Below are 57,671 nucleotides of genomic sequence, written 5' to 3'. Positions count from 1 at the left end.
ATCGACCAGGTACGGTCGTGTTCCTGGTCGAGTCCGCACGAGCACACAAGGGAGCCTGCTCAGCCGTGTCCGCGATGTCCGAGTCGTTCGACTACACCGACGTCCTTCCGCTCGCCGCCGACAGCACCGAGTACCGGCTGGTCACCGAGAACGGGGTCCGCACCGTGGAGGCGGCCGGGCGCACGTTCCTCGAGGTCGAGCCCGAGGCGCTGACCGAGCTCGCCCGCACCGCCGTCACCGATATCCAGCACCTGCTGCGCACATCGCATCTCGAACAGCTTCGCTCGATCGTCGACGACCCGGAGGCCAGCGGCAACGACCGGTTCGTCGCGATGGACCTGCTGCGCAACGCGGCGATCTCCGCGGGCGGGGTGCTACCGATGTGCCAGGACACCGGCACCGCCATCGCCATCGGCAAGCGCACCGAAGGCGTCCTGACCGGGGGCGAGGACGAGCGAGCGCTGGCGCGCGGCATCCACGACGCCTACCAGGAACTCAACCTCCGCTACTCCCAGATGGCACCGCTGACCTTCTGGGACGAACGCAACACCGGAACCAACCTGCCGGCCCAGATCGAGCTCTACCACAAGCCGGGCGAGGAACCGAGCTACGAGTTCCTCTTCCTGGCCAAGGGTGGTGGCAGCGCCAACAAGACGTTCCTGTACCAGGAGACGAAGGCACTGCTCAATCCCAGGCGCCTGGCGAGCTTCCTCGACGAGAAGCTGCGCGCGCTGGGCACGGCGGCCTGCCCGCCCTACCACCTCGCGATCGTCGTCGGCGGCATGTCGGCCGAGTACAACCTCAAGGTCGCCAAGCTCGCCTCCGCCCGGTACCTGGACAGCCTGCCCACGGAAGGCTCCGCCCTCGGGCACGGGTTCCGGGATGTCGACCTCGAGCAGCAGGTGCTCGAGCTGACCCGGCAGTTCGGCATCGGCGCCCAGTTCGGCGGCAAGTACTTCTGTCACGACGTGCGGGTGATCCGCCTTCCCCGGCACGGGGCGTCGTGCCCGGTCGGCATCGCCGTCTCCTGCTCGGCCGACCGGCAGGCCAAGGCGAAGATCACCGCCGAGGGTGTGTTCATCGAACAGCTCGAACGCGACCCCGCCCGGTTCCTGCCGGAAGTCACCGAGCAGGACCTCTCCGACGAGGTCGTGCCCATCGACCTGACCCGGCCGATGGACGAGATCCGGCAGACCCTGAGCACCCTCCCGGTCAAGACGCGGCTCTCGCTGACCGGCCCGCTCGTGGTCGCCCGCGACATGGCGCACGCCAAGATCGCCGAGCGGCTGGACGCGGGCGAGGAGATGCCGCAGTACCTGCGTGACCACCCGGTGTACTACGCGGGCCCGGCCAAGACCCCCGACGGGTACCCGTCGGGCTCGTTCGGCCCCACGACGGCGGGCAGGATGGACTCCTACGTCGAGCAGTTCCAGGCGGCAGGTGGCTCCTACGTCATGCTGGCCAAGGGCAACCGCTCGAAGCAGGTCACGGCCTCCTGCCAGCAACACGGCGGTTTCTACCTGGGGTCGATCGGTGGCCCGGCCGCGCGGTTGGCGCAGGACTGCATCAAGTCCGTGGAGGTCCTGGAGTACGCCGAGCTCGGTATGGAAGCCGTGTGGAAGATCGAGGTCGAGGACTTCCCTGCCTTCGTCGTCATCGACGACAAGGGAAACGACTTCTTCGACGCCACGTCCGAGCCCGTCCTGCAGATCTCGTTCCGCAGCTGAGGTAGGGCTCAGAGGCGCACGCCGGGGCCCGGCGTGCGCCTCTGTCCTGGCTCCGGTCAGCGCACCGACACACCGCGTTCGGCGAGCCAACCGACGGGGTCGATGGGTGTCTGCCCGCCCTGCCAGACCTCGAAATGCAGGTGGGGACCGGTGGACTGGCCACGGTTGCCGATCGTGGCGATCTGCTCCCCTGCACCGACACGCTGGCCCGCACCGACCAGGATCCGGTCCATGTGCCCGTAGACCGTGACCGTGCCGTCGTCGTGCCGGACCTTGACCCACAGGCCGAACCCGCTTGCCGGTCCGGCTTCGATCACCGTGCCGCCGGTCACCGACACGATCGGCGTACCGATGGAGTTGGCGATATCGATGCCGCTGTGGTGCGAGCCCCAGCGCGCTCCGAAGCCGGAGGTGAACCGCCCTTCGGCGGGCCGGACATAGCTCGGCCCCGACTCGGCCTGCTCGGCCTCCTCCTCGGCGGCCTCGGCCTGTTCGGCTTCCTCTTCCGCACGTTCCGCTTCGCGCTTCTCCTCGGCGGCGCGCTCGGCCTCCTCTTTCTCGCGTTCCCGGCGCGTCTCCTGCGCGTCGAGGAGCTTGCGTACCTCCGCGCGCGCATCGGTGCTCGTGCCGTCCTGCTCGAGCACCTCGGGAACGGCGTCGCCTGCCGGGCTGTACGCGGCCAGCTCCACCTCCTCCTGGGGTTGAGCCCCACCCGCCGCAGGCAGGCTCAGCGGTACGAGCAGCGCGACGGCGACACACGCGAGAAGCACCTCGCGGCGCGGGCCGGCGGTCCGCCGGTGAGAGGTACCCCCGACGATCGGTGCGCGACGCGGGGCGCTTCCGACCGCCGGGGGGCGTCTATGGCCGTCCGGCATGTCCTGGGTCATCGTTGGGGGCCTTCCGTCTCGGGGAGGCTCGGCCCGACTCCGGGCGGGGGATCCCGGCGGACGCGATCATCACCTGATCGTGCCCATGTCGTAACCGAGCTGTGACACGCCGACGGAAGGTAATCGCGGCGATCGCGGACAGCAATCCGGCTACATGACGGCCGTCACCCGCGCGGCGACAGCGGTGTGACCCCGATAACCCCGTGATCTCGGGAGGCATCGGCCCTGGTGACGCCGGGTCGGCAGCGGAACCGGCCCGGCTCAACGGCATGCACCGAGAAGATAGTGGATGCCAGTTTCCTTGGCAGCAAAGGAATGTTAACCGGCCCGTTCGGACTGATCACACCAACGCCCCAGTTCGTCGGCGGAGAATCGGTCCATTATGGCCAGAAAGGCCGGAGTGGAGTTGATCTCCCGTGCGGCGGTCGACGGCGGCAGCGCGCAGTGACGAAGGTCATGCGCGCTGCTCGCCGGACCAGTGCCGCGCGGAAGGCGCGCGGTCTCCCGCGCCTGCTACAGCTCGACCATCTCGGCAAGGCGCACGAGGCTGCGCTCCATGCCGCGCTTGTTCTTTCTGGGGAAGAAACTGAGCCCGATCAGTACGGGCATCTTCGCTGTCGACCAGTCGAACGTCTCTGTCACGCGCGTGGTGCCGTCCTCCAGCGGCTCCAGCTGCCAGCGCCAGCGATGCCCGTTGAAGTGCCGCCACGCGATCAGGCGGTTCTCCTCGAACTCCACGACCGTATTCAGGATCTTGTACGGCGCACCCATCTTCATGTCCATCCCGAACTTCGCGCCGAGCTCCAACCGGCCGGTGGTATCCGGATGTGCCTCGCGAACGGTGCCGGACCCGTCCAGCAACGGATGCTGCCTCGGATCGACCAGTAGTTCGAATATCTTCTCGGGCGGCGCTGCCACGACCCGGCTGACGGAGACCTCACGTTTACCCATCCGGCCACCCTAACGACCGCTGGGGCGCCCGCACCCGACGCGGTGACGCTTAGCCCTGCCGGTCCTCGGTCTTCAGCACGACGGTGCGGTCCTCGAGAGTCCCGTCCAGCTGCACGGCAACCTTCGGGTAGGTCACCTGCTGGGTACACATCACGTCGCCGCCGGGTGTGTGGTGTACCAGCACGACCGTCACGTCCTGCTCGGTCTCCGCGGCGTTCCTGGCCTCGGCCGTCACGCAGCCGTTGGACTCCATCGCCGTGACGACCAGCCTACGTCCACCCTCGGTCGTGGAGACCTCTCTCGGGTACTCCGCCGGCAGGGCGGAGTCGTCGATCTGCTCGGGAGGAACCGGGTCCCCATGCTGCACATCGGAGTCGCTCCCCGGATCAGGTGACACCGATTCGGTAGGCGTGCTCGCCGGCGCATCGTTGCCCTCGCCGTTCGCGGCGGACGAGTCCTGCCCGCAGCCGGCACCGAGCGCGAGCAGGAGCGCCGCGGCCCCGACGAGTACCTGTCTGGTGTCCATACCCGTGATGACGCGCGAGCTTTCCACACGGTTGTCCGTGCCGATCGATCATTCCGCGGGCACGTCGATCGGGCGGAGCTGACGCGGGCCGCTGTCCGGGCGGACGGTTGTCCGTGCCGATCGATCATTCCGCGGGCACGTCGATCGGGCGGAGCTGACGCGGGCCGCTGTCCGGGCGGGACGGGGGCTCGCCGATCTTCATCCGGGCGCCGACCACGGTGGCGCCCTCGCTCGTCGCGATCACCGGGTCCAGCTCGAGGACACGGATCTCCGGGACATCCTCCGCCAGCGCGGACACCCGCAGGACCAGCTCGGACAGCGCCTCGAGGTCGGCGGACGGGCCACCGCGGTACCCGGTGAGCAACGCCGACGTACGCGGTTCCCGCACCAGGTCCGAGGCATCGACATCGCTCAACGGGACGGCACGGTAGGCGCGGTCGCCGATCAGCTCTCCCAGGCTGCCGGACAGGCCGAACGACACGAGCGTGCCGAACGACGGGTCGTCCTGCAGCCCGACGGCGCACGAGCTCCCGCGTGGGGCCATTCGCTGCACGTAGACCTCCGGGTTGTCGGCCAGCTCCCAGAGGTCACGGTAGGCCGTCCGCACCGCGTCGGCGGTGTAGAGATCGAGCCGGGTGCCGGAGAAGTCCGGGCTCCTGCGCAACCGGTCCACCACCGACTTCAGCGCGACCGGGAAGCCAAGCGACTCGGCGGCCCGCACCGCCGCGTCCGCGGACGGCACACGTTCGTAGTCGACGAGCTCGATGCCGTAGCAGGCCAGCAGCTCGATGCACATCGCGTCCGGCAACCAACCCGCGCGCCCCGGCGCGCCCTCCGGGCCATCGTCCAGCGCATCGCGCACCAGCTGCTGGGCCCGCTGGGGATGCAGCTCCGCCGGCCTGGCGAACGACCCGGTCGGTCTGGCTCGCCAGGCCGCGTAGCGCACCGCGCGCGCGAGGGCGGACACCGCGCGCTCCGGGCTCGGGTACGACGGGACCGATCCCCGTGTCGGGGCCCCGTCCGCTCCGTACACGGCCAGCTCCGCTGGGATGCCTTCCACGGCGAGGAACGTCGAGACGATGGGTATCTGGTCGTGCGGAGCCACTTCGGCCACGGCTTCCCGGACCGCGCGGGCGTAGTGCGTGCCCGGGATCGCCAGCGGCGGCACGAACACCACCACGAGCGCGTCGGTCTCCGGGCTGTGTAGCGCCTCCCGCACCGCGTGGGCGAATTCGTCCGGCCCGGCTTGCGGGCCGACATCGACCGGCTCCCCCACCAGGGTCAGGCCGTACTCGAACGCCGTGTCCGCAGCCAGCGCACCGATCGCCGATGAGTTACCGACGATAGCCACCCGCGAACCTTCCGGCAGGGGCTGGTGCGCGAGCACGAGAGCCGTATCGAACAGCTGGTCCAGCGACTCCACGCGGATGACACCGGCCTGCTCGAACAGCGCCTGCACGCTCGCGTCGTCGACATCGGCCGAGGTGGCGGCGAGCTCGGGACGCACGACCCGCCGCCCGGACCGCACCGCCACGATCGGCTTGCGCCGTGCAAGGCGCCGCGCAAGCCGCGCGAACTTGCGCGGGTTGCCGAAGGACTCGAGGTAGAGCAGCACCGTCTCGGTGTCCGGGTCCGTCTCCCAGTACTGCAGCAGATCGTTACCGGAGACGTCCGCGCGGTTGCCTGCCGAGACGAACGTGGAGATTCCCAGCCCTCGCTTCTCCGCGTCATCGAGGATCGCGATCCCCAGAGCGCCGGACTGGCAGAAGAAGCCGGTGTTCCCTCTCGGTGGCAGGCGCGGTGCCAGCGTCGCGTTCAGTCGCACGTCCGGGTGCGTGTTGAGCACTCCCAGCGCGTTGGGGCCCACCACGCGCATTCCGTGCGCGCGTGCCTCGCCCACGACGCACAGCTCCGCGTGCATACCGTGCGGCCCGGCCTCGGCGAATCCGGACGAGACGATCACCAGCGTCTTGACGCCCTTCTCCAGGGCGCCGTCCAACACGTCATCGACCTTGTCGGCGGGTACGGCAACCACGGCCAGATCGACGTCGTCGGGAATGTCCACGACGGAGGGGTAGGTCAGTACCCCTCGGACCGAGTTGTGCTCCGGGTTCACCGGGTAGACGGTGCCGGAGAAGTCGGCGCCCAGCAGGTTGCTCAGCACCGCGTAGCCGATCTTCGAACGGTCCGAGGACGCTCCGATCAGCGCGACCGAGCGTGGGTGCAGGATGTTCTGCACGCTACGTGCCTCGGCCGCCTGCTCGCGGGACCTCGCCACCGCCAGGGACTCCTCGGTGGGGTCGATGTCGAACTCGAGGTGAATGCTGCCCTCGGCCAGCTCCCTGGTGATCTCGTATCCGGCGTCCCGGAACACCCGCACCATGGCAGCGTTCTCGCTGAGCACCTCGGCGGCGAACCGCTCGATACCGCATTCGGCCGCCGCCGCGGCGAGATGCTCGAGCAGGATCGAGCCCAGTCCCCTGCCCTGGTGGGCGTCATCGACGACGAACGCGACCTCGGCCAGCGGCCCTCCTTCCAGGCGCTCGTACCGGCCGACAGCGACGATCTCGGCCCCGAGCACGGCCACGAACGCCACCCGGTCGTGGTGATCGACGACGGTGAAGCGGTTCAGGTCACGGGGCGGGATGCGCGGGTAGGCACCGAAGTAGCGGAAGTACCGGGTCCGCTCGGAGAGCCTGCTGTGCAGCGCCACGATGCGATCGGCATCATCGGGCACGATGGGACGCAGCCGTACGGTACCCCCGTCGGAGAGCACGACGTCCGCCTCCCAGCGCCGGGGGTAGTCGAATGCCTCCCGTCGCGCATCCCCGGCCGAGTCGTCCTGCGCCGTCATCTCAGCCACCCCTCTCGCCGCAGAGCTTGTCCCTGGTCTCAGTCACGAGGGTCGTTGGGGTCCAGCCCGTGCAGTGGGTAGACCGCCTTGCGCGTCTCCCGGATAGCCGTATCGACGGGTTCCTCACTCATGCCGTCCCACGGGGTGAACTCGGCCGGAGCACCGTCACCCATGGTCACCGGAAGGTCGGTGTTCGGCGCAGCCTCACCGACCGAGGCCATCCAGATCGGCGGGACCGGCGTATGCGGGTCGATGTCCCGATCGAGCACGGTGGCCATCAGGTGCGTCCACGACCGGGGGACGACCCGCACCAGCTGATACCCGCCACCACCCACGGCCAGCCACATCCCGTCGGCGTACTGCTCGGCGAGGCTGCGCAGTTCCTGGTAGATCCGGCGGTGCCCGTCCACCGTCAGCGCCAGCTCCGCCAGCGGGTCCTCGTCGTGCGAGTCCACACCGCACTGGGTGAGCAGCACCTGCGGGCGGAACTCCTCGAGCAGTCCGGGGACGATCGCGTGAAAGGCACGCAGCCAGCCGGAGTCCGGCGTGCGCGGGGGCAGGGCGACATTCACCGAGCGACCCTCGGCTCCGCTGCCGCCGACATCACCGGGAAAGCCGGTTCCGGGGAACAACGTCATCGGATGCTGGTGCAACGAGATCGTCAGCACCCGCGGGTCGTCGTAGAACGCGGCCTGCACACCATCGCCGTGATGCACGTCGGTGTCGATGTAGGCGATGCGGTCGAAACCGTTGTCGAGCAACCACGAGATCGCCACCGAGCAGTCGTTGTAGACGCAGAACCCCGATGCGTGGTCGTGCATCGCATGGTGCAGGCCACCCGCGATGTTCACGGCACGTTTGGCCCGGCCTTCGGCCAGCTGCCGCGCGGCGAGCAGCGTCGACCCGACGACGAGCGAGGCCGCGGAGTGCATGTTCGCGAACACCGGCGTGTCGCCGGTTCCCAGACCGTGGCCCACGTCGAAGCCGGCCTCGGGGGCACGTTTGACCGCGTCCACATAGTTCGCGGTGTGCGCGCGCACGAGGTCACGCTCTTCGGCTTCCTCCGGGACCAGCAGCGACACCCCGTCGAGCACGCCCAGCTCACGTGCGAGGCGGACGGCCAGGTCGAGCCGCACCGGGTTGAACGGATGACCCGCCCCGAAGTCATAGGACAGCAGGGAGGAATGCCACACGACCGCTGGTGAGTGCATCGTCCTACCCTATCCACTCGCACGAGATCATCAACCTGGTTCCTCGCCGGTGGCGGCAGGCCGCCGCGGGTCACGGCTCCAGTGCGACCAGGACCCGGTATACAGCCCGGCGTGCTGCGCGAAACCGGCCACTTCCAGCGCGAGCACGGCCGCGCTCGCGGTGATCCCCGAGCCACAGTAGGCACCGACCGGCGCGTCCGAGCGCACGCCGAGCCCGACGAAGTGCCTCGCGAGATCATCGGGGTCGCGCCAGCGCTGCCGCGCGTCGGTGTGCGCGGTGAACGGGGCGTTGATCGCTCCCGGTATGTGCCCGGCCCGTGGGTCCACCGGCTCGGTGTACCCGCCGTAGCGTTCCGGAACGCGGGCATCGAGGAGGGTGCCGGCACGCGCGCACCGGGCTGCCTCGTCGGCGTCGAGTACCGGCATGCCACCAGGTCGCACCTCGATGTCCCCCTCGGGTGGGTCCGGAACCGTGGTCGTCACCGGGCGCTCCTCGGCCACCCATGCCGCGTAGCCGCCGTCCAGCACGGCCACCTCGGTATGCCCAGCCCAGCGCAGCAGCCACCACGCCCTGGCCGCCACCGAACCGTCCGCGTCGTCATAGGCGACCACCGCTCGATCGCCGGTAACCCCGGCCGCGCGCAGCGTCCGTTCCAGCTCGGCTGGCTCCGGCAACGGGTGCCTGCCTGCCTCCCCCGGCGCGGCCGCGAGCTCGGAATCGACGTCGACGAACACCGCACCGGGCAGATGCCCCTCGGCGTACGACTCCGCACCCGGCGGGCCCGCCAGCCGCCAGCGCACGTCCAGGACCACGGGCGGGGCAGGCCCCTCGAGCATCGCCGCGAGCTTCTCGGTGCTGATCAGTGGGCCCATACGCACATTCTGCCCGAGGAGGTCGCTGCGCTGAGTACCCACGCGCGCACGTGCCACGGCGCGCGCCCACCGCGCATTCACCCACGCGCGCACGTGCCCCCGCGCACGGTAGCTACGATGAAGTCGTTGGCGAATGATAGGGATTCATACGCGCCGATCGCGCGCCCGACCCCTTCCCACGACCGTGCACGGCCCGACTAAGGACAAACAGTGAACGATCTCATCGACACCACGGAGATGTATCTGCGCACCATCTTCGAGCTGGAGGAAGAGGGTGTCGTGCCGTTGAGGGCGCGGATCGCGGAGCGACTCGACCAGAGCGGTCCCACCGTGAGTCAGACGGTCGCGCGGATGGAACGCGACAACCTCGTGGTGGTGGCCGGAGATCGTCATCTCGAGCTGACCGACCACGGGCGCGAGCTCGCCATCGCCGTGATGCGCAAGCACCGGCTGGCCGAGCTGCTACTCGTGGACGTGATCGGGTTGGAATGGGAGCACGTGCACAACGAGGCGTGCCGGTGGGAGCACGTGATGAGCGAGGCCGTCGAGCACAAGCTGGTGCGGCTACTCGACAACCCCACCACCTCGCCGTACGGCAACCCGATCCCCGGCTTGGACAAGCTCGGTGCGGGCGACCCGGCTCCACCGGCCGAGTCCAATCTGGTGCGCCTCGACGACCTGGCCCGCGCCGGCGGCGGCACGGTCACCATCAAGAGGATCGCCGAGCACGTGCAGATGGACGAGGACCTGATGACGACCCTGCGGTCGGTCGGGATGTCACCCGGAGCCACGGTACAGATCGCGCGGGCCACCGGCGCCGATTCCAAGATCACGATCAGCGGTGGCGGCGAGTCGGTCGACGTGCCCGCCGACGTGCTCCACGCGATCCTCGCGACAGTGCAGTAGCCGGGCTGGCACAGCGGTATGGCGGCTGGCAACCACTCCCCTGCGGGCAAGTTCCTGGTGACCGGCGGGGCAGGCTACGTCGGCAGTGTGTGCGCCGCACGTCTGCTCGAGGAGGGTCACGACGTCACGGTCGTCGACGACCTGTCCACCGGACACCGGGACGCCGTTCCCCCAGGGGCGCGTTTCGTGCACGGCGACGCGGCGGAGGTTGCCCGCTCCCTGCTCGCGGAGGGGTTCGACGGCGTGCTGCACTTCGCGGCCAAGTCCCTGGTCGCCGAGTCCGTGGCCGAGCCCGCTTCGTACTGGCACGGCAACGTCACGACGTCGCTACGACTGCTCGACGCGATGTGCTGGCACGGCACCCCGCGGCTGGTGTTCTCCTCGACGGCGGCCACCTACGGGAACCCGGACCGCACGCCCATCCCCGAGTCGGCACCGACGGAACCGACCAACACCTACGGGTTCACCAAGCTCGCCATCGACCACGCCATCACCACGTATGCCCAGGCGCACGGGCTGGCCGCGGTGAGCCTGCGCTACTTCAACGTAGCGGGCGCCCACCGGTACTGGGGGGAACGCCACAGCGTCGAGACCCACCTCATCCCGATCGTGCTGCAGGTGGCCGCGGGAGAGCGCGACCGGGTTCAGATCTACGGCGACGACTACCCGACGGAGGACGGCACCGCGGTACGCGACTACATCCATGTTGCCGACCTTGCCGACGCGCACCTGCGGGCACTGCACCACGTGGCCGCAGGGGAACACCGCATCTACAACCTCGGCAACGGTGCCGGGTTCTCCGTGCGGGAGGTGATCGAGACCTGCCGCGAGGTCACCGGGCAGCACATACCGAGTGTGACGGCCGCGCGCCGGCAGGGCGACCCGGCGGTGCTGGTCGCCGCCGGTGAGCGGGCGCGCACCGAGCTCGGGTGGAAGCCGGAACGGCCGAACCTCGGCGACATCGTCAACGACGCGTGGGCGTTCGCCCGCGACGGCCACACCGCGTACGCGCGTTCCCGCACGGACTAGCCGCCCCGCTGTGCTCGTCGTCCTACCGAGGCTCCTGCGGGGGCTCCTGCAGAGGCTCCTGTAGGTCCGGCCCCACGTGCGGAAGCAACCGGTCGAGCTCACTCCGGTCGCGGGCGATCCGCCGGATGGTGCGTGGCTCGATGCCCCCGCCGAGCGCCCGCATCAGCAGTGCGGCCAGCACATGCGCGGGATCCGTGTCGAGCGCTACCTCCAGCGCCATCCTGGCCAGCGCCCCCTCCCCGCTCGCGTAGGCCGCGTAACCCGCGAGAGCGGCGGCCTGCGCCCGTTCCGGAGCCGGTAGCGTCCTGCACAGCAGCTGCCACAACCGCGCGGCAGCACACGCGAGCTCCCGGCGTTCCGGCGCGGCGGCGGCCAGGAACGAGTCCCGCACGTCACGGTCGGACAGCGCGAGCGCGAGCTCGGTCAGCTCGTCGTCGGTGAAGGTGAGGTCCCCGCCCAGCGACCTGCCCAGCGCGTCGGCCACGACGGCCCGGGCATGCTCGGACGAGCACGGTTCTGTCCGAGTGGCCCTTCTGGCGCGGATGCGTTCGGCGATAGCCTCGGCCCGGGCGCGTCCCCGCGAGCTGCTGTCCGGCTCCACGAGCTCCCGGAGATCCTCCCTGCTCCGGAACGTCACCAGGCCGGACTCGACAGCGCGAGCGGCTGCCACGGTGCTCTCCGGCTCCGGAAGGACCCCACCGAGCCGCGCGTCCTGGTAGCTGCGCCAGCCGACGCCGCCCGCGATACGTGGCGCCCACACCGCGGCGGCATGGTCGATACCGCGCTCACGCAGCTCACGACCGATCGCCTCGACCAGTGCCCGCCACGGCGGGTCGTGCCGCTCGGCGTCGCGGCCACCGGTGAGCTCACCGAGGACGGCGGTCGTCACCGATACGGCGCGCGATCGCGAGACCGATGCGGCCAACTGGCGGGCCAGCGCTCGTTCGTCACCTGCGGCCGGCAGGTCAGCGCGGATGACGGGACCGTACTTGCGGCTGCCCGGATGGATGTCGACGAGCAGGACCACCGACTCCGCGGGCCAGAATCCCAGGATCTGCGGCAGCGAAGCGAGCAGCTCCGCGATGCCTCGCACGCGGACGACGGGTCGCTTGGCGGAGGTGTCCGCCGATTCCGATTCGTTGGTCATACCCCCACGGTGCGCGGCGCGACCCACGCGGTGCGGCGGTCAGCCGAATCGGTGGACGGATACGGCCGGTGTGCACAATCGCTGGAGACAGGGTCCGGCCACGTTCGCCCCGCGGACCATCAACCCTGCACGATGTAGGCCTCGAGCTGCTCCTTGGTGTGTTGAAGCTCGTCCATCCTGCTTTTGACCACGTCACCGATGCTGACGATGCCGCTGAGCTCACCGTTGCTGATCACCGGGACGTGCCTGATCCGGCGAGTCGTCATGACCTGCGTGAGATCGTCGACGGTGTCCTCGGGGGTGCAGGTGGCGACCATGGACGTCATGATCTCCGAGACCGGGGCGTCGAGCAGTGCGGCGCCGCGCTCGTGCATTCGGCGGACGACATCCCGCTCCGACACGATGCCGACCACGCCCTCCTCGCCGAGCACGACCATGGCGCCGATGTTGTGTCGGGCGAGCACGGAGAGCAACTCGGAGACCGCGGTATCCGGGCTGATGGTGGCGACTTCGTGTCCCTTGGCGCGGAGCACATCGGCGATACGCATCGAGTTCCTTCCCTCGCGTGACGGGCCTCACAGCAGCACCCTGTAGAGTAACCCGCTCATCGACGCCCGCGGAAGACACCGGAGGGTTAACCTACCGGCCGGTAGCCCATATGGAGCAGATCTACCGGCCGGTAACCCATGCGATCCGTGCCACACGTTGGGGGCGAGCGGGCCGGCAGTCCGGTCCGCTCGCCCCAACGGCACATGTCCGCGCTACGCGCCGGTCAGCTGCAGCCGGAGGTCGCTCCGCAGCCCTCGCAGGCGTAGCACGACCCGGCGGGGCGCATCTTGGTCCCGCAGGTCATGCAGAGCGGTGCGTCCGCTGCCTTGCCGAGCCGGGCCTCCAGCAGCTCGGTCGTGGTGTGCGCCTCCGGAGTCTGCTGGTCGTCGTCCATGGATGATGCCGACGCGGCGGGTTCCTCGCCGGACTCACGCGCCCCGCTGTCGATCGTGTTGGCGTCGACGCTGCTGCGCAGGGCGTCCATATCGACGTCGTCCTCGGACGAACCCGACTCGCCGTACTGCTCGGCCACCGCGGCGGTTCGCTCGGCCGCGGTGAAGATGCCGAGCTGCTCCCGCTTCTCGTACGGCAGGTAGTCCAGCGCCAGCCTGCGGAACAGGTAGTCGAGCACGCTGGTCGCGATCCGGATGTCCGGGTCGTCGGTCATTCCCGCCGGCTCGAAACGCAAGTTCTGGAACTTGCTCACGTAGAACTCCAGCGGGATGCCGTACTGCAGCCCGACCGAGATCGACATCGAGAAGGCGTCCATCACACCGGCCAGCGTGGACCCCTGCTTGCCGAGCTTGACGAAGATCTCGCCGAGACCGTCGTCCGGGTACTCGCCCGCGTGGAGGTAGCCCTCCGCGCCGCCGACCGTGAACGACACCGTCTGACTCGGACGCTTCTTCGGAAGCCGCTTGCGGACCGGCCGGTATTCCACCACCGGCTCCTGCTGCGCGGCGCCGTCAACGGCGGCATCCTCCCGGTTCTTCGCCTCGTCCTTGGCGGCGTCGCTGTTGCCTGTGGACAGCGGCTGGCCGACCTTGCAGTTGTCCCGGTAGATCGCCAGCGCCTTCAAGCCGAGCTGCCAGCCCTGGTAGTAGATCTCCTCGACGTCCTCGACCGTCGCTTCCTCGGGCATGTTCACCGTCTTGGAGATCGCGCCGGACAGGAACGGCTGGACGGCGGCCATCATCCGCACATGCCCCATCGGGGAGATCGCCCGCTCACCGATAGCGCAGTCGAACACCGGGTAGTGCTCCGCCCGCAGCCCGGGTGCGTCGATCACGTGGCCGTGCTCGGCGATGTACTCCACGATCGCCTCGGCCTGCTCCTCCTGGTATCCCAGCGAGTGCAGGGCACGCGGGATCGACCGGTTGACGATCTGCATGGATCCACCACCGACCAGCTTCTTGAACTTCACCAGCGAGAAGTCGGGCTCCACGCCGGTGGTGTCGCAGTCCATCATGAAGCCGATCGTTCCGGTGGGCGCGAGCACGCTGGCCTGCGAGTTGCGCCAGCCGTGCTGCACACCCAGCTCGATGCCGCGCTGCCACTCGGCGGTGGCCACGCGCCGCACGGCGACGTCGTTGCTGTCCCTGGCACGGATGGCGTCATTGGCGGCGGCGTGCTTACGCATCACCCGCTGGTGCGCCTCGCTGTTGCGCGCGTAGCCCTCGTACGGACCGACGACTCCGGCCAGCTCAGCCGAACGGCGGTAGGACACCGCGGTCATCAGCGAGGTGATCCCCGCGGCCAACGCCCGGCCGTCCTCCGAGTCGTAAGCGTGCCCCGTCGCCATCAGCAACGCACCGAGGTTCGCGTACCCGATCCCGAGCTGCCGGTACTTGCGCGTGGTGTCGCCGATGGCCTCGGTGGGAAAGTCCGCGAAGCAGATCGAGATGTCCATGGCGGTGATGACCAGCTCCACCGCCTTGACGAACAGCTCCGCGTTGAACGTGCCGTCCTCGGAAAGGAACTTCATCAGGTTGAGCGAGGCCAGGTTGCAGCTCGAGTTGTCCAGATGCATGTACTCCGAACACGGGTTGGACGCCGTGATCCGTCCCGACTCCGGGCAGGTGTGCCAGTCGTTGATGGTGTCGTCGTACTGCAATCCGGGGTCGGCGCACTCCCACGCCGCCTGCGCCATCGAGCGGAACAGCGAGCCGGCATCGGTCTCGTCGATCACCTCACCGGTGGTGCGGGCACGCAGCCCGAACTTCGTGCGCGACGACACAGCCTGCATGAACTCATCGGAGACCCGAACGGAGTTGTTCGCGTTCTGGTACTGGACCGAGCTGATGTCGGTGCCACCCAGGTCCATGTCGAAACCCGCGTCGCGCAGCGCGCGGATCTTGTGCTCCTCCCTCGACTTGGTGTGCACGAACTCCTCGATATCCGGGTGGTCGACATCGAGCACGACCATCTTCGCGGCGCGGCGAGTGGCGCCGCCGGACTTGATCGTCCCCGCCGAGGCGTCCGCGCCCCGCATGAACGACACCGGACCGGATGCGGTTCCGCCGGAGTGCAGCAGCTCCTGGGACGAACGGATGCGCGACAGGTTCAGGCCGGCCCCCGAGCCGCCCTTGAAGATCAGGCCTTCCTCGCGGTACCAGTTCAGGATCGACTCCATCGTGTCGTCGACCGACAGGATGAAGCACGCCGAAACCTGCTGGCTGGAGGCCGTTCCGACGTTGAACCACACGGGCGAGTTGAAGCTGAAGTACTGGTGCAGCAACATCCAGGTGAGCTCGTGCGCGAAGACCTCGGCGTCGGCGTCGGTCGTGAAGTAACCGTGCTCGATCCCCGCGTCGGTGTAGGCCTTGACCACCCTGTCGATCAGCTGACGGAGACTGTTCTCCCGCTCCGCGGTGCCCTGCGCACCCCGGAAGTACTTGCTCACCACGATGTTGGTGGCGTTCATCGACCAGAAGTCGGGGAACTCGACACCGCGCTGCTCGAAGTTCACCGTGCCGTCCCGCCAGTTCGTCATCACGACATCGCGGCGTTCCCAGGTGACCTCGTCGTACGGATGCACGCCCTCGGTGGTGAATACGCGCTCCACCCGGAGTCCGCGGCCTTCCCCCTTCGCTGAGCCCTTGCCCTTGGCGGACCGGCCCGACTTCGCTGCGACTCCCACGGTCTCCGTCATCACTTCTCCCTCACTCCGGCGTCCGGACGCTCCGTCCCGACACCTCTCACGAACTTTGCGAACTGTCTCGTCCTGGTTTGCTGCGATCCCGCTCAGTCGGCACGCTCGCCCGCGTCGGCCGCATCAGCGGTATCGGCGGTATCGGCGGTATCGGCGACCTCGGCGGCACCGCCGGTTCCCCCGATGGCCTCCCGCAACCCCGCGATCTCCTTCTCGAAGTCCTCGATCGAGGAGAAGGCGCGGTAGACGCTGGCGAACCGGAGGTAGGCCACGCTGTCGAGGTCCCGGAGCGGCCCCAGGATCGCCAGGCCGACCTCATGGCTCGGTATCTCCGCGGCGCCTGCCGACCGGATCGACTCCTCGACCCGGTGCGCCAGCTGCTGGATATCGTCCTCGTCGACCGGACGCCCCTGGCACGCGCGCCGCACGCCGGTCACGACCTTGTCCCTGCTGAACTGCTCGGTAACCCCCGACTTCTTCACCACGGCGAGCACCATGGTCTCGGAGGTCGTGAACCGCCGTCCGCACGCCGAGCACGATCGGCGGCGCCTGATCGCCTGTCCCTCGTCCACCTCACGCGAGTCGACCACCCTGGAGTCGGCGTTCCTGCAGAACGGGCACCGCACTGCGTAACACCTGCCTCTCACCGCATGGTCGCCGACCACCGGCGCGCCACCCGAACCCGGGCGGCACCCACCGTGTGGACCCGACACGAGCGCTCAGTGGACATACCCCACCGCGCTTGTGAACGTCTACCTTCCAGTGTACCCCAACCTGTGGAGCAACTACATCAGTGTAACTACTACATGTTGGGGTCGACGATAGGTCGGTTCGGAATGCCCCGCAACCGACCCGACAGGGTGATACTTCCCGGGGGCGTCCGGCCGCCGTGACCGCGTCGCCCCGGGAACCCTACTCCGGAGCCTGCACCGGCACGGTCAACACCGACCCCGCCGCGACGCCCGCACCACCCTCGAGCTCGTTCAGCCGGTGAATGCGTTCCACGACCGCGCGCGGGTCGCTGTCCGGAGCGTGCTGCCGGGCGAGATCCCACAGCGACTCGCCGTCGGACACGGTAACCACTCCGGTCCGATCCGGCACCTCGTGCGACACGGCCCCGGCCAAGCCGCCGAGCGCGAGACCGAGCACGATCACGACAGCACACACCGCGACACCCACGACCCCCAGGAGGACCCACGACTCCCGCGAACTCTTACCCTCTCGCGGGATCAGGCACGCCGTCGGCCGTAGTCCCGGCCGAGCCGCCCGGCGCCGCGGGCCCGGCACGGATCGCCGCACATCGATCCCGCGGTCACGCCGTGACCTTCCCCGGGGCTCACCGGCCCGAACTACCGTACCGGCGTCACACCCGGCGACATCCGCGCTGACGTCCGGACCGGGCGCTCGCCCGACACCCTCGCTGCCCGCCAGTACCGGCATCGCGGACCCTCCTCGTCGCCTCGTTCGCGGTATTCGCCATCGGCTGCCCGGCAACTCGCCCGCGGACCCCGTCAGCCGGACGCTCCAGCGGTTCACCTCAGGTCGAACACCCGTTCTATCGAACGTCTGAGCGACTTTGTACCACGCCCTCCCGACAAAATCGAGAGCCCTGGACATTCCGAAATCGTCGATCCCGCATCGAACAGGCGGACGAGCAGAACCGATCGACGCCACTCACCTGCAATCCGGCACGCGGCGACGGCGAGCGAGCCGCGCGGCCCACCGGCGTGTCGCACCCGCCGGGCACCCCGCACACCAGGCATCCTGGCCAGCGGATGCACCCGGCACTGACCCGGGGCGACCCGGCGCTGACCGGGGGCTGCGGAGTGCCAGCGGTGTACCGGCCGTGTCCGGGTCGTGTCCGGGCCGGTCGCCGCGCGAGGCGACGCACGGATCGCACCTGCGGCAGTCCCGGTGACCTGCCCGGAATCCGCACAAGACGCTCGGCGTGTCGCTCGAACAGTTGTTTGAAGTCACCCGCCGTACGCGCTAGGTTTGACACAGCGACCAACCGGTCGTCACAGCTAGCAGTCGGTAACACGGACAACGCATTGGTCCGCCCTTGACGTACTCGGTCCCGTTCGGGCAGCACAAGTGGACGGCAAGTGGGCGGCGGCAGGACCCTGATGGAGGCAACGCGGTGGCACGGGACATCACGAACGAACCCGCAGCGAGCCAAGCGGACCAGGACACGAGCCGGTCCACGGCAAGCGACGGGGCGGATATCGAGGACAATGTGCGCCCGTTCCCGCCTGCGGACGAGCGCGGCGATCTCACCATCCGGCAGGGTCAGATCCTGGAGGTCATCCGCTCCTGGGTGAAGCGGCTCGGCTACCCGCCCAGCGTGCGCGAGATCGGGGACGCCGTCGGGCTGACGTCCACGTCGTCGGTCGCTCACCAGCTCCAGGCATTGCAACGCAAGGGCTACCTCCGCAGGGACCCCAACCGCCCGCGCGCTGTCGGTGTGTTTCCCGCCGATGTGGACCCGAGTGAGCTCGATGCGCCCCCGGACGCCGACGAGTCCGGCCTGGCGGGTGAGTCATCTCCCAAACCCGCCTATGTCCCCCTCGTCGGCCGGATCGCCGCGGGTGGCCCGGTGCTCGCCGAGGAGTCGGTCGAGGATGTCTTCCCGCTGCCCCGCGAGATCGTCGGCGAAGGCGAGCTGTTCCTGCTCAGTGTCAAGGGTGACTCGATGGTCGACGCCGCCATCACCGACGGCGACTGGGTCGTCGTCCGCAAGCAGCCCAGCGCCGAGAACGGCGACATCGTCGCCGCCATGATCGAAGGAGAGGCGACCGTCAAGACGTTCAAGATGTCCGACGGTCATGTCTGGCTGTTGCCGCACAACGACGCCTACGAACCCATCCTCGGTGACGAGTCCACTGTGCTCGGCAAGGTCGTGGCCGTACTCCGCAGGCTCTGAGCCGCGGCCGGTACGCCGCGCGCGTGGCTCAGCCGCCCTGCACACGGCCACTCATGGCCCGCTGCCGGGCAGCCGCCCTCCGGGCGGTCCCGCAGGCGGGCTCACGACCGAGTCGACCTATGCCGACGGCGTGCCCAGGCCAGGACCACGGCCAGGACCACAGCAGCCGCTGTAGCCGACACAGCAGGTACGGCTGTCCCCCAGTCGCGGTTCTCGCTCTCGCCATCCACCGGGGTGTCGCTCCCGGAGCCCGGCTCCGCAGGATCCTCCCGCCCGCTCGGCGGTGTACCCGGCCGCTCCGATGCGCGGTGCTGCCGCGCCAGCGCGGCAGCACCCTCCACGGCACGGACCGGCTGACCCACTCCCTCACTCGTGGACAGCATCGTGCCGTCCGGCTCGACGGCCACGGCCTCACCCTGCGGTTCGCCGGGCAGCGGGATCCGCACCGGTTCCCGCTGCAGCGCGGCGACCACGTCGCGGTCCGGCGCGGCGTACAGGTACGCGTCGGTATACGTACGCAGTACCACCACCGTGCCGTCCGCACTGGTAGCGCCTCCGGTCACGGTCAGGGTTCCCAGTGTGCCGACAGGACCGCCCTGGGTGTCCGTCGATCCGATCGCCACCGTCGCGACCTTGTCCAGTGGAGTGGGGCCGGGACTGCTCAGCTCGTCTCCGGGCCGGTATATCCCTGCGGTGCCGGTGACCGCCTTCGTGACGATATGCGGCACGCCCTCGTGGTCGAGCACGAGCGCCTCGGCATCGTGCGGGCCGTCCGGATACGTGAGCCGGTACAGGGTCGCGTCGCCGTCCGGGGTGAGCTCGTGCAGTGCCACGGTGTCTCGCTGCCGCCGGTTGTCACCGGTGTCGGACAGCCACAGCGTCCCGTCCGGAGCACGAGCGAGATCCTCCACGTCGAAGGGATCGGTCCCGGCCGTGATGACGTCCCGCACCCGGCAGTCCCGTCCAAGCACGTAGATCTCGAGCCGCGTCCCGCCGTCGTTGACCGCGTACCAGTGCCTGCCGTCCGCGGCCAGCCCCGATACGGAGTGCAGCCGTTCGTCATCGATGACACACAGCGACTCGGCGCGGGGTTCGGCCGCCGCCGAGCCATGCGGCGCCAGGGCCAGCACGAGACACGCGACCAGGCACAGTGCCGTTCGTGCGGCCACCGAAAGGGGTGGCCCGGTCATTGTCTAGCCGCCCCGTCGTCCACGCAGCGGCTAGACCGCTGCCCCATTGGTGCAGAACTCGCGAAGCGCGCTCGCCAGCCCCGGATGCACCCGTGCGCTGAGCCGTGTACCGGACTCGACGTGCTCCTCGACGAGCACCTCCCCTTCGGTGTGCGCCCGAGCCACCAGCTCACCACGGGTGTACGGCACGAGAGCCTCGATCAGGACCTCCGGATGCGGGAGCTGCTCGGCGACGGCGGAAATCACGGCGTCGACACCCTCACCGGTCTGGGCCGATACCACCACGGCGTCGGGAAGCAGGTGCCCCAGCCGAGCCAGTGCCACTTCCCCCGCGACATCCGCCTTGTTGATCACGAGCAGCTCGGGAGGCAGCGGCTCGTCTCGCTCCTCGGCGATGCCACGCAGCACGTCCCGGACGGCCTGCACCTGCTCTTCCGGAGCCGCGTCCGCCCCGTCGACGACGTGCAGCAACAGGTCGGCGTCGGCAGCCTCCTCCAGGGTCGAGCGGAAGGCGTCGACCAGCTGATGCGGGAGGTGGCGCACGAATCCCACCGTGTCGGTCAGCGTGTACTCCCTGCGGTCCGGAGTCACGGCCCGCCGCGTGGTCGGATCCAGCGTGGCGAACAGCTCGTCCTGCACGAGCACCCCGGCACCGGTGATCGCGTTGAGCACGCTGGACTTGCCGGCATTGGTGTAGCCGACGATCGCGACGCTGGGCACGGCGTTGGCGATACGCCTGCCACGCTTGGTCTGCCGGATCGTGTTCATCCCGGCGATCTCGCGGCGCAGCTTCGCCACGCGCTTGCTGATCCGCCTGCGGTCGGTCTCCAGTTTCGTCTCACCGGGACCACGCAGCCCCACACCACCGGAGCCACCACCGGCACGCCCGCCGGCCTGCCGGGACAGCGCCTCACCCCAGCCCCGCAGCCGGGGGATCAGGTACTGCAGCTGGGCGAGCTCGACCTGTGCCTTGCCCTCCTTCGACCGGGCATGCTGGGCGAAGATGTCCAGGATCAGCGCCGTCCGGTCGATCACCTTGACCTTGAGCTTCTCCTCCAGCTGCCGCAGCTGCCCGGGCGCCAGCTCACCATCGGCGATGACGGTATCGGCACCCGTGGCGCGTACGGTCTCGGCGAGCTCGCGTACCTTGCCCGAACCGACGTAGGTGGCCGAATCGGGGCGGTCGCGCCGCTGGATGAACCCTTCGAGCACCGTGGAACCGGCCGTCTGGGCCAGCCGGGCCAGCTCGTTCAGGGACTCCTCCGCCTGCGCGGACGTTCCTTCCGTCCAGACCCCGACGAGTACGACGTTCTCCAGCCGCAACCGCCGGTACTCGACCTCGGTGATGTCCGACAGCTCGGTCGACAACCCGACGACCCGGCGCAGAGCCGCTCGATCCTCCAGGTCCCGCTCACCTGCGGACAGGTTTCCTCCTCGCTGCTGAGTACTCGGTACATCGGGTGCGCCACCGGCGCGGCTGTTGCCTGTCGTACGGTCTGTCGCTTCTGTCATCCTGACACCATCGTCCCACGGATCGGCTACGCTCCGCGAGTGAATACCCTCCGCCGCTGGACAGGCGCGCGACTCGGACGCCGCGAGGCGCTCCGCCGCCTCCGCGCAGCAGGCTCGCTGGGCCGAGGGGCGGTCCTAGTCAGGCGCCTGCCACCAGCCGGTGTCCAGCTCACCGCGGGCCAGCAGCACCGCAGGCCCGGTCAAGCTCGACGAGTTCGGCCCGACCGTGACCGCGACCGCACCGCCGGGTACTCGCACCGTCCGGGTGCCCTCCTGCTGCCCGGCCCCGTACACGGCCATCGCGGCCGCGGCGACGGTGCCGGTCCCGCACGCGCGGGTCTCCCCGACCCCGCGTTCGTAGACGCGCATGCTCAGCTCGTCCGGCCCGAGGTCTGAGACGAACTCGATGTTGACCCCTCCCGGGAACCGGCGCGCATCGTAGGCCGGTTCGGTGCGCAGGTCCAGCGCCGCCAGATCGCTGTCTACCCGGCACACCAGGTGGGGATTGCCGACGTCGACGGCGACGCCGGTCAGCGCGAGCCCGTCCACCGATGCCATCGACTCCCCCGTCACCCTCGCGTGGCCCATCTGCACGGTGACGGTGCCGTCGACGTTGACCCGGACCGGCCGGTCCCCTGCCCGGCTCCCGATGACGAAGTCGGCGCCGCCGTCGGCCCCGCGCGCCACCCAGCCGTCCTCGACCAGGTAGCGGGCGAACACCCGCACACCGTTGCCACACATCTCCGCGATCGAGCCGTCGGCGTTGCGGTAGTCCATGAACCACTGCGCCTCGGAGCGCGCCGACTCCGGCACCTCGTCGGCGAGCGCATCCCCGCGCACGACGCGCAGCACCCCGTCAGCGCCGAGCCCGCGCTGCCGGTCGCACAGGGCCCGCACCCGCTCGGTGGTCAGCTCCAGCGCGCCGTCCGGATCGGGCAGCAGCACGAAGTCGTTCTGCGTGCCGTGCCCCTTGAGGAATGCGATACCCACGGCTATGAGGTTACGTGTTCGAGCGCTCGCCCGGTCAGGTCGGTCCCGCGGCCGTCCAGCCAGGTGATGCGGTTGTCCCTGCGGAACCACGAGCGCTGCTTACGCACGAATCTCCGGGTCGCTCGCGCGGTGGCCTCCGCGGCAGCTCGCATGTCCCCCGCACCGTCGAGCTCGGCGAGTACCTGGCGGTAGCCCAGCGCCCTGGACGCCGTCCTGCCCTCTCGCAGGCCCCGGTCGAGCAGCTGCCGAACCTCATCGACCAGCCCAGCACGGAACATGCCTTCCACCCTGCTGTCGACACGCCTGTCCAGCTCATCGACATCGCGGTCCACCCCGATGAGGATCGTGCCGTGCCTCGGCTCCGCCGGCTCGGGAAGGTTCGCCGAGAACGGACGGCCGGTGATCTCGATGACCTCCAGCGCGCGGATGATCCGGCGCGCGTTCGACGGCAGGATCGACGCCGCCGCGGCCGGATCGCTCTCGGCGAGGCGGCGGTGCATGGCCTGCGCCCCGGCCTCCTCGGCCTCCCTCTCCAGCCGCATGCGCACACCGGGGTCGGTTCCCGGGAACCGGAGATCGTCGAGTACCGCCTGGACGTACAGCCCGGAGCCGCCGCACAGCACCGGTACCGTTCCCGCGGCGAGCAGCTCATCCATCCTGGCCCGGGCATCGCGCTGGTACGCGGCCACCGAGGCCGTCTCGGTGACCTCGAGAACGTCCAGCAGGTGATGGTCGACGCCGCGCCGCTCGCTCACCGGCATCTTGGCCGTACCGATGTCCATTCCGCGGTACAGCTGCATCGCGTCCGCGTTGATCACCGCACCGCCCACGGCGATGGCGAGCTCGACGGCGAGCTCGGACTTGCCGGTCGCTGTCGGGCCGACGACGGCGATGGGACGCATGCCGGTCACACTCGCTCCCAGATCGCCACGTGGTAGCCGACTCCGAACGGGGCGCCGGAGTACAGCATCTCGCCCCGCCACTTGCGGTCGTCCTCGGCGTCACCGACGGCCCGTGACCGCGCCATGCCTGCGGCGACCTGCCAGGGCGCGCGCCCACTCGCCCCCAGCTCCGCGGCCTCGGCCGTGTCCAGCGACCCCAGCGCCTCGACGTCCACCTCGGCGAGCGCGGCAGCCACCATCTCGTCGAAGCCCGCCGCGCGCTCGTCGGGCCCGCCAGGGGCACGCTGCCCGTGCCGGGTCGAACCGTCGCCCAACACGAGCAGGCCGATTCGCTCGGCACAGCGCCCCAGCCGCCGACCCACACGCGCGCACTCCTCCGGCGCGGAACCCGCGTCGACGACCTCGACCCGCGCTTCGGCGACTCCCGCCCTGGCGCGCAGCCATCCCGTCATCAGGACCGGCAGCGGGAGGTCGGCCGCGGCATCACCGGGCACGGCGCCGTCCCGGTCGGCCAACGACACCCGCACGTCGGCGCCGTACCCGACGAACGAACCGTGTCGCCACGGTTCGTAGTGCCCGCACGACTCCCCGTCACCGGGACCGACGGCCAGCCATGTGCCGGCGCCGCCGCGCAGCCACCGGACCGCCTCCTCGGCGGCCTCGCGTACCGCGCTGGTCTCCCGAAGTACACCGGGCACCAGCTCGGGAACGAGCAAGGGAGGTTGCGGCACAAGGGCGACACGATCGATCACGGTTACCGAGAGTACCCACCCGCCCTCCGGTGGGAGGCCGCCCGCCCGAGGCGGCGCTGCGTACCGGCGTCGGCGCGTCTCGAGTACCACATATGGCGCAGAACTGTTTGAATGCAGGTAGGACCCGATGAGGCAGTCGACACAGCACACGGCCCCGCTCAGGCGGGGCGCCCGTCGCGCACGGGCGAGCAGCCACGAAGGAGCCGGCCATGGCTGAGGAGATGGCGCACGACAAGCCCACCGAGCAGCAGGACGCCCACGCGCCCGCGCCGAACGAGGTACTGCACGGGCGGATGAGCCTCGCACACGCTGCTCCACCCGTGCCGAATGCCGAAGCGGACCCGTCCCGGTGGGGTCGTATCGACGACGAGGGGACCGTGTTCGTGTTCGTCGGCGGTGGCGAGCGCCCGGTAGGCGTCTGGCAGGCGGGCTCGTCCGAGGAAGGGCTGGAGCACTACGCCCGCCGGTTCGACGATCTGCGCACCGAGGCCGAGCTGCTGGAGACGCGCCTCAACTCCGGGGCAGGCGACCCCAAGCAGGCGCTGAGCTCGGCAACCCAGCTGCGCGACGGACTCGACGAGGCCGCAGTCGTCGGTGACATCGAAGCACTCCGGGCACGCTTGTCACACATCATCGCGCACGCCGAGCAGGCGATCGAGCAGGCCAAGCGCCAGCGGGAGGCGACCCGCGCCGCGGCCGTCGAACGCAAGACCGCGCTTGTCGAGGAAGCCGAGGAGATCGCGGAGAACTCCACGCAATGGAAGGCCGCGGGCGACCGGTTGCGCTCGATCGTCGAGGAATGGAAGACGATCAAAGGCGTGGACCGCAAGACCGATGACGCGCTGTGGAAGCGGTTCGGCAAGGCACGGGACGCGTTCAGCAGGCGTCGCGGCGCGCACTTCGCCGAGCTGGACAAGCAGCGCGCAGCGGCCAAGGAACGCAAGCAGGAGCTGGTCGACGAGGCGGAGTCGCTGACGCAGTCACAGGACTGGGGGCCGACCGCGGCCCGCTACAAGCAGCTCATGGCCGAGTGGAAAGCAGCGGGCAAGGCGCCGAAGGACTCCGACGAGGCACTCTGGCAGCGTTTCAAGGCGGCGCAGGACGCGTTCTTCGCGCGCCGTTCGGCGGCCTTCTCCGAGCGCGACGCCGAGTACGCGGAGAACGCTCGCCGTAAGGAGGAGCTGCTCGCCGAGGCCGAGCAGCTCGATCCGTCGCGGAACCTGGACTCGGCGAAGGCCCAGCTGCGCAAGCTGCAGGAGCGCTGGGACGAGATCGGTAAGGTCCCCCGGGAACGGATGCGTGAGCTCGACGGCAGGCTCAAGGCAGTGCAGGACAAGGTCCGGCAGGCCGAGGACAGCAAGTGGCGCGCGAGCGACCCGGAAGCCCAGGCTCGCGCCGCGCAGTTCCGGGAGCGCGTGCAGCAGTTCGAGGACCAGGCTGCCAAGGCCCGCGCGGACGGCGACGAGCGCCGGGCACGCGAAGCCGAGCAGCAGGCCGAGCAGTGGCGCGAGTGGATGAACGCAGCGGAGCGCGCCGTCGCCGACCGCTGATACGCCTCAGCCGGGGGCGAGCCGAAGGGGTCCTCGGGTACCACATATGTACCGGAGGGGTCCTTCGGCTCGCCCCCGGCCGGGCGTTCGCGGCCTCACTGGCGGGAGCCGGCCACCCGCATCCAGTTGATCGCGAGGATGACGGCGGTGATCAGCGCCAGCACCATGCCCACGCCCGGACCGTTGCCCGCGACGCCGGGTGCTGCTGTGGACTGCTGACTCCAGATCGCCAGCAGGCCGTCGACGAACATGACCCAGCCGCCGATGGCGCAGACCCATGCCATCCACCAGCGGCGCACGACCAGCGTCAGTGCCGAGATCACGATGCCGAAAACGACCGTCGTCGTGGCGAACAGCCGGGGCACGATCCCCGACTCACCCGCGAGCGCTCGCCAGCCAGGGTCGCCATCGACCCAGGGCAGCAGCACGGCCACGATCAGGACGAACACCAGCACCGCGATGCCGAAGCCACGCCTGCCGAGCTCGACCGTTCGCGCGGCGCTGCGCTCGACCTGCTCGATCTCCTCGCGCAGCTCGGCGACCTCGTCGGGGTCGCCGTCGCGGGGCTCGTTCAGCATGTCGAGCACCCGCCAGCGGCAACCGCGTCCTGCTCGGTCCGCGGGGCGCCGATCGTCGGGAAGCCCAGGCTGACGCCCCCGCTGGCGACCCCCGCTGTCCGGGGGCGCTGCCCGGCCTCCGAGTTGTCACCGGCGCGCGTGCGCCGGTGCGCGAGTACCGTCCCGTCCGCGACGAGATGATGGGGCGCGGCGTAGCTGATCTCTGTCTCGACGAAGTCGCCCGGGCGCACCTCGCCGTCGATCGCCTCGCCGACCGGGGTGAAGTGCACCAGCCTGCCGTCCCTGGCGCGCCCGCTCATCCGGCGGGTCTCGGTGTCCTTGCGCCCCTCACCGCGCGCGACGAGCAACTCGACCCGCTGCCCGACCAGCTTGGTGTTCTCCTCCCAGGCGACCTCGTCCTGCAATGCGACGAGCCGCTCGTAACGCTCCTGCACCACGTCCTTGGGGACCTGCCCGTCCATCTCGGCGGCAGGCGTGCCCTCTCGCTTGGAGTACTGGAAGGTGAAGGCGCTGGAGAACCGGGCCTGCCGCACCACATCCAGCGTCTCCTGGAAGTCCTCCTCGGTCTCGCCGGGAAAGCCGACGATGATGTCGGTGGTGATGGCGGCATGCGGGATCGCCGCGCGCACCTTGTCGAGGATCGACAGGAACCGCTTCGACCGGTACGAGCGGCGCATCGCCTTCAGCACCCGGTCCGAGCCCGCTTGCAGGGGCATGTGCAGCTGGGGGCAGACGTTCGGGGTCTCGGCCATCGCGTCGATGACGTCGTCGGTGAACGCCGCCGGGTGGGGCGAGGTGAACCGCACGCGCTCGAGCCCCTCGATCTCGCCGCACGCCCTGAGCAGCTTGCCGAACGCGTACTTGTCGCCGAACTCGACGCCGTAGGAGTTGACGTTCTGCCCGAGCAGGGTGACCTCCACGACGCCCTCGGCGACGAGCGCCTCGACCTCGGCGAGCACCTCGCCGGGCCTGCGATCCCGTTCCTTGCCACGCAACGAGGGCACGATGCAGAAGGTGCACGTGTTGTTGCACCCGACCGAGATCGAGACCCATCCGGAGTAGGCGGAGTCACGCCGTGCCGGCAGCGTCGACGGGAACGTCTCCAACGACTCCAGGATCTCCACCTCGGCCTCGCGGTTGTGCCGGGCGCGTTCGAGCAGGGTGGGAAGCGAGCCGATGTTGTGCGTGCCGAAGACGACGTCGACCCACGGAGCACGCCGGACGATCTCGCCCCGATCCTTCTGAGCCAGGCAGCCCCCCACAGCGATCTGCATGTCCGGATTCGCCTTCTTGTCGCTGCGCAGGCGCCCCAGGTTGCCGTACAGCTTGTTGTCCGCGTTCTCCCGCACGGCACAGGTGTTGAACACGACCACGTCGGCCTGCGCACCGTCCGCCGGTACGTAACCGGCGTCCTCGAGCTGTCCCGCCAGTCGCTCGGTGTCGTGCACGTTCATCTGGCAGCCGAACGTGCGGATCTGGAATGTCCGTGGCACATCTACCAGGGTAGACCCGCCGGAAGCACCTGCGTTTCCCGGTCGCGCGGTCTATGGTCCGCGTTACGAGCAGGCATTCCCCGAGTCCGGGCGCGAGCGCGGAAAGTGCGCGGCACCCGCCCGTGTTCTAGGCTGCTGACGACGAGCTGCCCGGCACCGAGGAGACGTCGTGGTCGTACACTCCGCCACCCTGGAGCTGGACGAACGGGTACGTGCACGACGCGCTGCCGGGCACCACGTCGTGCACCTCGGGTTCGGCGAGGCGGGACTGCCCGTCCTCCCCGAGGTTCGCGAGGTGCTCGCCGGGGCGACCGGGCTCAACTCATACGGTCCGGTGGTCGGCTCGGCCGAGGCCCGTGGCTCGGCGGCGGGCTACTTCGCTCGCCGCGGCCTGCCGACCGAGCCCGAGCAGGTCATCTACGGCCCCGGCAGCAAGGCCCTGCTGTTCGCGCTGCTGTCGGTGCTCGGCGGGGACATCGTGCTGCCGCGCCCGTCGTGGGTGAGTTACGCGGCCCAGGCCGGCCTGACCGGTCGCGGCGTCATCGGCGCACCGATATCCGAGGTCGCGGGTGGCGTACCGGAGCCGAACGGCCTCGAACGGGTGCTTGAGGGAGCCCGCGCGGACGGTCGCAAGCCCGCGGCGATGATCCTCACCCTGCCCGACAACCCCACGGGCACCCTCGCGCCCGCCGAGCAGCTGGAGGCGATCTGTGACATCGCGCAGCGGTACGAGCTGCTGCTGATCTGCGACGAGATCTACCGCGATCTCGTCTACCACCCCGAGCGGTTTCGCAGCCCGGCGACCATCGCGCCGGAACGTACGGTGGTCACGAGCGGGCTGTCGAAGGCGATGGCCCTTGGCGGTTGGCGAATCGGGCTCGCCCGCCTTCCCGACGGGCGGTGGGGTACCTCGCTGCGTACCGAGCTCGTGGGCGTCGCAGGCGAGATCTGGTCGAGCCTGGCCGCGCCGATGCAGGAAGTGGCAGGCTACGTCTACAGCGAGCCCGAGGAGGTCGTCGCCTACGTCTCGCGCGGCCGGCGACTGCACGAGGCGGTGAGTACCGCGGTGCATCGCGTTCTCGTCTCCGCGGGTGCGCGCTGCCGCCCACCACAGGCCGCCTTCTACCTCTACCCCGATCTGGCGCCGCTACGCGGCCGGCTGGCGGGCACCCGAGTCACCGGCGGTACCGGACTCGCCGAGCTGCTCCTGGAACGGCACGGCGTCGGGGTGCTCGCGGGCACGATGTTCGGCGACGATCCCGGCGCCCTGCGGCTGCGGGTGGCGACCAGCCTGCTCTACGGCGATACCGAGGAGCAACGCTGGCGGAGCTTGCACAGCGAGAACCCCACCACGCTGCCGTGGATCGCCGACGCACTCGACCGGCTCCGCCGGGCCCTGGCCGAGCTCGGCAAGCGGTAACCGCCGCGCACACGCCGCCCGTTTCCGCGATTCATTCCATCGCGCGCAACCGGCGCTGGTGTCGACGGCGCGACCCGGTATGGCCGATTCCCGATGTTCGCGCGGCATTCGCACCGGCCACGCGAGAACCCAGCGGACGATGCCAGCGGAAGAAACCGGCGAATCGACCGCGCAAGAACCCGCGCGGCCATTTCGCCCGCCACACCCACCCCGCCTGTTGGCAGCAGTCCCGGCCGCCGATCGGTGGATTGACCCACGAGAGTGATCTTTGCGAAAAGGGTGTGCCCCGGGACGATGAACGAGTCACGAATCCGCATCAATACGAACTCGTGCCCCGGGTGGCTGGATAGACGATCTTGTGTCTAGAGTTACCGTCGCTGTTGACCACTGGGGCGCCTCTTCCAGTGGTACCGCTATCCCAGATTACCGACTCTCGAGAACACCGGTCGTCGAGCGCGAAGGAGTGTCGAGTCCGTTGGCTCATCCATGGGCGGAATCCGCGCGCTTCACCGGCGGCGTGGAGGCCCGATGAACGAAGCAACGTCTAGCGCTCCGATGATCCGGACGCAGGACGTCAACAAGCACTTTGGTGAGCTGCATGTCTTGAAGGACATCACCATCGACGTGCCACGCGGCCAGGTCGTCGTGGTCGCCGGCCCGTCCGGCTCGGGCAAGTCCACGCTCTGCCGGACCATCAACCGTCTCGAGCCGATCGACTCGGGAACGATCGAGGTCGACGGCGAGCCACTGCCGATGGAAGGCAAGGCTCTGGCGAAGCTCCGCGCGGACGTGGGCATGGTGTTCCAGCAGTTCAACCTGTTCGCCCACAAGTCGATCGTGGACAACGTGACGCTCGGCCCCATCAAAGTACGCAAGAAGAGCAAGTCCGCCGCCCGGGATGAGGCGATGGAGCTGTTGACCCGGGTCGGTATCGCCGACCAGGCCGAGAAGTTCCCGGCACAGCTGTCCGGCGGGCAGCAGCAGCGTGCGGCGATCGCCCGCGCACTGGCCATGAATCCCAAGGTCATGATGTTCGACGAGCCGACGTCGGCACTCGACCCCGAGATGGTGCAGGAGGTTCTCGACGTCATGGCCTCGCTCGCGAACGAGGGCATGACCATGTTCGTCATCACCCACGAGATGGGATTCGCGCGCCGTGCCGCGCACCGGGTGATCTTCATGGACTACGGGGCGGTCATCGAGGACACCAGCCCGGAGGAGTTCTTCACCAACCCACGCACCGAGAGGGCCCAAGATTTCCTCAGCAAGATCCTGACCCATTGAGGAAACGACAACATCACCAATACCCCCGGTGAGTAGAAAGGAATCAGTTATGCGGATGCGATACACGGCATTCACGGCCCTCATGGCCTCTGCCGCCCTCGTCCTGGCGGCGTGTGGTGGGGACGACGCCGACGAGGAGGCCGGTGACGTCGAGGCCAGTGAGTTCGAAGAAGGCACGACGATGGCGCAGCTCGCCGAGGCCGGCGAGATCACCATCGGCACGAAGTTCGACCAGCCGCTCTTCGGCCTGCAGGCTCCCAGCGGCGAGCCGGTCGGCTTCGACATCGAGATCGCGAAAATCATCGCCTCCGAGCTCGGTATCGGCAGCGACGGGATCGAGTGGCGCGAGACGACATCGGCCAACCGCGAGGAGTTCCTCAAGGGTGGGCAGGTGGACATGGTCGTGGCCACCTACACCATCAACGACGAGCGCAAGCAGGAAGTCGACTTCGCGGGCCCGTACTACAACGCGGGACAGTCCATCCTGGTCCTCGAGGACAACGACGAGATCGGCGGACCCGAGGACCTCGCGGGCAAGGATGTCTGCACGGTCGAGGGGTCGACACCCGCGCAGAACATGCGGGACAACTACCCCGAGGCGAACCTCGATCTGACGGACACCTACTCGAACTGCCTCGAGCCGCTGCGCCAGGGTCAGGTCGACGCGCTGACCACGGACAACGTCATCCTGTCCGGGTTCATCGACCAGAACCCGGACGAGTTCAAACTGGTCGGTGAGCCGTTCACCGAGGAGCCCTACGGGGTGGGCGTACCGAAGGGCGACGACGAGTTCCGCTCCTTCATCAACGACGTCCTCGAGGAGTCCTTCGACGACGGCCGGTGGCTGGAAGCCTGGGAAAAGACCGCGGGTGAGGTGCTCGAGACCCCGGACACCCCGGAAGTCGACCGCTACTGAGGATGCCCTGCATCGGGGAGGTGGGCTTCGGGCCCACCTCCCCGACTGCATGACCAGGAGGTGACGCGGCATGGAAGCGGTCGTGGAGAACCTGCCGCTGTACTGGAAGGGGTTCCGGACGACGCTGGTCCTCGCCCTTGTCTCGGGCTTGATCGCGCTCGTGTGGGGAACCATCCTCGGGGCGTTCCGGGTGTCGCCGGTACCCCCGCTGCGCGCGTTCGGTACCGCCTACGTCGAGATCGTGCGGAACACGCCGCTGACGCTTGTGTTCTTCTTCTTCGTGTTCGTCTGGCCCCAGATCGGACCGTCCGTGCCGTTCTTCATCTCGGCGATCGCGGCACTGTCCATCTACACCGCATCGTTCGTCTGTGAGGCGGTGCGCTCCGGGATCAACAGCGTCGGGGTCGGGCAGGCCGAGGCCGCCCGCGCGGTCGGCCTGACGTTCACGCAGACGTTGAGCATCATCATCGTTCCGCAAGCCCTGCGCACGGTGGTCCCACCGTTGATCAACGTGTTCATCGCGCTTGCCAAGAACACCTCCGTCGCCGGCGGGTTCTTCGTCGCCGAGCTGTTCGGTGTGGCCCGCAGGCTCGCCAACGCGCACCCGCCGGACGTGATCGCCGTGCTGATCGGAGTGGGCATCGCCTATCTCGTCATCACGATTCCGGCCGGCGTGCTGGCCGGCTACGTGGAGCGGAAGGTGGTGTTCGCCCGGTGAGCTCCGTTCTCTACGACACGCCAGGCCCACGCGCGCGGCGCCGCTCGCTGATCGGGTCCGTCGTCACCGGTATCGCCATCGCCGCGCTGCTCGTCTTCATCGTCTTCCGCGTCGCCGAGACCGGCAGGATCGACGCCGAGCTCTGGCAGGTCTACACCGACCCGCCGAAGGGCAGCTCGGCAGCCGACGTCTGGACCTCGCTGCTCATCAACGGGCTCGGCGCCACGCTGCGCGCCGCGGCCGTCGGCGGGGTGCTCGCGCTGGCAGTGGGACTCGTACTCGTCGTACTGCGCATGGCGAAACCGCGGTGGGTTCGCTACCCGGCTACCGGGATCATCGAGGTCTTCCGCGGCCTACCGGTCATCCTGCTCATGTTCTTCGGAGTGCTCGGACTCGGGATGCCCATCTTCCAGGGCGTCGTCTTCGGACTCGTCGTCTACAACGCGGCCGTCATCGGGGAGATCCTGCGTGCCGGGATCGTGTCTCTCCCCAGTGGACAGGCCGAGGCCGGGTCGGCGATCGGGCTGACACAGCCGCAGATCCTCTTCTCCATCCTGCTGCCTCAGGCGATCCGCCGGATGCTGCCGAGCCTGATCAGCCAGTTCGTCGTGCTGCTCAAGGACACCTCGCTCGGGTTCATCATCGGCTACACCGAGCTGCTGCGGATCCTGCGCATCAATACGGAGTTCTTCGGGGAGAGCTACCTGTTCGTGCTCTTCTTCGTCGGTGCTGCGATCTACATCGCGGTCAACTTCCTGCTGTCTCGCGTGGCGATCTGGCTGGAGCGGCGCGGCTCCATGAAGGCGGCAGGCGGTGCCGTGCACGCCGACGCCGAGCACGCCGAGGCTCACGCGGAAGGGGAGCAGAAGCCGTAGGTGCCGCCCCGGCCCGGCCGCGTACACCTCGCTCGCGGCCGGGCCGGGGCGGGTACTCACGCCGTCCCGTACTCGCCGGCGTCGCCGCCTGCTTCCCGTGTGCCGCCGGGGTGCCGCAGCCGGATGCTCACCAGGTGGGTGCGTTCCGCGCCGAGCACGCGGTACACGCTGACCAGCCAGGTGCCCGCACGTGCGCGCACCCTGCCGAGGTAGTCGTCCGCACAGCACCGCGTGTACGTGACGAGCCAGCGCTGCCTGCGCTCCGGCCTGTGCTCGAAACAGAACCCCTGGTCGTTCACCCTCTCCGTGTACACGTGTTCCCGCTGCCCTGCCGTGTTTTCGTAGCGATACTCGAGTTCGTGCCGGTGATTCCATCCCCACATACCACGGAGCGTGCGGGTGCAGATCCGCGGCCGGGTTCCGCGCCCGCGTGACGGCGGGAACTGAAAATCTCGACTGACGTACCTTCGGCTTACACTTCGTGCGCACACGGTCGCGAGGAGTGATACTGGTGGGTAATGCGAAGCAGCCGAACTTCCGCATGCGGCAGCTGGCACGCACGCTGCGCGCATTGCGCGAGGAAGTCGGCTACACGCAGGAAGAATCGGCCGGAAAGCTGAGGTTCTCCGACTCGAAGATCTGCCGGATCGAGCAAGGACAACTGCCCGGGTATCACGAGTTCCTGGCCATGCTCGACATTTACGGAATCGTCGTCAACGACTACGGCGAGTACATCCGAATGTACGAACGTGCGGAGGAAAAGGGATGGTGGCACGCGTACGGGCTCAATGACCGGGGATTCGTCAGCGCCGAGGCCGAGGCGTCCACGGTGCGCACTTTCCAGCTGGCACACATTCCCGGCTTGTTGCAGACCGAGGCATACATGCGCGAGCTGTTCACCGCTACGTACCTTCCGCGCCAGCAACACGAGCTGGAGAACCAGGTAGCCGTGCGCCTGCGTCGCCAGCGCAGGCTGACAGACGAACCGCTATTACACTTGCATGCCGTTATCGACGAGAGCGCGCTGCACCGGCCGATCGGTACCCGCGACCAGCATCATGCACAGTTGCGCCAGGTCGTGGATCGAGCCAGGCTCGCCAACGTGACGATCCAGGTGATCCCGACGGAACTCGGCGCCCACTCCGGGCAGCAGGGTAGCTTCACCGTGCTGAGCTTTCCCGATCCGGCCGAAGCCGCTCTGGTCTACGTCGAGCAGCCCTTCACATCGTTCTGTGTGGAGAAGGAACCTGAGGTCAGCGCTGCTAGGATGGTGTTCGATCACCTCGCCGACCTTGCCCTGGACGAGGACGACTCTCAGGCGCTGGTCGAGCGAGCTGCGACGGGTAGATAACGTGCACAGCCGAGAGAGGCGAGAGCCGATGCCTTCGGTGGACCCCACCACCTGGCGGACGAGCAGCTACAGCGGCGGCGACGGCAACAACGGCGACTGCGTCGAGGTCGCCCTCGCCGGCTCGGCCGTCGCCATCCGCGACTCCAAGGATCGCGACTCCGGCAGGCTGCGGTTGTCAGCCGCAGCCTGGCACGCGTTCCTCACCGGGCTCTACCCCTCGGCCGTCACGACCCGCGCTTGAACAGCTTGTTGCCGAGCCAGACCACGGGATCGTAACGGCGACCGGCCACCCGCTCCTTCATCGGGATCAGCGCGTTGTCGGTGATCTTGATGCCCTCCGGGCACACCTCGGTGCAGCACTTCGTGATGTTGCACATGCCGAGACCGTGCTCGTCCTGAGCGTCATCCCTCCGGTCGGCCGCGTCCAGCGGGTGCATCTCCAGCTCGGCGGCACGCATCAGGAATCGGGGACCGGCGAAGGCGGACTTGTTCTCCTCGTGATCCCGAACCACGTGGCAGGTGTCCTGGCACAGGAAGCACTCGATGCACTTGCGGAACTCCTGGGAGCGCTCGACGTCTTCCTGCTGCATCCGGTACTCGCCGGGCCCGAGCCCTTCCGGCGGGGTGAAGGAGGTGACCTCCCTGGCCTTGGTGTAGTTGTACGACACGTCCGGGACCAGGTCCTTGATCACGGAGAACGCCCGCATCGGCGTCACGGTGATGATCTCGTCCGCACTGAAGATGGACATCCGCGTCATGCACAGCAGGCGCGGACGCCCGTTGACCTCCGCGGAGCAGGAACCGCACTTGCCTGCCTTGCAGTTCCACCGCACGGCCAGGTCCGGAGCCTGGGTCGCCTGCAACCGGTGGATGATGTCGAGGACGACCTCGCCCTCGTTCACCTCCACCTCGAAGTCCTCGAGGGAACCACCCTCCTCGTCGCCGCGCCAAATCCGGAAGTGGCCCTTGTAGGTCATGGTGCTCCTTCCTCGCGCTGCGCGCCGGTGCGCGCGGGGTGCTCGACCAGCTCGGGCTCGGTGTAGTACTTCTCCAGCTCGGTCAGCTCGAACAACTCGAGCAGGTCGGCACGCATCGGCACCTGCTCCCCCGGCGTCACCGTCACCGATTCCCCGTCGAGCGTGCACTCCAGCAGGGTGTGGCGCCATTCCGCGTCCATCTTCGGGAAGTCGTCCCTGGTGTGCCCGCCCCGGCTCTCCGTGCGCCGCAGCGCCGCACGCGCCACGCACTCGCTGACGAGCAGCATGTTCCGCAGGTCGAGCGCGAGGTGCCAACCAGGGTTGTACTGCCGGTTTCCCTCGATACCCACGTGCCGGGCCCGCTCGGCCAGATCCCGCAGCTTGGTCAGCGCCTCGCTCATCTCGCCCTCGGTGCGGATGATGCCGACCAGTTCGTTCATCAGTCGCTGCAGGTCACTCTGCAGCGTGTAGGGGTTCTCGTAGGTCTCCCCGGCCCCGAACGGCTCGACAGCGGCCCGCGCGGCCTCATCCACCTGGGCCTGGTTCGCGGTGGGGCGCTCGGTCAGCGACGACACGTACCCGGCGGCGCCCGATCCCGCGCGGCGCCCGAACACCAGCAGATCGGACAGCGAGTTGCCACCGAGCCGGTTGGAACCGTGCATCCCGCCTGCGCACTCCCCCGCTGCGAACAGGCCGGGAACGCCGTCGGCGGCCCCGGTGTCGGGATCCACCTCGACGCCACCCATCACGTAGTGACAGGTCGGACCCACCTCCATGGCCTCGGAGGTGATGTCCACATCGGCCAGTTCCTTGAACTGGTGGTGCATCGACGGCAGGCGCCGCTCGATCTCCTCATCGGACAGTCGGGATGCGATGTCGAGGTAGACACCGCCGTGCGGCGAACCGCGCCCCTCCTTGACCTCGGTGTTGATCGCCCGCGCGACCTCGTCGCGGGGCAGCAGGTCCGGGGTGCGCCGGTTGTTGTTCGGGTCGGAGTACCACCGGTCGGCTTCCTCCGGGTTGTCCGCGTAGTAGCCCTTGAACACGTCGGGGATGTAGTTGAACATGAAGCGCTCGCCGTTCGCGTTCTTGAGCACTCCCCCGTCACCCCGCACACCTTCGGTGACCAGGATGCCCTTCACGCTGGGCGGCCACACCATGCCGGTGGGGTGGAACTGCACGAACTCCATGTTGATCAGCTTGGCGCCCGCGCGCATCGCGAGCGCGTGCCCGTCCCCTGTGTACTCCCAGGAGTTCGACGTCACCGAGAACGACTTGCCGATCCCGCCGGTGGCCAGCACGACGGCGGGCGCGTCGAACTGGACGAACCTTCCGGACTCACGCCAGTACGCGAACGCACCCGAGATCGCTCCGGCGTCATCGTTGAGCAGCTGGGTGACCGTGCACTCGCTGAAGACCTTCAGCCTGGCGTCGTAGTCGCCGAGATCCCGGTAGTCCTCCTGCTGCAGGGATACGATCTTCTGCTGCATGGTGCGGATCAGCTCGAGCCCGGTCCGGTCTCCGACGTGGGCCAGCCGGGGGTACTCGTGACCACCGAAGTTGCGCTGGCTGATCCGCCCGTCCCCGGTGCGGTCGAAGAGCGCACCGTAGGTCTCCAGCTCCCAGACACGGTCGGGTGCTTCCTTGGCGTGCAGCTCCGCCATCCGCCAGTTGTTCAGGAACTTGCCGCCGCGCATCGTGTCGCGGAAGTGCACCTGCCAGTTGTCCCCGGCGTTGACGTTTCCCATCGCCGCAGCGCAGCCGCCCTCCGCCATGACGGTGTGGGCCTTACCGAACAGGGACTTACAGATCACGGCCGTGCGCAGCCCCTGCTCCCTGGCCTCGATGGCCGCACGGAGCCCGGCGCCTCCGGCACCGATCACCAGCACGTCATAACTGTGCCGCTCTACCTCGGTCACTCATTCACCTCAAGTCTCGCGAGTAACGCACTCACCCGATGAAGCGCAGGTCCGTGATGGTCCCGCTCGCCACAAGCATGATGTACAGGTCGACCAGCATCAGCGTGCCGAGGGAGATCCACGCGAACTCCATGTGGCGGGTGTTCAGCGCGGAGATTCTGGTCCACATCCGGTACCGCACGGGGTGCTTGGAGAAGTTCTTCAGCCGGCCGCCCATCACATGCCGGCACGAGTGGCACGACAGCGTGTACAGCCACAACATGACCACGTTGACCACCAGGATCACGTTGCCGAGCCCGAGCCCGAACCCGCCGTCGGCGGTCTGGAAGGCCAGCAGCATGTCGTAGGTATTGATGATCGTGACGACGAAGGCCAGGTAGAAGAAGTACCGGTGGATGTTCTGCAGGATCAGCGGGAACCGCGTCTCACCGGTGTACCGCGCGTGCGGCTCGGGCACCGCGCAGGCGGGCGGGGACAGCCAGAAGGACCGGTAGTAGGCCTTGCGGTAGTAGTAGCAGGTCAACCGGAACAGCAGCAGGAACGGCAGGCTGAGCGCCGCGTACGGGATCAGCGCGTGATCCGGGATGAACCTGCCGAAGTGCGCCGCGCCGTCAACGCATCCCGTCGAGATGCAGGGCGAGTAGAACGGCGTGAGGTAGTGGTACTCCTCCACCCAGTAGTTCTGCTGCAGGAAGACCCGGACGGTCGCGTAGATCACGAAGACCGACAGTCCGGCGATGGTGAGGACCTGCGGTACCCACCATCGGTCGTTCCGCAGCGTGGAGACCGGTAGACGTGCTCGCGGGGGTGCGTGAACTCCTGTGTCTGTACTCACAAGCGCTTTCCGTGGTAGCCGCCGACACCTTCGTCGTCCGCATCCTCCCATAGGGACGGGTCGTACGGTGTGTCGGGCACCACAACCACTTCCGAGCGGTCAGCGGGCGTCCTCGGCGGCGCTACCCGATCGCTGCCGGAGCCCTCGAACTCCTCGACGTCGATATTGAGCCGCTCCACGTCGTTGACCAGCCGCCGCACCGCCGGTGCGTCCCCGTACCGGCTACGGAGCGCACCAACGCACTGGCGTAGCTCACTGAGGGTTCGCCGGAACTCCGCGATCTCGCCTTGTGTCATCTCGACACCTCCCTGCCCGCTCGTGACACCTACGACGCTCCGCGCGCCGACGGTGCTTCAAGGTCAACTTTGCCTTGATCGCATCGCTGTGACAAGAGCCACATTGTGCGGGTTCAATGAGACCACAGTCACATTCCGCGTTCGCCGAGCACCCCGAGTTCCTCGCTTGCCACCGTGTACGACAGCCCTTCCGGGTAGCCCTTGCGAGCGAGCATGGCGACGACACGTCGCAGCGCGGTGGTGGAGTCGACTCGCTGCAACGAGGGCAGCTTCTTGCGTACGAGCGCCCGCGCGCGGGCCTCCTCGTCGCCCTCGTCGACCCCGCTGACGACCTCGTCGGCGATCTCCTTGGACACCCCCTTGCGCAGCAGCTCGGCACGGAGCGCGCGGCGCCCCAGACCCTGGTGGGTCTGCCGGGAACGCACCCAGGTCGCTGCGAAGTCGGCGTCGTCGATCAGGCGAGCGGCTTCGAGCTTGTCGAGCACCTGCTCGATCACGTCACCGTCGAACCCCTTGCGCGCCACCGCGTCGCGCAGCTCCGCCCTCGTACGGGGGCGTGCGGCGAGCCGCCGGAGGCAGATGTCCTTGACTTGCCGGAAACTGTCCCCGCTAGCCGCCGCACCGTCATCAGGACCGGACATGACCCGTGTCAGAACTCCACTGGAGCGGGAGCGGAGTCATCGCCGTCCTCCGCCGACGCTCCGATCCCCATCTTTTCCTTGATCCGCTTCTCGACCTCGTTGGCGATGTCCGGGTTGTCGGACAGGAAACGGCGCGCGTTCTCCTTACCCTGCCCGAGCTGATCGCCCTCGTAGGTGTACCAGGCACCGGACTTGCGCAGGATCCCGTGCTCGACCCCCATGTCGATCAAGGAACCCTCGCGGGAGATTCCCTTGCCGTAAAGTATGTCGAACTCACTTTGCTTGAAGGGGGGTGCGCACTTGTTCTTCACGACCTTGACCCGGGTGCGGTTACCGACCGGTTCCCCGCCGTCCTTCAACGTCTCGATACGCCGGACATCCAGCCGCACCGAGGCGTAGAACTTCAACGCCTTACCACCGGTCGTCGTCTCAGGAGAGTTGTGCACCATCACGCCGTCGACGAAGTAGTTGTGGTTTCCTTCGACCTCGATATCGAAGCGGTTCATCGACCTCGTCGTCGGCTTCACGTGAATGTCGAGGACCGTGGCGGGTACAGGGCGCATCCTGGGGTCGGCGAACTGAGGCTCAACCCCGAACTGCCCACGGAACCGCGGTAGCAGCTTGTACTCCATCGACGGGTGCACGTACGGAGCTATCAACTGTTGGAACCGCTCCGTAGCCGCTGTCGTGAACTGCAGTACCGGAACCTGGCGCTCGCCCCGCGCCACAAGCTTGACGTCCAAGTCATGGGTGTCCCGCAGGTACTCCATCAACCGCCGCTGCGAGTCCTCCGCCATCGCCGCGACGCAGATCTCGATCCGGCCGCTCCCCCCGGCGGTACGCTGTTGCGCGCCCTTCGAGCGAACCGTGAAGCAGCCGTCGTCCATGTACCAGACAGCGAGAGACAGCGGTGTGAGCGACTTGAGGTAGTCCCAGGACAGGTGCTTCTTGCCGTCCCCGAAGTAGACGGCACGTTGCAGCTCGTAGAGCTCGGGCAGGGGTGTGAAGTCGGTGAACACCGCACCCTTGGCGTTCGTCGTACGTGTGTGCTCGATATTGGCCAGAAGCGAGGTCTTCCAGTCGAGGTAGTCGGACTGCTTCGCACCCTGGCCCATCCGGAACCGCACACCGGAACGGTCGCGACGGTTCGGCGCCAGGTGCCCGTCGCCCATCACGGACCCCAGGATGACCTCCCACTGTTGGTCGCTGAGCCGCTCTTCCTCGGCGATCAACACTCGCTCACCTTCGGCCAGCTCGCCGGCGTGACGCCACCCGCCGGGCGTGCGAATCAAGTGATTCTCAGTCGCCGCGAACTGGGCGCGGCCGTTACCACCCGACTTCGCCACGCTGAACTGGAGAAACTCCTCAGCAGGCCCGTTGTTGAACCAGTTGACCACCTTGCGGGGGACGATCTGGTCCGACTCGGGGTCGTACGACATCACCTCGACGGGCAGCCGCTGGTTGACGATCTTGCCGATCTTCTCCTGGGTGCCGTCGGCAAGCATCACCCGGGTGGAGTAATGGAAACACCCGAACATCACGCCGACTTTCTCGCGGAGCTGGTTGATGAACAGCGCCATGGTGCCCGAGTTGTGCAGCGCCGAGGTCAGCTTCCGCAGTGCCTGACTCATCAGCCGCGCCTGCAGCCCCACATGCGAGTCCCCCATCTCGCCCTCGATCTCGGCGCGCGGCACGAGCGCGGCGACCGAGTCGATGACCACGATGTCCAGCGCACCCGAGCGGATCAGCATGTCCGCGATCTCCAGCGCCTGCTCCCCGGTGTCCGGCTGGGAGACAAGCAGCGCGTCGGTGTCCACGCCGAGCGCCTTGGCGTACTCCGGGTCCAGGGCGTGCTCGGCGTCGATGAACGCCGCGATCCCGCCTGCCGCCTGCGCGTTGGCGACCGCGTGCAGCGCGACCGTGGTCTTACCGCTGCTCTCCGGGCCGAACACCTCGACGACCCTGCCACGCGGCAAGCCGCCGAGGCCCAGGGCCACATCCAGCCCGATGGCTCCGGTCGGAATCGCCCCGACGGCCGCGCGCTGATCCTCGCCGAGACGCATCACCGAGCCCTTGCCGTACTGCTTGTCGATCTGCGCAATGGCCAGCTCGAGTGCCTTGTCCCGATCCGGTGCTGCCATGGAAACCCACCTCGCTGATGTGAAGCCGTTTACTGGGGCGCGTCGGGGCCAACGCTACGGGGCGGGACCGACAGTTCCCGACCTCGTGCGGCGCTCCGCGGCCGGTAGCCCTGCCCGCGAACCCATCATAGGCGAACATTCGTTCGACACCATACGACACGCCGATGCACCGGCCCATTCGCCGGGTCATTCGCCGGGTCATCGACGACCGGTGACGCATCCCGTTCGCGCATCCCGCCTGCCGTCAGATCTCCTGACGGTCGAGCGGAACCTCGAACTCCGCGCACACCGCCCGCCATACCTGCTTGGCAGGCACCCCATCGGCCAGCGCCTGATCCACCGTCCGACCGTCGAGGCGGCCGAGCACATAATCGGCGGCGAGCGTCTCCGCCCGCACCTCCCCGAACTCGGCGGCCATCAGGCGCCGGAACACCGTGCGTCGCATCGCCACCTACCCTAATGTTCCCGCACGGCCGTGCCGCACCGACCACGATCCGAGCCGCGGAACCGGTCCGCGGGGACCAGCACGCGGCAGCTCCCGGGCCTCGCCGGTACGGTCGGGGCGTGCTACCCGATCACATCGACGTGCCCGACTGGGGCCCGCTCGCCCTCGAGCTCGCCAGTCTCGCCGCCATCCTGGCCACGCTGACCCTTGTGGTCATCGCGTGGCGGAACATGCGGGACCGCGACAAGTAGCCCCGCATGCCGGCACTGCTGCTCCCGCATGCTCCGTGGCCCGATCCCGGACTCCGCAAGCGCCGCCCGTCGGGCTACTCCCCCGGCTGAATGCTCGCCTCGAAGTAGTCGGCCATCTGCGACGGGCTCTGCAGCTCCCCGTCGGTCCCACCGGCCATCTGCATGACGAACCCGAACAGCGGCCGATCGTCCACAGTGAACGCCAGCACGGACATCGCGCTCCCCGTCGCCGCCGCGTACCTGCCCTCGAGGGCGTTACCCCGCCAGTCCGCCTGGACCTGCTCCTGGCCACCGGCCGAGCCGACCAGGTCCCCTGCGAAGAGCTCCGCGTCCTCCTGCGCGTCCGCGTGCACGTAGGTCACCTGCGCCCCGGCCAGGCCGGGGGCCGAACACGTGACGGAAGCACCGAACTCCTCCCCCGCCGCGGCGGGTCCCGTACCCATCCCGGGTGTGCACTGCTGCCCGGCGACGTCACCGGCGAGCTGGCGGAGGCAGTCGGTGAAGCCGTCCTCGCTCGGTTCGGCGGCCTCCGCGCACGACTCGGCGGGGTAGGTCGCGGTGTCCTGCCCGAGCGGCACGAACGCCGCCGCGCCGCCGACCGCGAGCAGCAGCGCCACGGCCACGCCCGCGGCGACCAGCGCCTTCCTCCCCCGGCGCGGCGACGCCCCTCCGGACTCGGGTGGCTCGGGATACGCCGGGAAGCTCCCCGGCACGTTCCCCTGCGGCGGCACCGGTTGGCTCTGTACCGGCTGCGGCCCCGTACCGGGCGCCGCCGGGTTCGCGCCTGCCGGGAACCCGGCAGGCTGCTGCGCACCCGGTGCGGCCGGTGCGCCCGCGGCCGCGTGTTGCGGCGCCACGGGGACCGGACCGCTCTGCGCGGGTGAGGCCCGACCCGGCGGCGCGGGCGGCGGGTGCGCACCCGCAGCCGGTGACTGCGCGGGCGCGGCCGGACCGCCACCGGCCGTGGCGTGGTGCGCGCCGAAGCCGACCGCCGTCTCGGGCTGGTCGAGGCTGGCAGGCACCACGCCCAGCTTCTCCGAGATCATCGTCCCGACCAGCGGCAGCCTGCTCGACCCCCCGACGAGGTAGATCCCGGCCAGCTCACCGGCACCGATCCCGGCACCCTGCAACGTGCGCGACAGAAGCTCGACGCTGCGCAGCATCGCGGGCCGCACGAGCGCCTCCAGCTCGCCCCGGGTCACCAGCACGTCGGTGAACGGCTCCGGCATCGGCACCTCCGTCTGCGGGTGCCGGGACAGAGCTTCCTTGGCCGCCTTGACGTCTTCCTGCAACGTGCGGCGCATCCGGCGATCGGCTGTCGACTCCGGGCGCAGCAGGCGCTGCCACTGCTGGGGATCCTTGTGCGAGACCTCGCGACCGACATGCACGAGCAACGCCTGGTCCACGTCCAACCCACCCAGATCCGGCAACCCGTCCTCGGCGAGCACCGTGTACCCGCCGGCGGTCGCCGAGACCACGGCCACATCGAACGTGCCCGCGCCGAGGTCGTAGACCGCGAGTGACTGCCCGGCGGCCAGGCTCCTGCCGGGGAACGACGCGAAGTGCGCCGCGGCGGCCACCGGTTCGGGGACCAGCGTGATCGCCGAGGTCACCCCTGCCTGCCGGGCGGCGGAGGTGAGCACCGAACACCGTGTCCGCCCCCACTGGGCCGGGTGCGTCAGGCGGATCTCGTGCGGCTGCTCGCCACCGAGCTGCCGGGCGGTTTCCTCCAGCACGCGCCGGAGGATCGCGGACAGCGCGTCACTGACCGGAACGACGTCGCTGCCGAGCAGCAAGCTTTGTTCGTCCACCCGGCGCTTCGGGTTGGGTTCGAACCGGGTGGGATCCAGCCGGGCGCGACGGTCGGCGTCGCGGCCGACCATGATGGTGCCGTCCTCCTCCGCGTAGACGGCCGACGGCATCGTCGCCGAGCCGTCCACCTCCACCACCCGGGGTGGACGGCCGGCGTCTGCCAGCACAGCCACCGTGTTCGACGTGCCCAGATCCACCGACAGGACCCGCACAGCTCTCCCCTCGTCGGAACGCACCCTCGCGGGCACGCGAGTTCCGGACGCATCGGACTGTACTAGGCCCCGGGATCGTCCCGCCGCCGGTCGCGAACCTCCCTGCGGAAGGCTTACGCCCGCCGAGTTGTGCGTGGCCCTCCCGGCATGGGATGGACAGATACAACGCAGTCGGCGCCCCGGGATCCCAGCGGCAGCCGGCGCGATGCATAGATCGGGTGCGCTGCGTAGTTCCATACACGCAGCGCACCCGACCAGGAATTCTCAGGCTCCACCCGCTACACGAATCTATGACATTATCACCCGATAGACTGAACATTGAGCACGCGCTGTAGCGGAAGTTGTGTTGGGTTCACATTCGCGCAAATCCGCACCGGCTCGCCCAGGTCAGGGTGCTCTGTCAGGCTGGTGCCGAGAAGGTCACCACATCACTCAGTGTCACATTAATGCACACTTACAGTCCCTATTGCGCGAATTCCTCCTGCTATACCCTCACTAACTTCGGGTGAAGTCGATCACCTTGGATGCTATGTGTATTATCCCGATACCCAACTAACCCGGACGTGGGTGATAGCACGAAAAGGAGGTAGATCCGGTCTTGTCCTCCTCGAATGTCACTGAACACCGCACTTCTCAGCACGAAACCCGCCGGACATTGCAGAAGCTACCGGGGACCGCCGGGCTGCCCCTCGCGTTCGGCGGCACTGTCTCCGCGGGTTCCGAGCTGCACATGAGCGAGTTGGTGGGGACGACAACCGACTCGCTGTACGGCCTGAAGGTCAAGCCGGGTCAGGGGCTCGGCGGCCGCGCCATCGAGCTTCGCCGGCCTGTCACGGTCACCGATTACGAGGTGGCAAGGGTGATCACGCACCATTTCGACGGGCCGGTCAGGGACGAAGGGATGCGCTCGATACTCGCCGTACCCGTGATTGTCCGGCGAAATGTGCGCGCCGTCCTCTACGGGGCGATCCGGCAGCCGGTTCCGCTCGGCGACCGTACGATCAATGCGGTCGTCGAGTCGGCCCGCGAGCTCGAACAGGACATCGCCGTGCGCGAGGAAGTCGACCGCCGGATCGCGGCGCTGACCGAGCACACGACTCCGGCAAATCAGGTCCCTACCCCGGACTCGAGGGACCGCGAGTACGTGCGGCAGGCACACGCCGAGCTCCGGGCACTGGTGCACGACCTGGACGACGCGAACCTGAGCACCCGTATCGACTCAGCGTGCGACGCCCTGCGGGCGAATCTCGACAACGCGTCGCCTTCCGAGACGGTCCAGCTGTCCCGCAGGGAGCTCGATGTGCTGTCCATGGTGGCACTCGGCAAGACGAACGCCGAGGCCGGAAACGCGCTCGGGCTGCGGTTGGAGACGGTCAAGAGCTACATGCGCAGTGTGCTGCGCAAGCTCGACTGCCACACGCGTATGCAGGCTGTGCATACCGCGCGGCGGGTAGGTCTCCTGCCGTAACGAGAGCTGATACGGCCAGCACTCGCCGCAGGCCGTGACGCGACGCCTCGAGGTACCCCCCGAGCGCCCGTACTGACGCGCGCGCCGTCGGTGCCGTGCGTAAGGATGGGCGCATGGGCGAGAAGGCAACCGACGGCCCGCTCGCGGGGTTCTCCGCGGCCACCCGTGCCTGGTTCACCAGCACCTTCGCGGAGCCGACGGCCGCTCAGGACGGCGCGTGGCGCGCAGCGGCAGAGCACCAGCACTCCCTGGTGATCGCCCCGACCGGCTCGGGCAAGACACTGGCCGCCTTCCTGTGGGCCCTCGACCATCTGCTGACCACGGCACGCCCGAGCGAGCCGGCGTACAGGTGCCGTGTGCTGTACGTCTCCCCGATCAAGGCGCTGGCCGTAGACGTGCAGCGCAACCTACGGGCCCCGCTCGACGGCATCGCCGAACACGCCGGGCTGCTGGGCACTCCCTCGCGCGAGATCGGTGTCGGTATCCGCACGGGCGATACACCCGCGTCGCAGCGGCGAGCCTTCCGCACCAACCCACCCGACATCCTCGTCACCACGCCCGAGTCACTGTTCCTGCTGCTCACCTCGAACGCGCGGGAGAACCTCCGCGGCGTGGACACGGTCATCGTCGACGAGGTTCACGCTGTCGCAGGCACCAAACGGGGCGCCCATCTCGCACTGTCGCTGGAGCGCCTGGAGCGTCTCCGGCATCCCGGGGCCGCCGACCCCGCGCCCGCGCGCCGCATCGGGCTCTCCGCGACGGTGCGCCCTGTCGAGGAGGTCAGCACGTTCCTCGCGGGAGGGCGGCCGGTACGGGTCGTCGACCCGCCGGCGGGCAAGTCCGTGGATCTCACCGTCGAGGTTCCCGTACCGGACATGACGACACTCGACGAGCACACCCGGTCCATCTGGCCCGCCGTCGAACGGCGCATATTCGACCTGATCACGCAGCACCGGTCGACGATCGTGTTCGCCAACTCCCGCAGGGTCGCCGAGCGCCTCACGGCCCGGCTCAACGAGCTCTACCAGGAGCGCTCCGGGTGGCCGGAGGGGCAGCGCATCCCCGCGGAGGCGATCGGCCAGTCCGGCCTCACGACGGGCACAGCCGAGCAGACCATCGCACGCTCCCACCACGGTTCCATGGCACGCGAGCAGCGCACCGCCGTCGAGACGCAGCTCAAGTCCGGCGAGCTGCCGTGCGTCGTGGCCACGTCCTCGCTGGAGCTCGGCATCGACATGGGCGCTGTCGACCTGGTGGTCCAGGTGGAGGCGCCGCCCACGGTGGCTTCCGGGCTGCAGCGCGTGGGGCGGGCGGGACACCACGTCGGGGCGGCATCCTCCGGCGTGGTCTTCCCCCGCTTCCGCGGCGACCTCGTGCCGTGCGCCGTCGTCGCCGAACGGATGGCCGCGGGCGCGATCGAGTCCCTGCACTATCCCCGCAACCCCCTGGACGTGCTCGCGCAGCAGATCGTGGCGATGGTCGCCGAGCGCGAGTGGACCGTTGAGGAGCTGGCGCGAGTGGTGCGCAGAGCCGCGCCCTTCCACGAGCTGCCGGACGACGCGCTGCACAGCGTGCTCGACATGCTTGCAGGCCGGTACCCCAGTACCGACTTCGCCGACCTGCGGCCCAGGATCACCTGGGACCGGGCGCGCGGAACGCTGCTCGGACGGCCGGGGGCCCAACGCCTCGCGGTCACCTCCGGGGGCACCATCCCGGACCGGGGCCTGTACTCGGTGCTCACGCCCCATCCCGCGAGCGGCCGGGGAAACAAGGTCGGCGAGCTCGACGAGGAGATGGTCTACGAGTCGCGGGTGGGCGACAGGATCCTGCTCGGCACGACCTCCTGGCGCATCACCGACATCACCCATGACCGTGTGGAGGTGGTTCCGGCCCCTGGGGAGGCCGCTCGCATGCCGTTCTGGAAGGGCGACGCGCCCGCACGGCCCCGGGAGCTGGGTGTCGCGCTCGGCGGCTTCGTACGCGAGCTGGCAGCCCTCGACGGAGACGACGCTCACCGGCGCCTGACTCGCGCGGGCATGGACCACTGGGCGAGCGAGAACCTGCTGGCCTACCTCGCCGAGCAACGCGCGGCCACCGGCCACCTGCCGGACGACCGCACGGTCGTGATCGAACGGTTCAGGGACGAGCTCGGCGACTGGCGCGTGGTCGTGCACTCGCCGTTCGGGGCCCGGGTGAACGCCCCGTGGGCGCTGGTCGTCGCCGCCAACCTGCGGGACAGCCGCGGGCTGGACGCGCAGGTCGCGCACTCCGACGACGGGATCGTGCTGCGCCTGCCCGACACCGAGCTGTGCAGCTCGGACGGCACAGCCCCCGAGACCGTGTTACCCGCATCGGCGGAGGCTGTGCTGCTCGACCCGGACACCGTGGAGCACGCGGTAACCGAGGAGGTCTCCTCCAGCGCGCTGTTCGCGGCCCGGTTCCGGGAGTGCGCGACACGCTCGCTACTGTTCCCGCGCCGCGACCCCGCCAAGCGCATGCCGCTGTGGCAACAACGCCAGCGTTCCTCGCAACTGCTCGCTGTGGCCTCCGGCTATCCCCGCTTCCCCGTGGTGCTCGAAGCCATGCGGGAATGCTTGCAGGACGTCTACGACCTGCCCGGCCTGCGTGAGTTGATGCGCGACATCGCCGCGCGGCGCACGCGCGTGATCGAAGTGGATACAGCCGGCCCCTCCCCCTTCGCACGCAGCCTGCTGTTCGACTACGTGGCGACCTTTCTCTACAACACCGACACTCCACTCGCCGAGCGCAAGGCGGCCGCACTGGCTCTGGACACGGCCCTGCTCGGCGAACTCGTCGGCGGCGAGTCGCTTCGCGACCTGCTCGACCCCGACGTCATCGACGAGATCGAGGAGTCGCTGCAGTCACTGCATCCCGACCGGCACGCCCGCGATGCCGAGGGCGCCGCCGACCTGCTGCGCGTGCTCGGCGACCTCACCGCGGCCGAAGCGGGCGCGCGCGGCGTCGAGCGGGGCTGGTTGGCCGAGCTGGAGCGCGCGCATCGCGCGATCCGAGTTCGGATCGCCGGGCAGGAGCGCTACCTCGCGGTCGAGGACGCAGGCAGGGTCCACCAGGCGCTGGGCACCGAGCTGCCCTCCGGTGTGCCCGAGGCGTTCCTGGATGCCGGTCAGCAGCCACTGCACGAGCTGCTGGCCAGGCACGCGCGACGCCGGGGACCGTTCACCGCTGCCGAGGTAGCGGCACGCTTCGGCCTCGAACAGGGCACCGCAGCGGCGGCACTCGACGAGCTGGCCGAGACGGGCCGGCTCGTGCGTGGCGAGCTGCGCCCCGCCCGGCCCGGCGAGGCCGGGCCGGCAACCGGCGAGCCCGACTACTGCGACGCGGCTGTCCTGCGCCGCATCCGGCGCGCGTGCCTTGCTCGCGCGCGTGCCGAGGTCGAACCGGTCGACGCCACCGCCCTCGCGCGGTTCCTGCCCGCCTGGCACGGCGTGACGGGCACGGGGCAGGCTCCGCACACCACACCGGGCAGCGACGACGTGCTGGCCTGCGTCGAGCAACTGGCCGGTGCACCCATCCCGGCCAGTGCGCTGGAGACGCTGGTGCTGCCCGCTCGCCTGCCCGGGTACTCCGAGCACACCCTCGATGAGCTCACCGCATCCGGCGAGGTCGTCTGGACCGGCTGCGGATCACTGCCCGGGTCCGACGGCTGGGTCGCGCTCGCCCCGGCCGATCTCGCCGACCTCCTGCTTCCCGACACCGCGGACACAGCACAGTACGGCCCCGTGCACGCGGCCGTGCTGTCCACTCTCGACGGCGGCGCCCAGTTCTTCAGGCAGCTCGTCGACGGCGTCCGCGACCGTGGTTGCGACACCGCGTCGGAGAACGACGTCGCCACCGCACTCTGGGACCTCACCTGGTCCGGTCGGGTGACGTCCGACAGCATGGCCCCGCTGCGTGCGCGGCTGGAGGGGCGCGGCACCACGCACAAGGCGCGCTCCGCACGGCCCCGCGGGCGTTACGCGCGGCTGCGGGCAGGCCACGTCGCCGCGGGTCACCCGCCCCAACCCACGATCTCCGGCAGGTGGGCGCTCGTGCCGAGCCGATCGGCCGACACAACGCGGCGCGCTCACGCGCGTACCGAGGCGTTCCTGGAACGGCACGGCGTACTCACCCGTGGAGCGCTGGAGGCAGAGGGAGCGGTCGGCGGGTTGGCGGCGATCTATCCGGTCCTGCGGGAGATGGAAGATGCCGGTGACGTGGTTCGCGGGTATCTCGTGGACGGGCTCGGCGCGGCCCAGTTCGCCGCTCGCGGTGCCGCGGATCGGTTGCGCGGGTTCGCGGGCGCTCGTCCTCCCGGCCGGCCTGCCGAGGCGATCGTGCTGGCCGCTGCCGATCCGGCGCAGCCGTACGGGGCGGCACTGCCCTGGCCCGATCCGGCAGGCGAGACCGGCCACCGTCCGGCGCGCAAGGCCGGGAGTCTCACCGTGCAGGTCGACGGCGAGCTGGTGCTCTACGTCGAACGCGGCGCGCGGTCCGTACTGACCTTCAGCACGAGCGATCACGCGGTGCGCACCGCGGCGAGCGGGCTCGCCGACGCGGTCCGTTCCGGGATGCTCGGCACCCTGTCCGTGCGCCAGGTCGACGGCGCGTACGCGCTGACGTCGCCACGGGCCGCGGCGTTCCACGATGCGGGTTTCCGCACCACCCCGCAGGGACTGCGACTGCGAAGGCCATAGGGCTCACGGGCGCCCCCGGCGACCGTGCCGAGGGCGGGTGGCGAAGCTAGTACAGTATGCGCGACCGGTGGCTGTGAGGCCTGTCAGGCCCGCCGTGCGGAACGGTGTGCGAGCCCGGTCGAACGGTGCGAGGTCCTCGGGAGGCGACGGGATGGCGGTACGGAACCTGCGGTATTTCGGCGACCCGGTGCTGAAGACCGTGTCGGATCCGGTCACGAGGTTCGATGCCGCCACCGAGTCGCTCGTCGACGACCTGCTCGACACGGTGAGCCTTCCGGGAAGGGCGGGTCTGGCCGCCCCGCAGATCGGGGTGAACCTGCGCGCGTTCAGCTACCACGATCACGACACCGTCGGCTATGTCCTCAACCCGGAGCTCGTGGAGATCTCCGAGGAGGTCGAGGAGATGGACGAGGCGTGCCTGTCGGTACCCGAGCTGTCCTTCGCCGTGCCCCGCGCCACGCGGGCGGTCGTGCGGGGCGTGGATCTGCGCAACGAGCCGGTCACGGTCGAGGGCACCGGAGTGCTTGCGCAGTGCCTGCAGCACGAGGTCGACCATCTCGACGGCATGCTCTACCTCGACCGGCTGAGCACCGAACGTCGCAAGCAAGCACTCGGACTCACCCGGAAATCGACGTGGTTCTGGCAGCGCCCCTGAGCGAGCACGGTGCCTCCCCCGAGTCCTCCCCGAGCCGTCAGCGGGTCGCCAGGCGTAGCAGCGCCCAGAGCTGTGCGACCGCGTCGACGTCACCTTCCGTGGTCACCTCGGTGGTCGGCGTCCTGCCCCACAGCCACAGGTAGATCAGCTCCGCCGAACCATGGACACGCGCGTCGACATTCGCCGCGTCCCGCGTGTCCACCCGCCGGACCGTGCTCTGCGTCGGGTCCGCGCGTACCCACCATGCCCGGTCGCCGGCATGCAACCCGACCGTGCCCTCTCGGGTCCCTGTGACCCCCAGCTGTCCCAACCGGTGCCCGAACCACACGTGCAGCACCTCGTCGATGCCGTCCAGAGCGACATCCTCCGGGATCTCGCGCACCGGCACACCGGCAGCCGACTGCACGTCGACCCGGTGGATCGTGGTCTCGTGCGCCATGCGCCGCTGCCAGAACCCGACCGTGCGATCCGCCGGCCACCAGGTATCCACCGGGGCGCCGGGATCGGCGACGTCGAGCTCCGGGAGCAGCTCCGCCAGGCCGGCTCGCAGGTAGTCCTCGACGGACTGCCCGTCACGCGGGTCACGCTGCCACTGCTCCGGGCGCCTCCCGTCGGCAAGCCACGCGCGCACCACGCGGTACACACTGCCGACGTGACGTACCGCCTCCCCTAGCGCCAACCCGGGGCACGACGGTACGCGCGCCTCGTGCCGGGCACCGGCGGCCGTGTCCGCGAGCAGCTCCGCCTCGCCACGCAACGTCTCGAGGTAACGGCCGTGCTCGATGGTCGCCTGAGCCGACATCAACCGCTCCTGCCGAGCTGCCGCTCGACCACCCCGAGAAACCGGCCCGCGTGGTGGAGCAGATCGTCCGCGGCCGCCGCCGTGACCCGGTGACCGATCCCGGCCTGCGCGGCGGCATACGTGCTGGACTGCGCGGCGAAGTAGCCGGCCCAGTCGGACAGCTCCGGAGCCACGCTGCTCAGCAGGGTCCACACGCTGGTCGGGCGCGCGCGACCGCGATGCGGCCTGCCGCGCGCGGCCAACACCGCCGCGGCGGCACGCAGCCCCGCGATGTAGGCCCCTGTGAACCGCTCGACGGGATCGGCCTGCCACGCCGCGCTTGTCAGGCGCCGGTCGGCCTGCGACCTCAGGGTCAGCGCCATCGGTGCGACCCGCGGCGCCGCCCCGCCCCCGTTGACCCCGCTCATCTCGGGTGATGCGCCCACACGTGACATGCGAATTCCTTCCGCCGACACGACCACAGCCCCCTGCCGGCACGATTTCCCCACCGACAGTCGAACTTCTGTTCGATCTACCGTTCAGCATAACCCCGCGCGTCACCGCGCTCAAGTCGCACGTGCGTTCGATTTGCGGTTTCCCTGTCCCCCGCGGCGGCGCGCTGCATCGCCTCCGGCCACTCGGTCACCTACGCTGGGAGCACGACGGCCCTGTTGCCAGCACACCGACGAGGAGGGCGGACATGACAGCGATGTCATCGCGGTCGGCTCGGTTGGTCCAGCTCTCCCCCGACGAGTTCCGTGCCCGGTTGACGGAGGCGCTCGGCGTCTACACCGCGGCCATGCGCTACTCGGTCGGCACGTCCGAGCTGCGTGCGCCGATGTGGCTGGCCCACATGCTGCGGGATGGCTGGCGCAACGTCGTGGCTCTCGACGACGATGACAGGCTCGTCGGCCTGGCCTACGGCTACCGGGGACAGCGCGGCCAGTGGTGGCACGAGCAGGTACACAAGGGGTTCGCCGAGGCTGCCGTTCCGGAGGACGTGCGGACGTACTGGCTCGACGACTACTTCGAGCTCACCGAGCTGCACGTGCTGCCGGACAACCAGGCGGGCGGGATCGGCGAGGACCTGCTGCGCGCGCTGCTCGCCGGTGTCGCCGAGCCGGCCGTGTTGCTGTCCACCCCCGAGGGGACCACCAGGGCCTGGCGCCTCTACCGCAGGCTCGGCTTCCAGGAGCTACTGCGCCATCACCACTTCGCAGGCGACCCGCGCCCGTTCGCGATCCTCGGTCGCGAACTGCCCCTGTAGGGCCGCGCACCGTACCGTCCGGCTGTCCGGCTGCGGGTCACCGCCCCGGGATACCGACGGGCAACCCGTGGGTCGGCAACCCGGACAACGGAATTCACGTCGCGTTCGCCCACGAGTGGGTGAAACTTCCTACGTTCGGGGATGGCGGATCGATTCCGCCCCGAACTGCCCATCACCCACCCAGATGCTGGACACGAACACGGGAGTCGATTCACGTGACTGATCACGACGCGGTACCCGGCACGCACTCGCGCAGGACGCTGCTACGCGGCGCCGCCGCCACGGGAGCGATGGCGCTCGGCTTCGGAGCGCTGGACGGACTGGTTCGCGCGGCCAACGCCGCCACCCCGCCCGGCGCCGGGACCGGGCCAGGAAAGGGTGGCTACGGGCGGCTCAGCCCGGTCACCCGTACCGATCCCGTCACCGGCTACAGCCAGGAGCTGCACCTGCCGGACGGCTTCGACTTCGCCCTGCTCGGCCTCGCGGGCACGAGGATGGACGACGGTCACACCACACCGCTCGGCCACGACGGCATGGCCGCCTTCCGCGGGCCACGCGGCAGCTACCGGCTGGTGCGCAATCACGAGGAACGGACCGGGTCGTCGGAGGTCACCCCGTCCGGCGACGAGGGCGATCGCTACGACGCGCTCGGCGGAGGCGGTACCACCACGCTCCAGGTGAACTTCCGGCACGGCGCGCCGGAGCTCGAGGGGGTGTGGACCTCGCTGGCCGGCACGATCGTCAACTGCGCGGGCGGCCCGACCCCCTGGGGAAGCTGGTTGAGCTGCGAGGAGACGACAGCCGGCACGCACGGCGGCTGGGAGCGCGAGCACGGGTACGTGTTCGAAGTGGACGCGAGCGCCGACAGCGCGGTCGCGGCGACGCCGCTGCCAGCGCTCGGGCGGTTCGTGCACGAGGCTGTGGCCGTGGACCACCGCACCGGCATCGTCTATCTCACCGAGGACCAGAACACCGCGGGCTTCTACCGGTTCGTCCCCCGCCGTCGGAACGACCTGTCCGCGGGCACCCTCCAGATGCTCGCGATCTCCGATGCGCCGGGATACGACACCAGGACGGGCCAGGAGCAGGGCGAGAGCCTGTCTGTCGAGTGGGTGGACATCGCCGAGCCCGACCCGGTCACCGCGGAGATCGACCCGTTGGCCGTGTACCGGCAGGGCCTGGCGTCCGGTGCCGCGACCTTCGCCCGCCTGGAGGGGTGCTGGTGGGGCAACCAGGCCGTCTACCTGGTCTCGACCAACGGTGGCGATATCGGCGAAGGCCAGATCTGGGAGTACCGCCCGCATCCGGGAAGGGACGGCGGCACGCTGAGCCTGGTGTACGAGTCGTTCGACCGCGCCGTACTGTCCTTTCCGGACAACATCACGGTCTCACCCAAGGGAACGCTGCTGGTGTGCGAGGACACCGGCCGCTCGAACCCCCAGCTTCTCGGCGTCACGACCGACGGCGAGACGTTCCCGTTCTGTGTGGACCCCTCGAATGACGAGTGGTGCGGGGCGACGTTCAGCCACGACGGAAAGGTGCTGTTCGCCAACCTGCAGGGATCCACGAGCGGTGACCCGCGCGACCCGGACGTCCCCGGCCGCACGGTGGCGATCTGGGGTCCGTGGCAGCACGGCGCGCTGTGAGGTGAGCGGGGTCGCCGCCTGCGGCGGCGACCCCGCTCACTCCGCCACCCTGTCGGCGAAGACCTCCAGATCGTGCGGTGTCGCCTGGTGCATGTTCCGGGCGAGCGCGCGCAGGTCGACGTCCGCGGAGCCGCGCGCTGCCAGGCTGACCACGGACCCGTCGTCCAGAACCATCCTGACCTCGTCCACCTCACCGTCCTGGCGGAGTACCAGCATGTCGCCCTGCTGCTCGCAGCTCACGTCATCGCCGTCGCAGCCATAACGCACAGCCGGATCGGGTGGTTCGTTCAGGTGGCCCCACTTGCCGTCCTTCCAGTGCGTGAGGATGACGACCATGCCGGATCCGTGGTGATAGGACAGCCTCAACTCGCCGTCGCGCACGGCGGCGCGGTTCGGGTCCCACTCCGCGGAGTCCAGCACCGCGATGTCGGAGCTGACGTCGCCGATGATGCCACTCACGCGCCGCTGCTCCTGGTAGCTCTCGATCAACGGCATCACCAGCGCGTACGCGACCGCGACCACGAGTACCGGCACCGCCGAGACAGCGACCGCGCTCCGGCTCGACAGGCGCCGGAGCAGCACCACGGCCAACCCCGCGGCGACCGCCCCGGCTAGGCTCATCGCCACGCCCCGGGAGAACCAGCCCTGCTCCATCTGCGAGTCCGGAACGCCCGCCAGCATCAGTACCAGCGATCCCGCTGCCGGCAGGAAGGTCACCAGCGTGACCACCTTGGGAGCGGGCACAAGCGAGGCCCGCAACGCCCGCACCATCGCCATGTACACGCCGACCAGGGCCGCGGCCCCGATCCCGAACGCCACCACGAACCCCAGCGAGCCCATGACCCACATCAGGGCCCACGCGATGAGCGTTCCCGCCACAAACGCGAGCCACACCAGCCAGTGGACCACGGCACCCGCCGATGCCGCGGACAGCACGATCGCCATACGTGAGCCGGACCCGGCAGACTCCGTGCCGCCATCGACGGTCATGCCTTCCTTGCCGTCAGCCACCAGGCCCTCCGCGTGGACCGCCGACCTCGGTGGGCCGGACCGGCTCCACCCCATGTCCATCTAGCAAAGGTCCGCCCCTCGTCCCGCACTGCCTGGCCTAGCCGGGAGCCTAGCGTGCAGGCGCGGCGTGCACAGCGAGTTCAGCTGACTCCTGTGACGAGCACGAAGACGGCGAGCAGCCACACATACACCGCGAAGACCCGGAACTTCGCAGCCTCCAGCAACCGCAGCACCACCCACAGCGCCCCGGACCCGACCACGGCAGCGACCACGAAACCGGTCGCCATCGCGGCCCAGCTCACTTCCGTCAGGCCGCCGTCACCGAGCGCACCGAGAAGCTCCACACCGGTGGCGGCCAGGATCGTGGGGATAGCCACGTAGAACGAGTACCGCGCGGCCATCGTGCGCCCCATCCCGATCAACAGCGCCACGAAGATCGTCGTGCCGCTGCGGGAGATGCCGGGTGCCAGCGCGGCCGCCTGCGCCACGCCGATCGCGATCGCCATCAGCAGGGTGATGTCGCGCGGCCCGGCCCAGCCGAACCGCAGCCACCGGCCGCCGCGGTCCGGCGTCATGGCGTCGGTCCACCACAGCATCGCCCCCGTCAGCACCAGCGCGACCGCCACCACGGTTGTGGAGGCGAACACCCGCTCGGTCAGGGTGTCCTTCAGCAGCAACCCCAGAACCCCGGTTACCGCGGTCGTGATCAGTCCGAGGAACACCAGCCGCGTGGCCAGCGCGCCCTGGAATCCCGACCGCCAGTTGGCCGCGACCCTGCCGGTGACCACCTCGCGGTGCACGCCCTTGCCCAGCTGGCGCAGGCCCGCGCCCATCACCACGACGACCGAGACCATCGTGCCGACGTGCACCACGAGGTCGAACAGCACCATCTCCGGCGACTCGGGAGGGGGGACATCGACGCCGAACTCCGTCAGCCAGCTCTGCGTGAGCACCAGATGGCTGGTCGAGCTGACCGGGACGAACATGAACACGCCTTGCACGACACCCAGCAGGGCTGCCACAAGCAGGTCCACCGACACCTCCGCGACTCGGGATCGGGCACGCTCCACCGCATCGGTGTTCCGACGCCGGTGGCGATGCCGTCGCGCTCGCTAGACGGTTGCGAGCTGCTCGCGGAGCGTATCCAATCCCATTCCGCCGAGTCGCAGGGCCCGCATGTGGAAGTCCTTGATGTCGAACGCGGCACCGTCCCTGCGCTCGGCCTCGGCGCGCGCGGACAGCCACAGGCGCTCCCCGAGCTTGTACGACGGGGCCTGCCCCGGCCACCCGAGGTAGCGGTCGATCTCGTCGTGCACCAGGTCCGGATCGGTGATCGTCCTGGTCAGCATGAACTCCAGTCCCAGCTCCGGGGTCCAGCGCTCGCCCTCGTGGAAGCCGGTACCCGCCGGGATCTCCAGCTCGAGGTGCATGCCGATGTCCACGATCACCCGCGCGGCACGGAACAGGTGCGCATCGAGCATGCCCAGCAGGTTGCCGTCGTCGGCGAGGTACCCCAGCTCCTCCATGAGCCGTTCCGCGTACAGCGCCCACCCCTCGGCGTGCCCCGAGGTGAACGCCATCAGGCGCTGGAACCGGTTGAGCGACTGCCCCTGGTGCACCGCAGTGGCGATCTGCAGGTGGTGGCCCGGCGCACCCTCGTGGTAGACCGTCGTGACCTCGCGCCAGGTCGGGAACTCCGACTTGTCCGAGGGCACCGACCACCACATGCGACCGGGCCGCGAGAAGTCCTCACTCGGACCCGTGTAGTAGGCCCCGATCTTCCCTCCGGGCGGGGCCAACAGGCATTCCAGCCCCATGACCTCGTCCGGGATGTCGAAATGCGTGCCCCGCAGCGAACGCAAGGCCTCGTCGGAGAGCTGCTGCATCCAGTCGCGCAACGCCTCCTGCCCGGACACCAGGTACCGGGGGTCGGCGTCCAGTGTGGCGGCTGCCTCGGCGAGCGTGGCGCCGGGCTTGATGCGTTCGGCGACCTCGAGGGCCTGAGCCTCGATACGTCGGAACTCCTCCCAGCCCCACTCGTAGGCCTCGCGCAGGTCGAGGTCGGCCCCGGTGAAGAAGCGTGACCACATCCGGTAGACGTCCTCGCCGACGGCGTCCTTCGACGGGGCATGCGGCGCCAGCTCGGCGCGCAGGAAGCCCGCGAACTCGGCCATCGCCTCCTGCGCGGCGTGCGCGTGATGGGTCAGCTCGCCACGCAGCGTCGACGGCAGGCCCTCGACCGAGTCCGCGCCCGCGACGAGCGTGTCGAAGAACCCGGGGTCGCCGTGCAGGCCCGCCCACGTGTCGCACTGCTCGGCGACCCTGGACACCTGC

The 57,671-nt window shown here is 69.3% G+C and carries 50 protein-coding genes and 2 pseudogenes (1 of these 52 only partly in view); 18 read left to right on the top strand and 34 right to left on the bottom strand.

Features of this window, described 5'->3' with window-relative positions; all coding sequences use genetic code 11:
• Window positions 1-74 precede the first annotated feature (74 nt).
• Window positions 75-1,727, top strand: a complete 1,653-nt coding sequence (locus H0B56_RS09165; RefSeq protein WP_180892930.1) for a fumarate hydratase — start codon at window positions 75-77, stop codon at window positions 1,725-1,727.
• Window positions 1,728-1,783: 56 nt separating this feature from the next.
• Here the strand turns inward: H0B56_RS09165 and H0B56_RS09160 are convergent, their stop codons facing one another.
• The 6 genes from H0B56_RS09160 to H0B56_RS09135 form a co-directional block, all read right to left on the bottom strand.
• Window positions 1,784-2,614, bottom strand: coding sequence for a M23 family metallopeptidase (locus H0B56_RS09160; RefSeq protein ID WP_246361013.1), 831 nt, complete (start codon window positions 2,612-2,614; stop codon window positions 1,784-1,786).
• A gap of 513 nt (window positions 2,615-3,127) precedes the next feature.
• The gene (locus tag H0B56_RS09155; protein WP_180892562.1) at window positions 3,128-3,565 is read right to left on the bottom strand and encodes an SRPBCC family protein; all 438 of its coding nucleotides are present in this window, start codon (window positions 3,563-3,565) and stop codon (window positions 3,128-3,130) included.
• A 49-nt stretch (window positions 3,566-3,614) separates the two neighbouring features.
• Window positions 3,615-4,091, bottom strand: a complete 477-nt coding sequence (locus tag H0B56_RS09150) for a hypothetical protein (protein WP_180892561.1) — start codon at window positions 4,089-4,091, stop codon at window positions 3,615-3,617.
• A 124-nt stretch (window positions 4,092-4,215) separates the two neighbouring features.
• Window positions 4,216-6,945 (bottom strand): bifunctional acetate--CoA ligase family protein/GNAT family N-acetyltransferase, encoded by a 2,730-nt coding sequence (locus H0B56_RS09145; protein ID WP_180892560.1) that lies wholly within the window; start codon window positions 6,943-6,945, stop codon window positions 4,216-4,218.
• A 38-nt stretch (window positions 6,946-6,983) separates the two neighbouring features.
• Window positions 6,984-8,156: an acetoin utilization protein AcuC gene (locus tag H0B56_RS09140; RefSeq protein ID WP_180892559.1), complete on the bottom strand. Its 1,173-nt coding sequence runs from the start codon at window positions 8,154-8,156 to the stop codon at window positions 6,984-6,986.
• A 30-nt stretch (window positions 8,157-8,186) separates the two neighbouring features.
• Window positions 8,187-9,029, bottom strand: coding sequence for a sulfurtransferase (locus H0B56_RS09135; RefSeq protein WP_180892558.1), 843 nt, complete (start codon window positions 9,027-9,029; stop codon window positions 8,187-8,189).
• Between the two features lie 210 nt (window positions 9,030-9,239).
• On the opposite strand from H0B56_RS09135, the gene H0B56_RS09130 reads away from it, so the two are divergent.
• Both H0B56_RS09130 and galE read left to right on the top strand, forming a co-directional pair.
• Window positions 9,240-9,935: an iron-dependent transcriptional repressor DtxR gene (locus tag H0B56_RS09130; protein ID WP_180892557.1), complete on the top strand. Its 696-nt coding sequence runs from the start codon at window positions 9,240-9,242 to the stop codon at window positions 9,933-9,935.
• Window positions 9,936-9,953: 18 nt separating this feature from the next.
• The gene (galE, locus tag H0B56_RS09125; RefSeq protein WP_180892556.1) at window positions 9,954-10,964 is read left to right on the top strand and encodes a UDP-glucose 4-epimerase GalE; all 1,011 of its coding nucleotides are present in this window, start codon (window positions 9,954-9,956) and stop codon (window positions 10,962-10,964) included.
• A gap of 22 nt (window positions 10,965-10,986) precedes the next feature.
• Here galE and H0B56_RS09120 read toward each other — a convergent pair whose 3' ends face one another.
• From H0B56_RS09120 to H0B56_RS09100, 5 genes are all read right to left on the bottom strand, one after another.
• Window positions 10,987-12,111, bottom strand: coding sequence for a DUF4192 domain-containing protein (locus H0B56_RS09120; protein WP_180892555.1), 1,125 nt, complete (start codon window positions 12,109-12,111; stop codon window positions 10,987-10,989).
• Between the two features lie 119 nt (window positions 12,112-12,230).
• Window positions 12,231-12,659, bottom strand: coding sequence for a CBS domain-containing protein (locus H0B56_RS09115; RefSeq protein ID WP_180892554.1), 429 nt, complete (start codon window positions 12,657-12,659; stop codon window positions 12,231-12,233).
• Between the two features lie 224 nt (window positions 12,660-12,883).
• A complete protein-coding gene (locus H0B56_RS09110; protein WP_180892553.1) occupies window positions 12,884-15,811 on the bottom strand; it encodes a vitamin B12-dependent ribonucleotide reductase in 2,928 nt (975 codons plus the stop codon).
• A gap of 92 nt (window positions 15,812-15,903) precedes the next feature.
• Complete coding sequence (gene nrdR / locus H0B56_RS09105; RefSeq protein ID WP_180892552.1) at window positions 15,904-16,437, bottom strand: transcriptional regulator NrdR; 534 nt, start codon at window positions 16,435-16,437, stop codon at window positions 15,904-15,906.
• A 286-nt stretch (window positions 16,438-16,723) separates the two neighbouring features.
• Entirely contained in the window at window positions 16,724-16,978 is a 255-nt protein-coding gene (locus tag H0B56_RS09100) for a LysM peptidoglycan-binding domain-containing protein (RefSeq protein WP_180892551.1), read from the bottom strand.
• A 1,057-nt stretch (window positions 16,979-18,035) separates the two neighbouring features.
• Between H0B56_RS09100 and lexA the strand changes: the two genes are divergently transcribed.
• A complete protein-coding gene (gene lexA, locus H0B56_RS09095) occupies window positions 18,036-18,734 on the top strand; it encodes a transcriptional repressor LexA (protein ID WP_343063853.1) in 699 nt (232 codons plus the stop codon).
• 101 nt (window positions 18,735-18,835) lie between these two features.
• Here the strand turns inward: lexA and H0B56_RS09090 are convergent, their stop codons facing one another.
• The 5 genes from H0B56_RS09090 to H0B56_RS09070 all read right to left on the bottom strand — a co-directional run bounded on the left by H0B56_RS09090 (window position 18,836) and on the right by H0B56_RS09070 (window position 24,080).
• The gene (locus H0B56_RS09090; RefSeq protein ID WP_246361012.1) at window positions 18,836-19,924 is read right to left on the bottom strand and encodes an esterase-like activity of phytase family protein; all 1,089 of its coding nucleotides are present in this window, start codon (window positions 19,922-19,924) and stop codon (window positions 18,836-18,838) included.
• 30 nt (window positions 19,925-19,954) lie between these two features.
• The gene (gene hflX, locus H0B56_RS09085) at window positions 19,955-21,436 is read right to left on the bottom strand and encodes a GTPase HflX (RefSeq protein ID WP_180892550.1); all 1,482 of its coding nucleotides are present in this window, start codon (window positions 21,434-21,436) and stop codon (window positions 19,955-19,957) included.
• Window positions 21,437-21,571: 135 nt separating this feature from the next.
• Window positions 21,572-22,426 (bottom strand): diaminopimelate epimerase, encoded by an 855-nt coding sequence (dapF, locus tag H0B56_RS09080; RefSeq protein ID WP_180892549.1) that lies wholly within the window; start codon window positions 22,424-22,426, stop codon window positions 21,572-21,574.
• Window positions 22,427-22,428: 2 nt separating this feature from the next.
• The gene (gene miaA, locus H0B56_RS09075) at window positions 22,429-23,328 is read right to left on the bottom strand and encodes a tRNA (adenosine(37)-N6)-dimethylallyltransferase MiaA (RefSeq protein WP_180892926.1); all 900 of its coding nucleotides are present in this window, start codon (window positions 23,326-23,328) and stop codon (window positions 22,429-22,431) included.
• 5 nt (window positions 23,329-23,333) lie between these two features.
• A complete protein-coding gene (locus tag H0B56_RS09070) occupies window positions 23,334-24,080 on the bottom strand; it encodes a class III extradiol ring-cleavage dioxygenase family protein (protein WP_180892548.1) in 747 nt (248 codons plus the stop codon).
• Between the two features lie 209 nt (window positions 24,081-24,289).
• On the opposite strand from H0B56_RS09070, the gene H0B56_RS09065 reads away from it, so the two are divergent.
• Entirely contained in the window at window positions 24,290-25,630 is a 1,341-nt protein-coding gene (locus tag H0B56_RS09065; RefSeq protein WP_425484514.1) for a DUF349 domain-containing protein, read from the top strand.
• A 95-nt stretch (window positions 25,631-25,725) separates the two neighbouring features.
• Here H0B56_RS09065 and H0B56_RS09060 read toward each other — a convergent pair whose 3' ends face one another.
• Together H0B56_RS09060 and miaB are read right to left on the bottom strand one after the other, a co-directional pair.
• A complete protein-coding gene (locus tag H0B56_RS09060; RefSeq protein WP_180892547.1) occupies window positions 25,726-26,208 on the bottom strand; it encodes an Rv2732c family membrane protein in 483 nt (160 codons plus the stop codon).
• The gene (gene miaB / locus H0B56_RS09055; RefSeq protein WP_180892546.1) at window positions 26,202-27,701 is read right to left on the bottom strand and encodes a tRNA (N6-isopentenyl adenosine(37)-C2)-methylthiotransferase MiaB; all 1,500 of its coding nucleotides are present in this window, start codon (window positions 27,699-27,701) and stop codon (window positions 26,202-26,204) included. Before miaB ends, H0B56_RS09060 begins: the two co-directional genes overlap by 7 nt.
• Window positions 27,702-27,870: 169 nt before the next feature.
• On the opposite strand from miaB, the gene H0B56_RS09050 reads away from it, so the two are divergent.
• From H0B56_RS09050 to H0B56_RS09030, 5 genes are all read left to right on the top strand, one after another.
• Entirely contained in the window at window positions 27,871-29,121 is a 1,251-nt protein-coding gene (locus H0B56_RS09050) for an aminotransferase class I/II-fold pyridoxal phosphate-dependent enzyme (RefSeq protein WP_180892545.1), read from the top strand.
• Window positions 29,122-29,676: 555 nt separating this feature from the next.
• The gene (locus H0B56_RS09045) at window positions 29,677-30,405 is read left to right on the top strand and encodes an amino acid ABC transporter ATP-binding protein (RefSeq protein ID WP_180892924.1); all 729 of its coding nucleotides are present in this window, start codon (window positions 29,677-29,679) and stop codon (window positions 30,403-30,405) included.
• 49 nt (window positions 30,406-30,454) lie between these two features.
• On the top strand, window positions 30,455-31,321 hold the full coding sequence (locus H0B56_RS09040; RefSeq protein WP_180892544.1) for a glutamate ABC transporter substrate-binding protein: 867 nt from the start codon (window positions 30,455-30,457) through the stop codon (window positions 31,319-31,321).
• Between the two features lie 70 nt (window positions 31,322-31,391).
• Window positions 31,392-32,039: an amino acid ABC transporter permease gene (locus tag H0B56_RS09035; protein ID WP_180892543.1), complete on the top strand. Its 648-nt coding sequence runs from the start codon at window positions 31,392-31,394 to the stop codon at window positions 32,037-32,039.
• Window positions 32,036-32,914 (top strand): ABC transporter permease subunit, encoded by an 879-nt coding sequence (locus tag H0B56_RS09030; protein ID WP_180892542.1) that lies wholly within the window; start codon window positions 32,036-32,038, stop codon window positions 32,912-32,914. The genes H0B56_RS09035 and H0B56_RS09030 overlap by 4 nt, the downstream gene beginning before the upstream one ends.
• A gap of 56 nt (window positions 32,915-32,970) precedes the next feature.
• Here the strand turns inward: H0B56_RS09030 and H0B56_RS09025 are convergent, their stop codons facing one another.
• Window positions 32,971-33,297, bottom strand: coding sequence for a hypothetical protein (locus tag H0B56_RS09025; protein ID WP_180892541.1), 327 nt, complete (start codon window positions 33,295-33,297; stop codon window positions 32,971-32,973).
• A gap of 128 nt (window positions 33,298-33,425) precedes the next feature.
• On the opposite strand from H0B56_RS09025, the gene H0B56_RS09020 reads away from it, so the two are divergent.
• Window positions 33,426-34,265 carry a helix-turn-helix domain-containing protein gene (locus H0B56_RS09020; RefSeq protein WP_343063819.1) on the top strand — a complete coding sequence of 280 codons (840 nt, stop codon included), beginning with the start codon at window positions 33,426-33,428 and terminating at the stop codon, window positions 34,263-34,265.
• A 28-nt stretch (window positions 34,266-34,293) separates the two neighbouring features.
• On the top strand, window positions 34,294-34,506 hold the full coding sequence (locus H0B56_RS09015) for a DUF397 domain-containing protein (protein WP_180892540.1): 213 nt from the start codon (window positions 34,294-34,296) through the stop codon (window positions 34,504-34,506).
• On the opposite strand, the gene H0B56_RS09010 is transcribed toward H0B56_RS09015, so the two are convergent.
• The 9 genes and pseudogenes from H0B56_RS09010 to H0B56_RS08980 form a co-directional block, all read right to left on the bottom strand.
• Window positions 34,490-35,242 carry a succinate dehydrogenase/fumarate reductase iron-sulfur subunit gene (locus tag H0B56_RS09010; RefSeq protein ID WP_180892539.1) on the bottom strand — a complete coding sequence of 251 codons (753 nt, stop codon included), beginning with the start codon at window positions 35,240-35,242 and terminating at the stop codon, window positions 34,490-34,492. The two genes, H0B56_RS09015 and H0B56_RS09010, sit on opposite strands and share 17 nt — an antisense overlap.
• Window positions 35,239-37,161 (bottom strand): fumarate reductase/succinate dehydrogenase flavoprotein subunit, encoded by a 1,923-nt coding sequence (locus H0B56_RS09005; protein WP_180892538.1) that lies wholly within the window; start codon window positions 37,159-37,161, stop codon window positions 35,239-35,241. The genes H0B56_RS09010 and H0B56_RS09005 overlap by 4 nt, the downstream gene beginning before the upstream one ends.
• A gap of 31 nt (window positions 37,162-37,192) precedes the next feature.
• A complete protein-coding gene (locus H0B56_RS09000; protein ID WP_180892537.1) occupies window positions 37,193-37,996 on the bottom strand; it encodes a hypothetical protein in 804 nt (267 codons plus the stop codon).
• Window positions 37,993-38,292 (bottom strand): hypothetical protein, encoded by a 300-nt coding sequence (locus H0B56_RS08995; RefSeq protein WP_180892536.1) that lies wholly within the window; start codon window positions 38,290-38,292, stop codon window positions 37,993-37,995. Before H0B56_RS08995 ends, H0B56_RS09000 begins: the two co-directional genes overlap by 4 nt.
• 128 nt (window positions 38,293-38,420) lie before the next feature.
• Window positions 38,421-38,933 (bottom strand): regulatory protein RecX, encoded by a 513-nt coding sequence (locus tag H0B56_RS08990; RefSeq protein ID WP_180892535.1) that lies wholly within the window; start codon window positions 38,931-38,933, stop codon window positions 38,421-38,423.
• 8 nt (window positions 38,934-38,941) lie between these two features.
• Window positions 38,942-39,439 (bottom strand): hypothetical protein, encoded by a 498-nt coding sequence (locus H0B56_RS23230; RefSeq protein ID WP_281373632.1) that lies wholly within the window; start codon window positions 39,437-39,439, stop codon window positions 38,942-38,944.
• A 171-nt stretch (window positions 39,440-39,610) separates the two neighbouring features.
• Window positions 39,611-40,225 (bottom strand): annotated as a pseudogene (locus H0B56_RS23225) (LAGLIDADG endonuclease); the annotation flags it as partial.
• Window positions 40,202-41,074, bottom strand: a pseudogene (gene recA, locus H0B56_RS23220) (recombinase RecA); the annotation flags it as partial. The pseudogenes recA and H0B56_RS23225, both read right to left, overlap by 24 nt.
• 244 nt (window positions 41,075-41,318) lie before the next feature.
• Window positions 41,319-41,519 (bottom strand): DUF3046 domain-containing protein, encoded by a 201-nt coding sequence (locus tag H0B56_RS08980; protein ID WP_089301307.1) that lies wholly within the window; start codon window positions 41,517-41,519, stop codon window positions 41,319-41,321.
• Window positions 41,520-41,638: 119 nt separating this feature from the next.
• On the opposite strand from H0B56_RS08980, the gene H0B56_RS23215 reads away from it, so the two are divergent.
• Window positions 41,639-41,770 carry a hypothetical protein gene (locus tag H0B56_RS23215; RefSeq protein ID WP_281373631.1) on the top strand — a complete coding sequence of 44 codons (132 nt, stop codon included), beginning with the start codon at window positions 41,639-41,641 and terminating at the stop codon, window positions 41,768-41,770.
• A 74-nt stretch (window positions 41,771-41,844) separates the two neighbouring features.
• On the opposite strand, the gene H0B56_RS08975 is transcribed toward H0B56_RS23215, so the two are convergent.
• A complete protein-coding gene (locus H0B56_RS08975) occupies window positions 41,845-43,794 on the bottom strand; it encodes an Hsp70 family protein (RefSeq protein ID WP_180892533.1) in 1,950 nt (649 codons plus the stop codon).
• A 730-nt stretch (window positions 43,795-44,524) separates the two neighbouring features.
• Here H0B56_RS08975 and H0B56_RS08970 point away from each other — a divergent pair.
• From H0B56_RS08970 to def, 3 genes are all read left to right on the top strand, one after another.
• Window positions 44,525-45,262 carry a LuxR C-terminal-related transcriptional regulator gene (locus H0B56_RS08970; RefSeq protein WP_180892532.1) on the top strand — a complete coding sequence of 246 codons (738 nt, stop codon included), beginning with the start codon at window positions 44,525-44,527 and terminating at the stop codon, window positions 45,260-45,262.
• Window positions 45,263-45,375: 113 nt separating this feature from the next.
• A complete protein-coding gene (locus H0B56_RS08965; protein WP_180892531.1) occupies window positions 45,376-49,977 on the top strand; it encodes an ATP-dependent helicase in 4,602 nt (1,533 codons plus the stop codon).
• Window positions 49,978-50,128: 151 nt separating this feature from the next.
• The gene (gene def, locus H0B56_RS08960; RefSeq protein WP_180892530.1) at window positions 50,129-50,632 is read left to right on the top strand and encodes a peptide deformylase; all 504 of its coding nucleotides are present in this window, start codon (window positions 50,129-50,131) and stop codon (window positions 50,630-50,632) included.
• 37 nt (window positions 50,633-50,669) lie between these two features.
• On the opposite strand, the gene H0B56_RS08955 is transcribed toward def, so the two are convergent.
• Window positions 50,670-51,434 (bottom strand): maleylpyruvate isomerase family mycothiol-dependent enzyme, encoded by a 765-nt coding sequence (locus H0B56_RS08955; RefSeq protein WP_180892529.1) that lies wholly within the window; start codon window positions 51,432-51,434, stop codon window positions 50,670-50,672.
• Window positions 51,434-51,868 (bottom strand): SAV_6107 family HEPN domain-containing protein, encoded by a 435-nt coding sequence (locus H0B56_RS08950; RefSeq protein WP_180892528.1) that lies wholly within the window; start codon window positions 51,866-51,868, stop codon window positions 51,434-51,436. Before H0B56_RS08950 ends, H0B56_RS08955 begins: the two co-directional genes overlap by 1 nt.
• Before the next feature lie 245 nt (window positions 51,869-52,113).
• On the opposite strand from H0B56_RS08950, the gene H0B56_RS08945 reads away from it, so the two are divergent.
• Together H0B56_RS08945 and H0B56_RS08940 are read left to right on the top strand one after the other, a co-directional pair.
• On the top strand, window positions 52,114-52,680 hold the full coding sequence (locus tag H0B56_RS08945; protein WP_180892527.1) for a GNAT family N-acetyltransferase: 567 nt from the start codon (window positions 52,114-52,116) through the stop codon (window positions 52,678-52,680).
• Window positions 52,681-52,895: 215 nt separating this feature from the next.
• Window positions 52,896-54,326 carry a PhoX family protein gene (locus H0B56_RS08940; RefSeq protein WP_343063818.1) on the top strand — a complete coding sequence of 477 codons (1,431 nt, stop codon included), beginning with the start codon at window positions 52,896-52,898 and terminating at the stop codon, window positions 54,324-54,326.
• 36 nt (window positions 54,327-54,362) lie between these two features.
• On the opposite strand, the gene H0B56_RS08935 is transcribed toward H0B56_RS08940, so the two are convergent.
• From H0B56_RS08935 to H0B56_RS08925, 3 genes are all read right to left on the bottom strand, one after another.
• Window positions 54,363-55,337 carry a hypothetical protein gene (locus H0B56_RS08935; protein ID WP_180892526.1) on the bottom strand — a complete coding sequence of 325 codons (975 nt, stop codon included), beginning with the start codon at window positions 55,335-55,337 and terminating at the stop codon, window positions 54,363-54,365.
• Between the two features lie 140 nt (window positions 55,338-55,477).
• Window positions 55,478-56,371: an undecaprenyl-diphosphate phosphatase gene (locus H0B56_RS08930; protein ID WP_180892525.1), complete on the bottom strand. Its 894-nt coding sequence runs from the start codon at window positions 56,369-56,371 to the stop codon at window positions 55,478-55,480.
• A gap of 78 nt (window positions 56,372-56,449) precedes the next feature.
• A protein-coding gene (locus H0B56_RS08925; RefSeq protein WP_180892524.1) for a DUF885 domain-containing protein crosses the window boundary here: on the bottom strand, window positions 56,450-57,671 show its 3' portion. Its footprint extends 470 nt past the window's final position; 1,222 of the gene's 1,692 nt are visible here — the last part of the coding sequence; the start codon falls outside the window, past its right edge; it ends in the stop codon at window positions 56,450-56,452.

It is taken from the genome of Haloechinothrix aidingensis (assembly GCF_013450155.1).
In the GTDB taxonomy this organism is placed as follows: domain Bacteria; phylum Actinomycetota; class Actinomycetes; order Mycobacteriales; family Pseudonocardiaceae; genus Haloechinothrix; species Haloechinothrix aidingensis.
Note: the sequence above shows the minus strand (reverse complement) of the source record. Positions and strands in the feature narration are given on the sequence as shown.

Excerpts from the sequence above, each read along its gene's own strand:
- H0B56_RS09165 (WP_180892930.1), top strand. The coding sequence starts at position 75 with ATGTCCGAGTCGTTCGACTACACCGACGTCCTTCCGCTCGCCGCCGAC.
- H0B56_RS09160 (WP_246361013.1), bottom strand. The coding sequence starts at position 2,614 with ATGACCCAGGACATGCCGGACGGCCATAGACGCCCCCCGGCGGTCGGA.
- H0B56_RS09155 (WP_180892562.1), bottom strand. The coding sequence starts at position 3,565 with ATGGGTAAACGTGAGGTCTCCGTCAGCCGGGTCGTGGCAGCGCCGCCC.
- H0B56_RS09150 (WP_180892561.1), bottom strand. The coding sequence starts at position 4,091 with ATGGACACCAGACAGGTACTCGTCGGGGCCGCGGCGCTCCTGCTCGCG.
- H0B56_RS09145 (WP_180892560.1), bottom strand. The coding sequence starts at position 6,945 with ATGACGGCGCAGGACGACTCGGCCGGGGATGCGCGACGGGAGGCATTC.
- H0B56_RS09140 (WP_180892559.1), bottom strand. The coding sequence starts at position 8,156 with ATGCACTCACCAGCGGTCGTGTGGCATTCCTCCCTGCTGTCCTATGAC.
- H0B56_RS09135 (WP_180892558.1), bottom strand. The coding sequence starts at position 9,029 with ATGGGCCCACTGATCAGCACCGAGAAGCTCGCGGCGATGCTCGAGGGG.
- galE (WP_180892556.1), top strand. The coding sequence starts at position 9,954 with ATGGCGGCTGGCAACCACTCCCCTGCGGGCAAGTTCCTGGTGACCGGC.
- H0B56_RS09120 (WP_180892555.1), bottom strand. The coding sequence starts at position 12,111 with ATGACCAACGAATCGGAATCGGCGGACACCTCCGCCAAGCGACCCGTC.
- H0B56_RS09115 (WP_180892554.1), bottom strand. The coding sequence starts at position 12,659 with ATGCGTATCGCCGATGTGCTCCGCGCCAAGGGACACGAAGTCGCCACC.
- H0B56_RS09110 (WP_180892553.1), bottom strand. The coding sequence starts at position 15,811 with ATGACGGAGACCGTGGGAGTCGCAGCGAAGTCGGGCCGGTCCGCCAAG.
- H0B56_RS09090 (WP_246361012.1), bottom strand. The coding sequence starts at position 19,924 with ATGACCGGGCCACCCCTTTCGGTGGCCGCACGAACGGCACTGTGCCTG.
- hflX (WP_180892550.1), bottom strand. The coding sequence starts at position 21,436 with ATGACAGAAGCGACAGACCGTACGACAGGCAACAGCCGCGCCGGTGGC.
- miaA (WP_180892926.1), bottom strand. The coding sequence starts at position 23,328 with ATGCGTCCCATCGCCGTCGTCGGCCCGACAGCGACCGGCAAGTCCGAG.
- H0B56_RS09065 (WP_425484514.1), top strand. The coding sequence starts at position 24,290 with ATGGCTGAGGAGATGGCGCACGACAAGCCCACCGAGCAGCAGGACGCC.
- H0B56_RS09060 (WP_180892547.1), bottom strand. The coding sequence starts at position 26,208 with ATGCTGAACGAGCCCCGCGACGGCGACCCCGACGAGGTCGCCGAGCTG.
- H0B56_RS09045 (WP_180892924.1), top strand. The coding sequence starts at position 29,677 with ATGATCCGGACGCAGGACGTCAACAAGCACTTTGGTGAGCTGCATGTC.
- H0B56_RS09040 (WP_180892544.1), top strand. The coding sequence starts at position 30,455 with ATGCGGATGCGATACACGGCATTCACGGCCCTCATGGCCTCTGCCGCC.
- H0B56_RS09035 (WP_180892543.1), top strand. The coding sequence starts at position 31,392 with ATGGAAGCGGTCGTGGAGAACCTGCCGCTGTACTGGAAGGGGTTCCGG.
- H0B56_RS09025 (WP_180892541.1), bottom strand. The coding sequence starts at position 33,297 with ATGTGGGGATGGAATCACCGGCACGAACTCGAGTATCGCTACGAAAAC.
- H0B56_RS09015 (WP_180892540.1), top strand. The coding sequence starts at position 34,294 with ATGCCTTCGGTGGACCCCACCACCTGGCGGACGAGCAGCTACAGCGGC.
- H0B56_RS09010 (WP_180892539.1), bottom strand. The coding sequence starts at position 35,242 with ATGACCTACAAGGGCCACTTCCGGATTTGGCGCGGCGACGAGGAGGGT.
- H0B56_RS08995 (WP_180892536.1), bottom strand. The coding sequence starts at position 38,292 with ATGACACAAGGCGAGATCGCGGAGTTCCGGCGAACCCTCAGTGAGCTA.
- H0B56_RS08990 (WP_180892535.1), bottom strand. The coding sequence starts at position 38,933 with ATGTCCGGTCCTGATGACGGTGCGGCGGCTAGCGGGGACAGTTTCCGG.
- H0B56_RS23230 (WP_281373632.1), bottom strand. The coding sequence starts at position 39,439 with ATGAACCGCTTCGATATCGAGGTCGAAGGAAACCACAACTACTTCGTC.
- H0B56_RS08980 (WP_089301307.1), bottom strand. The coding sequence starts at position 41,519 with ATGCGACGCACGGTGTTCCGGCGCCTGATGGCCGCCGAGTTCGGGGAG.
- H0B56_RS08970 (WP_180892532.1), top strand. The coding sequence starts at position 44,525 with ATGAGCGAGTTGGTGGGGACGACAACCGACTCGCTGTACGGCCTGAAG.
- H0B56_RS08965 (WP_180892531.1), top strand. The coding sequence starts at position 45,376 with ATGGGCGAGAAGGCAACCGACGGCCCGCTCGCGGGGTTCTCCGCGGCC.
- def (WP_180892530.1), top strand. The coding sequence starts at position 50,129 with ATGGCGGTACGGAACCTGCGGTATTTCGGCGACCCGGTGCTGAAGACC.
- H0B56_RS08955 (WP_180892529.1), bottom strand. The coding sequence starts at position 51,434 with ATGTCGGCTCAGGCGACCATCGAGCACGGCCGTTACCTCGAGACGTTG.
- H0B56_RS08950 (WP_180892528.1), bottom strand. The coding sequence starts at position 51,868 with ATGTCACGTGTGGGCGCATCACCCGAGATGAGCGGGGTCAACGGGGGC.
- H0B56_RS08945 (WP_180892527.1), top strand. The coding sequence starts at position 52,114 with ATGACAGCGATGTCATCGCGGTCGGCTCGGTTGGTCCAGCTCTCCCCC.